Here is a 56,563-nt window from a genome sequence, read left to right on the forward strand (position 1 = left end):
TCGCGGCGGACGGAGGGGGAGGGCTGTGACGGGCCGTTTGCGGGGGCCGAACAGGCCGGGGGAGTACGACAGGAGCACAACCGGGCCGCACCGGCGGTCCCTCGGGGCCGGCGCGCGCCTCGGCGCCCGACGGCACGGGCCGGACCAGGCCGGTACCGGTCGGACGCCGACGGGCACGGACGATCGGGGCACGGGCGATCGGAGCACGGTGGTGGAGCGGGGCGAGCTCCTGGTGTCCGGCGGCCCGCAGCCGGTCGGTCAGGGAGGGCCTGGTCGGGCGGAGGGCGATGGCTCCGGGCAGGCGGCCTCGGTGGCTGCCCGCGGGCGGCCCGACCCGCGGGCGACCGCCCTGCTCGATGCGGTACGGCTGCGCCTGGCCGAGGCCGGCGCGCAGCCCACCGCCAGGTCGGTGGCGGCGGCGGTGCGGGCCACCAGGCCACCGCTGGGCGGCGACGACGTCCTCGACGCCGTGCGGGTGCTCCGCTCCGAGCTGGTCGGAGCGGGGCCGCTCGACCAGCTGCTCGGCGAGCCGGACGTGACCGACGTCCTGGTGAACGGACCTGACGAGGTGTGGGTCGACCGAGGAGTCGGGCTGCAACGGGTGCCCGGCATCCGGTTCCCGGACGCTGCCGCCGTACGCCATCTCGCGCACCGGCTGGCGACCGCGGCCGGGCGGCGGCTCGACGACGCCAGGCCGTGGGTCGACGCCAGGTTGCCGAACGGGACTCGCCTGCACGCCGTGCTCCCGCCGATCGCCGCCAACTGCACCCACATCTCGCTCCGGATCTCCCGCTCCCGCCCGTTCACCCTGGCGGAGCTGGTCGCGGGCGGCTCGCTGCCCCCGGCCGGAGCCGACCTGCTCTCGGCGGTGCTGGACGCCAGGCTCTCGCTGCTGATCAGCGGGGGCACCGGCACCGGCAAGACCACCCTGCTGGCAGCACTGCTGGGGCTGGTCGGGCCGGGTGAGCGGATCGTTCTGGCCGAGGACTCGGCCGAGCTCCGACCGGCCCACCCCCATGTGGTGCGACTCCAGGGCAGGCCGCCGAACCAGGAGGGCCTCGGCGAGCTGACCCTGCGGGACTTGGTCCGACAGGCGCTGCGGATGCGCCCGGATCGTCTGGTGGTCGGGGAGGTCCGGGGGCCCGAGGTGGTCGACCTGCTGTCGGCGCTCAACACGGGCCACGAGGGCGGGAGCGGGACGGTCCACGCGAACACCGCAGCCGACGTTCCGGCCAGGCTGGAGGCGCTCGGTTCGCTCGCCGGACTGGACCGGCTCTCCCTGCACAGCCAACTGCGGGCGGCTCTCGACGTCATCGTCCACCTTGTCCGCGATCCGGGCACAGGGCTGCGCAGGGTCGCCGAGATCCACATGCTCACGAGCGACGAGCGCGGGCTCGCGATGACCACCCCGGCAGTCACCTTCGCGGCCGACGGCAGCTGTGGGCCCGGCCCCGGCTGGGAGCGGCTGCGACAGCGCTGTGCGGCCCGAGGGGTGGAACTGCCGAGGAGCATCCGATGAACGTGCGCCAGATCGAGGCCCTCTGGGCGCTGCTGTTGTGCGGCGCCGCACTCGGCGCCTGGTGGTTGCTGCAGTCGGCGAGACAGGGGCTGCCGAAACAGGGGCTGCCGAAACAGGGGCTGCCGAAACAGGGGTTGCCGGGGCAGGGGTTGCGATGACCGAGGAACAGGCGCTCTGGGCAGCCGGACTGGTCGGCGCGGCAGCCGGGCTCCGGTGGGCTCTCCACAGGAGGGCGCGGGCAGTCGAGCGGGCACGGGGGCTCTTCGGTGCCGCCGTGGGAGAGGGCCGAGGCGGCCTGCCGGACCGTCTCCGGGCCTTGGCGCAGTCAGGTCGGCTGCGTCGGTTGGTGCCGGAACTTCTGCTCCTTCCGGTCGGGTTGGCGCTCGGGCAGGCGACAGGGTCCCCGGTGCCACTGGTGGTGGCGGCCATCGGTGTGATGCCGCTGCGACGATGGCGGCACCGCCGGCGCAGCGCGAGAGCGGCGCGCAGGCGGGCGGCGGCGGTGATCGAGCTCTGCGTCGGCCTCGTGGCGGAGCTGCGCGCGGGGGCGACGGCGGATCAGGCCCTGGGCACGGTGACCGCGCGAACGGGGTCCCTGTGGGCCGGTCTGGGTGCCGAGGCCACCGCCCGGTTGGCCGCCGGGCGGTACGGCGCCGACATCCCGGCTGCGCTGAGATCCGTGGCGGAGCTTCCCGGCGGGCAGGGTGCGGCTGCCGTCGCGGCGTGCTGGGAGGTGACTGCGGAGAGCGGTACCGGACTGGCCGCAGGATTGGACCAACTCGCCGACGCGCTGAGGGCCGAGCGGGCACTGGCCGAGGAGATCGCCGGGGAGTTGGCCGGGCCGCGGACCACCGTTGCCGTACTCGCCGCCCTGCCGCTGGTCGGCCTGCTGCTGGGCGCCGCACTCGGGGCGAAGCCCGTGCAGGTGCTGCTGCACACACCCGTCGGCCTGGGCTGCCTGGCAGTGGGGGCGCTGCTGGAGGCGGCAGGGCTGGCGTGGACGGCGCGGATCGTGCGTGCGGCGGAGGCAGCCGAAGGCTTGCCGGGCCGAGGGGGACCGGCAAGCGGGGCGGAGTCGTCCGGACGGGTCCTGGTGGCGAGGGCGGCTGCCGATCGGGGCGGCTTGGCGAGGCTGGGCGCAGGGGGCCGACGGGGAGCAACAGGCATGCCAGGGCGAGCGGTTGAGTGCGGGATCTCCAGGGTGCGCAGCGGCAGGACGGGGGTGGCGTGGTGAGCAGCGGAGTTCCGTTGCTGTCGTTCGCCCTGCCCGTAGCGGTGGTGGCGGCTGCCGGGGAGGCAGTGGTGGTAGGTCGGCGGCGGGCTGTTCGGCGCCGGCTCGGCCGGTGGAGCGGTTCTTGGGCCGACCAGCGGGCCGACCAGTGGGGTGGTCGACGGGGTGGCCGACGGGTCGGTCGGTGGGGCGCCCGCACTCCCGGGTGGGATGGCCGGCAGGGACGGCCGTCCGGCCGAAGCCGCAGCCTACGGTCCGTGCACGGCACCCACGGGGACGGCCACCGCCTGCGGTCGCGAGCTTGGCGAGACCGGGTGACCGATCTGATGGGCGCCGAGTGGACGGTGCCGATCGTGACCGGGGTAGGTGCGGCAGCCGTCATCGGCGGTCCGGTCGGGCTGGTGGCCGGAGTCCTGCTCGCACTTGCCGCAAAGCGCTGGCTTCCTCGCGTGCGTTCTCCGGCCGCGCGGCAGGCTGCACTGGAGCAGGACCGGTTGACCCGGCAACTGCCACTGACAGCCGAGCTGCTGGCCGCCTGTCTCGGTTCCTGCTCCTCTCCGGCGCAGGCCGCCACAGCCGTCGCGATGAGCGTGAGTCCGCCGATGAGTGACCGGTTGGCAAGTGTGGCAGCGGAGTTGTCGCTCGGGGCGCCGCCGGAGGTCTGCTGGGAGAGGCTCGGCGCGGACTGTCCGACGCTCGCTCCGCTGGCGCGCTGCCTGGTGCGGACGAGTGTCAGCGGCTCGCCGCCTGCCGCACCTCTCATCGGACTGGCCCAGACCGAGCGGGCGGCGGTCAGCCGGGCTGCCCATGCCCGCGTTCGCCGCGCAGGGGTGCTCGCCACCGCTCCGCTCGGCGTCTGTTTCCTCCCCGCCTTCGTCCTGATCGGGGTGGTGCCCGTGGTGGTCGGGCTGACGTCGCTCTTCAGCAAACGAATCTGACGACGCATCAAATCCATGCAGTGCCGTGAAGCCGAACCCTTGGACCGAGTCGAAGGAGATCCGCCATGACCGTTCCCGTCGTGATTGCAGCCGACCGAGGCCCCGCCTGCCCCGCCCTGCCCCTCCGGAAGGTCGGAAAGTGGCTCTCCGCGCGGCTGAGAAGGCTGCGGGGAGCGCAGAGCGATGCGGGGATGACGACGGCCGAGTACGCCGTCGGCACCGTGGCCGCGTGCGCCATCGCTGCGGCCCTCTACAAGGTGGTGACCAGCAGTACGGTCACCGACGCGTTCAACGAGTTGCTCACTCGGGCACTCCATGTCGTCTGATCCGCCCCGATCTCCCCGGTTGTCCAGGCGGTGCAGCCCGGAGCGGCCAAGGTGCCGGCGTTCCAAGCCGTGCGCCTCGCGGCAGCGCACGGGGAGGAGAATCAGGGACGGCGGTTTTGTGACGGCCGAGACGGCGGTCGCGCTGCCGGCCCTGGTCCTCCTCGCAGCGATGCTGATGTGGGGAGTCGTGGCGGCCGCTGCCCAGATCCGCTGTGTGGACGCCGCGCGGATCGGGGCGAGGGCGGCTGCCCGGGGCGACGCGAACGCCGCTGCGCTGGCACGGGCGGCGGCACCCACCGGGGCGGTTGTCCAGATCTCCCGGGACGGCGAGACGGTGCGGGTGGCGGTAGACGCACCCTGCCCGGGGCCGGGCCGCCTCGCCTCGGCCTTGACGGCCCGCCTGAGCGCCTCGGCGGTGGCGGCCCGCGAGGACGTCATCGGTGTGACGGAAGGCGGTGAGCGGTGACGATCCGGGCCCCGGAGTCTCATGCTCCTCGCGCTCCTTGCAACTCCGACGAGACCGGCCTCAACGAGACCGGCCTCAACGAGACCGGCATCGATGCGACCTGCTGCGACGGGGGCGGGTTGCCCGTGACCGCGACCGGGGCGACCGCGGCCCGATCGGTCGGGACCGGGGCCGTCGAGATCCCGTCGGCCCGACTCGCTGCACCGCGACTCGCCGCACCGCGACGGGCTGCGTCCGATGAGGGCTCGGCCACCGTGTGGCTGGTCGCGCTGGCGATGCTCGGCTGCGTGGTGTTCGCGGCGAGCCTGGCCGTCGGATCGGTTGTGGCCGCGCGGCACCGGGCGGAGTCCGCCGCTGATCTCGCCGCACTCGCCGCTGCCGACCGACTGCTGCTGGACTCGGACGGCGGCTGCGGTTGGGCTGCCCGGATCGCGGACGCCCACCGGGCAGCGCTGGTCTCCTGCTCGGTGGATCCGGGCGGGGACGCCGTGGCGGTGACGGTCGAGGTCGAAGTCCCCCGAGGAGCGGTGCCGTTCCCGATCGGTCCGGCCCAGGGGCGTGCCAGGGCAGGACCGGTCTGGTCCTGGGGAGCCGACGCTCCGGAGCCCGCAGCAGGCCCGGCCCGGGATCACCCGGCCGAGACCGGTCAGGCCCCGCCCCTGGCCGGGGCAAGCAGCCCCGGAGCTCCGGCCAACAGGATGTCCAGCAGTCGTACGGCTGCCGCCTTGTCGAGCGGCTCGTTGCCGTTCCCGCACTTGGGGGACTGTACGCAGGACGGACAGCCGCGCTCGCACTCGCACGCCGCGATCGCGTCCCGGGTCGCCGTGAGCCACTGCTCCGCCCGGTGGAAACCGCGTTCGGCGAAGCCGGCGCCACCGGAGTGCCCGTCGTACACGAAGACCGTCGGCAGTTGGGTGTCGGGGTGGAGCGGTACGGAGACACCGCCGATGTCCCAGCGGTCGCAGGTGGCGAAGAGCGGGAGCAGGCCGATGGAGGCGTGCTCCGCCGCGTGCGCGGCACCCGGGAGCTGGTCGAACGGGATCTCGGCGTCGAGCAGTTGGTCCTCCGTGACGGTCCACCAGACGGCCCGGGTGCGCAGTGTCCTCGGTGGCAGGTCGAGCTTGCTCTCGCCGAGGATCTCACCGGTGGCGATGCGCTTGCGCAGGTATCCCACCACCTGGTTGACCACCTCGACCGAGCCGAAGCAGAGCCGTGCCTCGCCCCACTCCACGCTGGTGTCGGTGCCGAGGATGGAGATGGAGGTGATGTCCCGGGCAGCCGTCGTGTAGGGCGGGTCGGCCCGTTCGACCACGGCGACGGAGGTTTCGAGGTCGAGATCCTGCACCAGGTACGTACGGCCCTGGTGCAGGTGGACCGCGCCGGTGTGCACGGTGGTGTGGGCCGCTGCCGCGTCCACGGTGCCGAGCAGCCGTCCGGTGGAGCCTTCGACGATCTGCACCGGGCTGCCGCCGCTGCCCCGCAGGTCCACGGCGTCCGCAGCGCGCTCACGCCGGGTCCAGTACCAGGCGTTGTCACCGCGCCGCCGCAGCAGCCCGCGCTGCTCCAGCACCGGGAGCAGCTGCGCGGTGGAGGGGCCGAACAGGGCCAGGTCGCTTTCGCCGAGTGGGAGTTCGGCGGCGGCCGCGCAGAGGTGGGGCGCGAGGATGTGGGGGTTGTCGGGGTCGAGCACGGTGGCTTCGACGGGGGTGGCGAACAGCGCCTCCGGGTGGTGCACGAGGTAGGTGTCCAGGGGGTCGTCCCGGGCGATCAGCATGGCGAGCGCGCCCTGGCCCTCTCGTCCCGCTCGTCCGGCCTGCTGCCAGAGCGAGGCTCTGGTCCCCGGGTAGCCGGCCATCAGAACGGCGTCCAGGCCCGAGACGTCCACGCCGAGCTCGAGAGCGGAGGTCGAGGCGAGGCCGAGGAGCCGTCCGGAGTACAGGTCGCGCTCCAGGGCACGGCGTTCCTCCGCGAGGTAGCCGCCCCGGTACGCGGCGACGCGGGCGGCGAGTGGTGAGCCGAGCTGGTCCTGCGCCTGCAGGGCGACGAGTTCGGCGGCACGGCGTGAGCGGACGAAGACCACCGTCCGCGTTCCGGCCCCGACCAGGTCGGTGAGCAGGTAGCCGGCTTCGGCGGTGGCGGTGCGGCGTACGGGTGCGCCGTGCTCGCCGACGTTCTCGGTGAGCGGAGGTTCCCAGAGGGCGAAGACCAGCGGGCCGCGTGGTGAGGCGTCTTCCGTCACCGCGACGGCCGGGAGGCCGGTGAGCCGTTCAGCAGTGGCCGCCGGGTCGGCGGTGGTGGCTGACGCGAGCAGGAAGACCGGCTCGGAGCCGTACCGGGCGCAGAGCCGGCGCAGCCGACGCAGCACCTGGGCGACGTGCGAGCCGAAGACGCCGCGGTAGCTGTGGCACTCGTCGATCACGACGTACTTCAGCGTCTTGAGGAAGGAGGACCAGCGCGCGTGACCGGGGAGGATGCCGCGATGCAGCATGTCCGGGTTGGTGAGCACGTACGAGGCGTACTGGCGGACCCACTCGCGTTCCTCGGGCGGCGTGTCGCCGTCGTAGAGGGCCGGGCGGACCCGGTCCGGGACGAGTTCGGCGGCGCGTCGGCGCTGGTCGGCGGCCAGCGCCTTGGTCGGGGCCAGGTAGAGCGCGGTCGCGCCGCGCCCGTTCGGGGCCTCGGTGCCGTCCAGCAGGTCGCTGAGCAGCGGTGCCAGGTAGCCGAGCGACTTGCCCGAGGCAGTTCCTGTGGCAATAACCATGGTTTGGCCGTTTTTGGCCAGATTCATTGCCTCGGCCTGGTGGGCCCAGGGCAGGTCGACCCCCAGGGCCTGCGCGGACGCCACGATCTCCGGTCGAATGCCGTCCGGCCACGGCGAGAAGCGTGCCTGACGGGCCGGTAGATGCTCCGTATGGGTGAGGCGGTCTGAGCGGGACCGACCCTTGGCCAGGGCGGCCAACAGGGCCTCGGGCGGGCGATGGTGGGGCGGCATGAGGACCCAGTGTGTCACTGGCGTGACGGAGAATCGCTCCAAGCCATCGTGCGGGCATGGCTGCAAGTGGTTGAATGAAGCCGTGACGGCCGCATGGCCGAGGGCCGCAACGCCGGGGTGCGATTTGCCGTGGCAGCGCGCCCGGCCTGCGACCAAAGCGACGGCGGCCGACCGGCCGAGGTCGCAATGACGTAGCAAGGCAAGGTGCTGGAGGTTCCGTGGACCTGTCCCTGTCGACCCACACGATCGGCGACCGCACGGTTGTCGAGGTCGGTGGCGAGATCGATGTGTACACCGCCCCCAAGCTGCGCGAGCAGCTGGTCGAGCTCGTCAACGACGGTAACTACCACCTGATCGTCGACATGGAGGGCGTGGACTTCCTCGATTCGACCGGTCTGGGTGTCCTCGTCGGTGGCCTGAAGCGGGTCAGGGCGCACGAGGGTTCGCTGCGTCTGGTGTGCAACCAGGAGCGCATTCTCAAGATCTTCCGGATCACCGGCCTTACCAAGGTCTTCCCGATCCACAACTCGGTCGAAGAAGCGGTCTCGGCGACCGACTGATCCACTTTCAACACGCCGGCGTGAGCAGACCGACGGGGCCACCGTGCCTCGTCGGCCTGCGGAGCGCCGGAACGGACCCGGCGTCGCCATGACCGGCGGCGTGCGTGGTGAGGTGTTGGGAAGTAACCCCGGAGGGGGAGAGATGGCAACCGTCGAACTTCGATTCAGTGCGCTTCCCGAGCACGTGCGTACGGCCCGGCTGGTGGCTGCGGCGGTGGCGAGACGCGTAGGCGTCGACGAGTCGGTGCTCGACGAGGTGCGGCTCGCAGTGGGCGAGGCCTGCTCGCGTGCGGTCGGGCTGCACCGTCGCGGGGGTATCGACGGTGCGGTGCGGGTCGCTCTGATCGACCAGGAGAAGCGTTTCTTCATCGAGGTGGAGGACGAGGCCGGTCCGGCCGGTGTGCCCTCCGCCGATCGGGGTGAGGACTCCGATGCGGAGGAGGACGCGCTCGGCCTCGCGGTGATCACCGGGCTGGTCGAGGACGTCGAGGTGACCAATGGCGCCGAAGGCGGTCTGATCCGCATGAGCTGGCCGGTGTCCGACCCGTCCGTGGACGACTGAGCCCCGCCGCCCCGAATCCGAGCCGAGCCGAGCCGAGTCCATCCGAGCCGGACTGAGTCGGGTCGAGCCGGACCGACTCGCTGCTGCGGCCCGCCGACGTGCTCTGCGCCGGTGGTCCGCGGCTTTCGGCCGCCCGGGCGATGATTGACAAATTGTTGAAGTTGGCTGTTCCCTGCTCTCGGGCGCGATCGGTACGGTTCGAGACAAGGGACACCCCATGCGGATACGCATTCTGTGGCCGGCCGGGCAAGCGGTGGCAACGCTGTGGTCGACGCCCACCTCGGCGGCGCTCTGGGAGGCGCTGCCGATCGCTGCCTCGGCCAGTACGTGGGGCGAGGAGGTCTATTTCGGGACACCCGTCAGCGTGCCCAGGGAGGACGACGCGCGGCAGGTCGTGGAGCCCGGCACGGTCGCCTTCTGGACGGACGGCGACAGCCTGGCACTGCCGTACGGGCCCACGCCGATCTCGTACGGGAACGAATACCGACCGGCCAGCGCCTGCAACGTCCTCGGTGAGCTGGACGGCGACCCGCAGGTGCTGCGCACCGTCCGCAACGGAGATCCGATCCGGGTCGAGCGGGCCTGACCGGAGACACCTCTGCGGCCCGGTCCCCGCTCCGAACCCGAACCTCCTTCGGCCGGTGGTGGGCCGAGGCCGTGCGGGGAGGGCCGGGCCGCAGGGGAACCGGGCGCCTGCGGGCCCGACAGGCGGCCGTGTAGGTTCGCAGGTCGATGACCGACACCGAAAGGGCTTCCCGGTGAAGAAGCGATTGCTGACCATATCCGCGCTCGGTGCGCTGCTGGCGTTCGGTGCCGTCGGGTGCGGTGGCAACGACAGCGCTACGCTCGACAACTGGGCGAAGAGCGTCTGTGACACCGCTCAGGACCCGATCGGCAAGTCCAGCGACGCCCTCGCCGACACCGGCAGGGTGAAGCCGGGAGAGGCCCCGGTGGACCTCCAGAAGCGGCTGTCGGCCGACCTCGCCGTGCTCGCGACCGCGAACCAGCAGCTGGCCGACGCGATCGACAAGGCGGGCGCACCGAAGGTGAGCGACGGCGCGAAGCTGCAGCAGGGCGCCGTGGACGAGCTCAAGCAGGCGACCCAGGGCTACCTCGACGTCCAGAAGAAGCTGAACGCGCTGCCCAACGCCGACCAGGCCCGGTTCGCGGACGGTCTCCGGAGCGTCGGCGACCAGGTCCAGCGGCTGGCCCAGCAGTCCACGTCCGCGCTGAAGAACATCCAGGCCGGTGATCTCGGGGCGGCGATCAGCAAGCAGTCCGGTTGCAAGGCCAAGCCGGGTGCGGGAGCGGCGACGGGCGGGGCGGCGGCCGGTACGGCGGGTGCGCCCACCGGGTCCGTCACCGGCACCGCCGGTGCCAGTCCCACGGCCAAGAGTGGAGCATCGTCGGCCTCACCATCCGCCTCCCCGTCGGTTGCCGAGTCCAGCGCGGCTCCCTCGGACGGCGCTTCGGCCTCCGCCTCCGCCCCCGCGTCACCGTCGGCCTCCTCGTCCGGAAACTGAGTCGCCCGGCAACTCCGGCAACTCCGGCAACTCCGGCAACTCGGCCGCCCGGCAACTGGGCCGTCTGGAAGCCGAGTCGCCCGAAAGTCGGGCGGCCCGGCTACCGGGCCACCCGGAGACCGAGCCACCCGGAAACGCGCTGCTCGGCAGTCAGGGGCTGTGCCGCGAGGTGGGTGGTGGCGGGGAACGGGGGACAATGGGCCGGTGACCAGTAGCCCCGTTCTTGACCCCAGCCGCCTCGCGAAGCTCCGTGAGGCGCTGCTCGCCGCCTCGTACACCGCCGACGGCTGCCTCGACCTGCTCGGGCCGACCGGCTACGCAGCCCTGGCCCGCAGCGAGGCGGTGCCCGCGCTGCGCGCGACCCGTGGCGGGAGCCCGCTGGAGACGTTGGTGCGGCTCTTCCTGCTCCAGCAGCCGGTCCCGTACGCGGCTGCCGCGGCGGCGCTGCCGATCGAGGACTGCCTGGCGGACGGTTGGCTGATCCGGGACGGTGAGACCGTACGGGCCACCGTGGACGTCCGCCCGTACGCCAACGAGGTCGAGGGCCTGCCGAGTGCGGACGCCTGGGTGGTCTCCGACCTGGGATGCGCGGTCGGCGGTGCCGGTGGCATCGGTTCGGGGGAGACCGCGCAGGGTGTGGCCCGCAAGGACCTGGTGCTCGGCGTCGGCGGTGCCTCCACCACGCTCGCCAACCTCGCCGTGCGGCGGCCGGTCCGCACCGCGCTCGACCTCGGTTCGGGCTCCGGCGTGCAGTCGCTGCACGCCGCCCGGCACGCGCAGCGGGTCACCGCCACCGACCTGAACCCGCGGGCCCTGCACTTCACCAGCCTGACCCTGGCCCTCTCCGGCTTCGAGAACGTCGAGGTGGCCGAGGGCAGCCTCTTCGAGCCGGTGACCCACGGGCAGTCCGGTCCGCGGAAGTTCGACCTGATCGTCTCCAACCCGCCGTTCGTGATCTCGCCCGGCAGCCGGTTCGTCTACCGTGACGGCGGGATGGCCGGTGACGATCTCTGCCGCAGCCTGGTCCGGGGAGCGGCCGCGCACCTGGAGCCGGGCGGGTACTGCCACCTGCTGGCCAACTGGCAGCACGTCAAGGGCGAGGACTGGCACGACCGTCTGGCGGGCTGGGTGGCCGGTACCGGGCTGGACGCCTGGGTGGTGCAGCGGGAGGTCCAGGACGCGGCCCAGTACGCCGAGTTGTGGCTGCGGGACGGCGGCGACCACCGCGGCCCCGGCTCCGACTACCAGACCCGCTACAACGAGTGGCTGGACGCCTTCGAGGCCGAGGGCGTGGAGGGCATCGGCTTCGGCTGGATCACCCTGCGGGCGGGCGGCGCGGACCGGCCGACCGTACGGATCGAGGAGTGGCCGCACCCGGTGGAGCAGCCGCTCGGCCCGCACATCGAGAGCTGGTTCGAGCGCCAGGACTTCCTGCGGACGCACGACGACGCGGCCCTGCTGGCCGCGCGCTACGTGCTGGCCGACGAGGTGGTCCAGGAGCAGGTCGGCCCGCCCGGGGCGGAGGACCCGGAGCATGTGATCCTCCGTCACAACCGGGGCATGCGGCGGGCGACCAAGGTGGACACGGTCGGCGCGGGCTTCGTCGGAGTCTGCGACGGGACGCTCACGGCCGGCGAGATCGTCGATGCCATCGCGCACCTGCTCGGCGAGGACCAGGTGCTGCTGCGCGACCGGGTGCCGGAGTCGCTGCGACTGCTGACCGAGCAGGGCTTCATCAACCCGGTTCTCTGACCGGCTGTTTGGCCGGACGGGTCGGCGCCCGCGCGGGAGCCGACCCGTCCGTGGGGGCCGACCCGGGTGCGGGGGGTCCGGCCGGTCACGGGTGGTAGAGCTCCGTGATGTGGGTGATGCGGCCGGAGCCGTCCACGGTGACGTCGTAGTTGCCGCCGAAGCAGGAGTACGGCCGGTCGACCGGGCGGTGGTGACCGCAGGCGTCGGCGTGCTGGAGCAGCTGCGGAAGCGGCACGGCGCGCTCGCCCACGCGGTCGTCCAGGACGACCAGTTCACCCTGGGCCCCGGAGGCGAAGCGGAACGCGGCGGGCGATCCGGCGGACTGGTAGTAGCCGTCGTTGTCCACGTCCGGACCGCAGATGAACTTCGTCGCCGTGGCGGACACCTCGGACGCCCCGACGTCGGCGCCGAGGATGTTGACCACCCGGTGGCCGGGGCGTTGCGCTGCCGTCGTGCAGTCCTCCGTCGGCTTCCCGGTGGAGGTCGGGCGCGCGGTGGCCGAGTGCGAGGCGGTCGGCTTGGCGGAGGCGGAGGCTGACGCCGAGGTGGACGCGGTGGTGGAGGTGGCGGCGGAGCCAGACGGAGGGGCGGACGCCACCACCGAGCCGGCGGAGGCGGCAGCGGAGACGGACCCGGCGGTGGCGGCCTTCTTGCCGTCGCTGCCGCAGGCGGTGAGGGTGAGGACGGCGGTGGCGAGCAGTGTTGCGGCCACCAGCGGGCGCTGAGCTGACATTCTGAATCCCCCTGGGTGTTCGGCCAGTTGGTGCGATCGGCCGAGGTGTGGCGTCCGGTACCTCTCTCCACGTGGCCGCTCGGGGCGGGGTTGCCGCCGTTCCGGAACTGTGACAGCCCGGTCGTTCGGTGCGGTCGGGCCGGACCGCCGGGGCGGAACGGGATCAGCCGGCCTCCGAGATCTCGACGATCTGACCGCCGGAGTCCACCTTGATGAGGAAGTAGTTGCCGTGGCAGCTGAACGGCTCTGCGACCGCGCCCACTTGGGTGCAGTCGTTGACGTGCTCGATCAGCCGGGAGATCGGCACCGTCGTGCTGCCGGTCCTGCCCGGACCGAGCAGTTCGGCGCTGACCTCGGTGGTCACCGAATAGCGGACCGCCGGGCCGCTCGCGGAGAACGTGGCGCCCTTCGGACCGCAGCCGAGGGCGGCGGCCGAGGCCCGCAGCTGCTCCTCGGGCTGCAGAACGCCCGACACCGCGTGGATCAGCTTGTAACCGGGCCGTACGAAGCCCGGATTGCAGGACGCCGCCGCAGACGCCGAGGCCGTCGGCGACGGACCGGCGGACGGACTGGAGGACGAACCGGAGGACGAACCGGGGCTGGGCGAGGCGACGATGGACCCGGACGGCGTCGCCGGTGCGCCGGACGAAGCCCCGGCCTCGGTGGCCGGTTGCGACCCGCAGGCTGCCACCGACAGCGAGAGAGCCAGTGCGGCACCGGCGAGCCCGGCGGTGCGGAGCGCCGGTCGGCGAACGAACATGACTGTGTCCCCCCGAAGTTCCCCTGAGCCCCGGGCGACTGCCCTGGGCCGTTTTCGGTAGTGCGGTCCGTGGAGTGCAGTCCGTGCAGGTGCAGTCCGTGCTGTGGCGCGCGTGGCAGTTCACCCGCCCGTCCCCCCGGTGTTCTCCACCGTACTTCGAACGTCACCCCCAGGTTGTCCCCGGGCTGCCACGCTCCGGTGCACCGGCTCCGGTGGCCGGACGGACAGCGGGGTGTGCACAGTGCGGGAGGAGACGTTCATGGAGACGCCGACGGCGACCACAGCAGGGTCCGTCCTCATCCTCTTCGGCGGCGCGTTGCTCGTCTGGTGCGCCCTTGAACTGCGCCTTCGCCACCATCTGCGCCGCCACGGAGTTCCGGCCACGGCCAGGGTCGTCGTGGACGGCGATCCGTACGGGGAACTCTACGGCGATCCGTACGGCGAGCTCGACACGGCTCCGCTGCTCTCGTACTGCACCCTGCCCACCGTCGGAGCGACGGGCATGGGCCAGGCCGAGTCGGTGCTCTCCCGGCCGCGCGGACACACCAGGCTGCGCCGCCCGGCCGAACTGGCCCCCGGGGCGGTGGTCCAGGTCGCCTACGACGCGCGCCGTCCGAGCCGGGTGGTTCTCGCGGCCTCCGAGACCAGGCCCTCCCTGCCCAGTGACGTCTTCTGGGCACTGCTCGGTACGAGTGCGCTCGCCGTCGGCCTGACCCTGATCGCGTCCGTCCTCACGGACTGAGCTCCCGGACCGAGCTCCCGGACTGATTCTTCCGGACCGAGTTCACGGGCCCGCACCTCGTCCACGGCCCCGCTCCGCCGCGCTGTCCGGCCCACTGCCCGGCCCGTTCTCCGGCCCGCTGCAGTGCGGGTTTCCCGGCTGATCGCACCTCAGCCGTCCGCGGCCCTTGATCGGCCGAATCCGGCCGCTGGCAGGCCCTCGCCACCCCTCCGCGCGGCACGACCGAGCATCGTCGGGTTACCGTTCGAGTGGCGTCGGTCGGCCTTGCCGGTGAAAAAGTGGGATCCGTCCGTTTGACAAGGGTGGCCAGGGTACGGTCACACTCCGCTGGTGGGGCCGTCGCGCAGCGGCAGCTCCGGACGGCGGTGGTCGGGCGGGACGTCTCCTTCGCCGGTGCGCCGCCCAGCACAGGAAACGACCGGGAGAGAAGAGCGAAGGTGTCCCCGAGCAGCGAGACCGCGCACGGCAAGCGACTCGTCATTGTCGAGTCGCCGGCCAAGGCGAAGACGATCAAGGGCTACCTCGGCCCCGGCTATGTCGTCGAGGCCAGCGTCGGGCACATCCGCGACCTGCCCGGCACTGCCGCCGAGGTCCCGGACAAGTACACCGGCGAGGTGCGCCGCCTCGGGGTCGACGTCGAGCACGACTTCGCCCCTATCTATGTGGTCAACGCGGACAAGAAGTCGCAGGTCACCAAGCTCAAGAGCCTGCTCGCGGAGTCCGACGAGCTCTTCCTCGCCACCGATGAGGACCGCGAGGGCGAGGCCATCGCCTGGCACCTGCAGGAGGTGCTGAAGCCCAAGGTGCCGGTGCACCGGATGGTCTTCCACGAGATCACCAAGGACGCCATCCAGGAGGCCGTCCGCAACCCGCGCGTGCTGAACCAGCGCCTGGTGGACGCCCAGGAGACCCGTCGGATCCTCGACCGCCTCTACGGCTACGAGGTCTCGCCGGTGCTCTGGAAGAAGGTCATGCCGAAGCTCTCGGCCGGCCGGGTGCAGTCGGTCGCGACCCGGCTGGTGGTCGAGCGCGAGCGTGAGCGGATCGCCTTCACCAGCGCCTCGTACTGGGACCTGACCGGCGTCTTCGGCACCGGCCGCACCGCCGCCGACGCCGCGAACCCGGAGACCTTCGGCGCCCGGCTGGCCGCCGTCGACGGGAAGCGGATCGCCAGCGGCCGCGACTTCGGCCAGGACGGCCGCCTGAAGACCGCCAACACCCTGCACCTGGACGAGATGGCCGCCCGTGCGCTGGCCGCCGCCCTGGAGCAGACCGCGTTCGCCGTCCGCAGCGTCGAGTCCAAGCCGTACCGCCGCTCGCCGTACGCGCCGTTCCGCACCACCACGCTCCAGCAGGAGGCCAGCCGCAAGCTGGGCTTCGGCGCGAAGCGGACCATGCAGGTGGCCCAGAAGCTGTACGAGAACGGCTTCATCACCTATATGCGTACCGACTCCACCACGCTCTCCGACACCGCGATCGCCGCCGCCCGCGCCCAGGTCACCCAGCTCTACGGTGCGGACTACCTGCCGAGCGCGCCGCGCACGTACGCGTCCAAGGTCAAGAACGCCCAGGAGGCGCACGAGGCGATCCGCCCCTCCGGCGACCGCTTCCGCACGCCCGCCGAGACCGGCCTGTCCGGTGACGACTTCCGGCTCTACGAGCTGATCTGGATGCGCACCGTCGCCTCCCAGATGAAGGACGCCGTCGGCCAGTCGGTCACCGTCAAGGTCGGCGGCCGCGCCTCGGACGGCCGGGACGTCGAGTTCTCCGCCTCCGGCAAGATCATCACCTTCCACGGCTTCCTCAAGGCCTACGTGGAGGGCGCCGACGACCCGAACGCCGAGCTGGACGACCGCGAGCGCCGCCTGCCGCAGGTCACCGAGGGCGACCCGCTGGCCGCCGAGCAGCTCACCCCGGAGGGCCACGCCACCAAGCCGCCGGCCCGCTACACCGAGGCCTCGCTGGTCAAGGAGCTGGAGGACCGCGAGATCGGCCGTCCCTCCACCTACGCCTCGATCATCGACACCATCATCGGGCGCAAGTACGTCTTCAAGAAGGGCACGGCGCTCGTCCCGTCCTTCCTCTCCTTCGCCGTGGTGAACCTGCTGGAGAAGCACTTCGGCCGCCTGGTCGACTACGACTTCACCGCCAAGATGGAGGACGACCTCGACCGCATCGCCGCAGGTGAGGCGCAGTCCGTCCCGTGGCTGAAGCGCTTCTACTTCGGTGAGGGCGAGGGCGCCGGCGTCGCCGCCGAGGCCGGGAACGGCGACGGCGACCACCTCGGCGGCCTCAAGGAACTGGTCACCGACCTCGGCGCGATCGACGCCCGGGAGATCAGCTCCTTCCCGGTCAGTGACGAGATCGTGCTGCGGGTCGGCCGGTACGGGCCGTACGTCGAGAAGGCGTCGAAGGTCGCCGACGAGCCCGGCCAGCGCGCCGACATCCCCGACGAGCTGCCGCCGGACGAGCTGACCGTCGAGCTCGCCGAGGAGCTGCTGGCCAAGCCCAGCGGTGACTTCGAGCTGGGCGCCGACCCGGTCAGCGGCAACATGCTGGTGGCCAAGGACGGCCGGTACGGCCCGTACGTCACCGAGATCCTGCCCGAGGGCACGCCCAAGACCGGCAAGAACGCGGTCAAGCCGCGCACCGCCTCGCTGTTCAAGACGATGTCCCTGGACACCGTCACCCTGGACGACGCCCTCAAGCTGCTCTCGCTGCCCCGGGTGGTCGGCAGCGACCCCGAGGGCAACGAGATCACCGCACAGAACGGCCGCTACGGCCCGTACCTCAAGCGCGGCACCGACTCGCGCTCGCTCACCAGCGAGGACCAGCTCTTCACCGTCACCCTCGACGAGGCGCTGGCGATCTACGCCCAGCCCAAGCAGCGCGGCCGGGCCGCCGCCGCCCCGCCGCTCAAGGAGCTCGGGACGGACCCGGTCAGCGAGCGCCCGGTGGTCGTCAAGGACGGCCGCTTCGGCCCGTACGTCACCGACGGCGAGACCAATGCGACGCTCCGCAAGGACGACGAGGTCGAGACCATCACGCCCGAGCGCGGCTACGAGCTGCTCGCCGAGAAGCGGGCGCGCGGACCGGTGAAGAAGGTGGCCAAGAAGGCTCCGGCCAAGAAGACCACCGCGGCGAAGAAGACCACGGCGGCGAAGAAGACCACGACGGCGAAGAAGACCGTCGCGAAGAAGACCACCACGGCGGCGGCGAAGAAGACCACGGCCAAGAAGACCGCCGCCTCGTCCGAGGAGAGCTGAGCCGTAGCCAGGATCGGCCCGTGAGTCCCGGTGACGGGGTTCACGGGCCGTCGTCCGTCCGGTGGACGGGGTCGGTAGCGTCACAACCCTGTCATGAGCGTCTGTCGGGGCCCGTTCCCAGGCTCTGCCACAGGGCCCGACCGCTACCCTGACCGTATGACGAGCGAGGAGCAGCCCACCGGCACGAGCGCCGCCCTACCCAGGTTCCCCGAGGCGGCCCCGGCCGGGACTCCCGGAGAACGGGCCCGCGCGCTGCTGCGGTTGCGCCCCTACCGTCGGCTCTGGACGGCCCAGCTCATCGGCGGCACCGGCGACCGGCTCGGCCTGCTGGCGCTGCTCGCGCTGACCTGGGCCGCGGCGATCTTCGGGGGCCAGTTCGGCCACGGCTACCGGGCGCAGGCGCTCGCGGTGGCCGTCGTACTCGGCGTCCGGGTGCTCGCCACGCTGCTGTTCGGGGCGGCGCTGCTCGGTCCGGTGCACAGTCTGGCGGCCGGGAAGCTGGACCGCCGCTGGGTGCTGTTCGGGGCCGACGCGTTCCGTGCCGTGCTGATCGGCATCGCCCCGTGGTGGCTTGCCTGGAGCCCGGGGTCCGCGACCTACCTGCTGCTCGGCACGGTCTTCCTGACCGGTGCCGCCGAGCGGGTCTGGTCGGTCGCCAAGTCGGCCGCCGTGCCGTCGCTGCTGCCGCCCGCCGACTCCGCCGCCGCTCCCTCGGAGCAGCGGCCGTCCGCCTCCAGCCTGGACGCCGTACGCATCCTGGACATGCGCACCGGCTGGGCGACCGTTCCGCTGGCGGCCCTCGCGCTGGTGGCGTTCACGCTGGTCAACAACGTCTTCGCGGCGCTCGGCTCGCACTGGCTGCGGACCCACCAGGTCACCTCGGCCGGTGTCGGCGCGGCCCTGCTGCTGGCCGCCTCCGCCGTCCTGGTCTTCCTGCAGGAGCTGCCCAGCGGTACGGCTGCGGCGCCGCGTTCCCCGCTCCAGGGACTGCGCGCCCCCACCGACGCCACCCCGGGACCGGCGCTGCGCAAGGGCCGCACCGGCTCCGCCCCGTACTTCACCTTCGCGGTCGCCGCCGCCTACGCCTCGATGGCGGGCGTCGGCGCGCTCGGGCTGCTGACCGCCGTCGACCACCGGGCCGGCCCGATCGGGTTCGGCCTGCTGGTGTTCGCCGCGGCCGGTGCCCCCGCGCTCGGCGTCCGGCTGACCCGGGCCACGCTGCCCTCGCTCTCCAGGCGCCGCCTGCTCGCGCTGGCCCTGCTCACCGAGGGCGTGGCGCTGATCCTGGCCGGCCTGGTGCTGGACTTCGTCCTGGTGCTGCTGCTCACCGTGCTGGCCGGGCTGGCCGCCGGTGTCGTGATCGCCACCGGCCGGACGCTGCTCGCCCAGGAGGTCGAGGAGATCCGGCTCCCCAAGGTCACCGAGCACCTGTACGCGGTGCTGCGGGCCGTGGTGGGCGCCGCGCTGGTCGTCGTCCCGCTGATCGCCGCCGGGTACGGCGAGGTCCAGTACGGCGAGATCAGGCCCGGTGGCTTCACCTTCATCCACGACGGGGCCGCGCTGGCCATCGCCACCGCCGGGCTGCTGACCATGGTGCTGGCGGCGGTCGTGCTGCTGAAGACCGACGACCAGCGGGGCAGCGTCCCGCTCGGCCGTGAGCTGGTGCAGTCGCTGCGCGGCGGGGCGCCGCTGGCACCGCACCGGGTGAGCGGAACCGGTTTCTTCATCGCGCTGGAGGGCGGCGACGGCGCCGGGAAGTCCACCCAGGCGAACGCGCTCGCGGAGTGGATCCGCAGCAAGGGCCACGAGGTGGTGCTCACCCGTGAGCCCGGCGGCAGCCCGATCGGGCAGCGGCTGCGCGCGCTCGTCCTGGACGTCGGCAACACCGGCCTCTCGCACCGCGCCGAGGCACTGATCTACGCGGCCGACCGGGCCGAGCACGTCGAGAACGTCATCCGGCCCGCGCTGGAGCGCGGTGCCGTGGTGATCACCGACCGCTACATGGACTCCTCCATCGCCTACCAGGGCGCGGGCCGCGACCTGGCGGCCACCGAGGTCGCCCGGATCTCCCGCTGGGCCACCGGCGGACTGGTCCCCGACCTGACGGTGGTGCTGGACGTCGACCCGACCAAGGCCCGGGAGCGCTTCACCGAGGCGCTGGACCGGCTGGAGTCCGAGCCGACCGAGTTCCACAGCCGGGTGCGGGCCGGGTTCCTCGCCCTGGCCGCCGCCGACCCGGCGCGCTACCTGGTGGTGGACGGCAGCCAGCAGCCCGCCTTCGTGACCACCGCGATCCGCCACCGGCTCGACCGCGAGCTGCCGCTCTCCGCCCAGGAACGGGCCGCCCAGGTCGAGCAGGAGCGCCTGGCCCGCGAGGAGGCCGCCCGGCGGGCCGCCGAGGAGGCCCGCAAGAAGGCCGAGGAGGAAGCCGCCGAGCGCAAGCGCCAGGAACTGCTGGAGCAGCTGCGCGCCGAGCAGGCCGAGAAGGAGCGCCAGGCCAAGCTGGAGGCCGAGCGGGTCGCCGCCGAGGAGGCGAAGAAGGCGGCCGAGGAGGCCAGGCTCAAGGCGGAGGCCGAGGCGGAGCGACGCGCCGAGGAGGAGGCCGCCCGACAGGCCGAGCTCGCTGCCAAGCGGAGGGCCGAGGAGGCCGAGCGGGAGCGGCTCGCCGCCGAGGCGGCGGCACAGGCGGAGCTCCAGCGCCAGCGCGACCTGCAGCGGGCCGAGCAGCGGCGGCGGGCGGAGGAGGCGCTCCAGCGCGCCGAGGCGGCCAGGCTGGCGGAGGAGACCCGGGCGGCCGAGGCCGCTGCGGCCGCAGCAGCGGCGGCGCAGGCCGCGGCCGAGGCTGACGCGCCGACGGTCGACGCTGTGACGGTGACCTCGACGGTGGAGCTGCCGAAGGTCGGCGGTACCGAGGAGATCACCCAGGAGATCTCCGAGCGGGAGCGGCAGGCTGCGGTCCGGGCGGCGGAGGCTCGGGCGGCGGAGGCTCTCAAGGCTCGGGCCGCGGACGAGACCGCGGTGCTGCCGACGGTTCCGCCCGCCGACGAGACCGCCGTGCTGCCGCGGGTGGAGCCGGAGCGGCCGCAGGCGCGGTCCGGCTCCACCGGCAGCGGAGCACGGACCTCCTGGGGGAAGCCGGGCGGCGGCTCGCCGGCCGGGTCCGGGGCGGCCGGTGCCGCCGGACCGGTCGAGCACCGGGTGCCGCCGGGCCTGTGGCGGGGCGAGCAGTCGTCCGACCGGGAGCCCGCCACGGAGGTGACCAGGGAACTGCCCTCGGTCGAGGCCGACCAGGCCCCGTCCTGGGAGACCCCGGCGGAGGACGCTCCCAGCCTCACCGACACCCTGCTGGGCTCGCGCGAGGAGTGGGAGCACGCCAAGCAGCCGGACCCCGAGGGCCCGCAGGACGGCCGCGGCAAGGGCCGCCGGTGGCGCGGGGGCCGGGACTAGCGGCTGTCCGGGGGCGCAAGGGCCTGCGCCCCCGGTAGTGCTTCGACGAACGACCCGGGGGCAGGAAGCGGCGCCGGATTCTGAGAGACTGCTACGCCCGTCCCGTCCGTTCTGCCCGGCGCCTAGGAAGTCATCGCAGTGATAGCCACCGACCCTGCCCCGAAGACGCCAGTGCGCGCAGGGCGGCTCGCCGCGCTGGACGGCCTGCGGTTCGCCGCCGCGCTGATGGTGGTGATGTACCACTACCTGGCCTACGGCTCGGACTGGGGCCGCCCGCGCGCCGAGATCTTCCCGGTGCTGCACCTGCCCGCCTCGTACGGGTGGCTGGGGGTGCAGCTGTTCTTCCTGATCAGCGGGTTCGTGATCTGCCTGAGCGGCTGGGGCCGCTCGCTCTCCGACTTCTTCACCTCCCGGGTGATCCGGCTGTTCCCGGCCTACTGGCTGGCCGTGCTGGTGACCACGCTGGTGCTGGCGCTCATCCAGGGCGGCACGGCGCCGCGCGGCTGGCAGGACGTGTTCACCAACCTGACCATGTTCGAACATCCGTTCGGTGCCCCGTATGTGGACGCCGTGTACTGGAGCCTGTGGGCGGAGGCCAGGTTCTACCTGATCTTCGCCCTGGTGGTCTGGCGCGGACTGACCTACCGCCGGGTGCTGACCTTCTGCATGGTCTGGCTGGCCGCCGGGGTGCTGGCGTACGGCCTGCCGAACGAGGGCCTGCTGCAGCTGATGGTGATGCCCGAGTACTGCTGGTTCTTCGTCGGCGGCATCGCCTTCTACCTGATGCGGCGGTTCGGCCAGGACCTGCTGCTCTGGCTGCTGGTCGGCTTCACCTACCTGGCCGGGGTACGGGCGGTACAGCCCACCTTCCAGTTCGTGCAGCGGAACACCGCGTACCACCTGCCCGACCTGGCCGTGCCGGCCGTGCTCGCGGTGTGCTACCTGCTGATGGCCGGGGTGGCCCTCGGCTGGTTCGACCGGATCGACTGGCGCTGGCTCACCACCGCCGGAGCCGTCACCTATCCGCTCTACCTGCTGCACGAGTACATCGGGTGGGAGCTGATCGAGAAGCTCCGGTACCGGGTGAACCCGTGGCTGCTGGTGAGCGCCCTGCTGGTGCTGATGCTCGCGGCCTCCTGGCTGGTGAACCGCTACGTCGAGCGGCCGCTCTCGCGCTGGATGAGGCGGCACCTGCGGAACTCCTTCGCCCGGGTCAGGGCCATCGACGAGCAGGCGGCGAAGGATCGGGCCGCAGCCGGGCGCCGGGTGCCGGGCCGGACCGAACCGGTGGAGCCGGCCGGGCCCGAGCCGTTGCCGGAGCAGCAGCCTGCGGGGGAGCCCGTTGTCGGCCTGCGGCGCTAGGCTCGATCGGAGACGAGGAGTACCGGTGGTCGGCGGGAGCGCGGCGTGAGTGTGTGGGACGACCTGGTCGGCCAGGATCGGGTGGTCGAGCAGCTGACGGCGGCCGCCCGGTCCGCGCGGGCCACTGTGGCCGCAGGGCGTTCGGCTGCGCCGGAGCCGGGCGGGAACGCCTCGCTGATGACGCACGCCTGGCTGTTCACCGGTCCGCCGGGCGCCGGGCAGACCACCGCCGCACGGTCCTTCGCCGCCGCGCTCCAGTGCACCAGCCCGGACCTGGACCTGGGCGGCGTGCCCGGTTGCGGGTTCTGCGACGGCTGCCACACCGTGCTCTCCGGCAGCCACGCCGATGTGAAGTTCGTACGGACCGACGGTCTGTCGATCGGTGTCGGCGACATGCGCGACCTCGTCCTGCGCGCCTCCAGCTACCCGACCGGCGGGCGCTGGTCGGTGATCCTGGTGGACGCCGCCCACCGACTCACCGAGGCGGCGGCGAACGCGCTGCTGAAGGGCGTCGAGGAGCCGTCGCCGAGGACGGTCTGGCTGCTCTGCGCGCCGTCCGTGCAGGACGTGCTGCCCACCATCCGCTCCCGCTGCCGGCTGCTGGTGCTGCGCACCCCGGCGGCCGAGGCGGTCGCTGACACGCTGGTGCGGCGGGACGGCGTCGAACCGGAGACCGCCCGGCTGGCGGCGCTGGCCGGACAGGGCGACGTGGAGCGTTCGCGCCGGCTGGCGGTGGACGAGCAGGCCCGCGCCCGCCGCCTCGACGTGCTGCGCATCCCGCTGGAGGTCGCGGACATCGGCGGCTGCCTGACCGCCGCCCAGCGGCTGGTGGACACCGCCAAGGCCGACGCCGAGGCGCTGGCCGAGACCCAGGACGCCAAGGAGACCGACGACCTCAGGGCCGCGTACGGCGCCGCCGAGGGCAGTCGGGCACCGCGCGGCATGGCGGGTGCGGTGAAGGAGCTGGAGAAGCGCCAGAAGAGCCGGGCCACCCGGACCAGGCGCGAGACCCTGGGGGTCGCTCTGCTCGACCTGCTCGGCTTCTACCGGGACGTGCTCGCCGTCCAGCTCGGCTCGACGGGCGCCCTTGCCAACGAGGACCAGCGGTCGGCGCTCGCCAAGGTCGCGGCGGCCGGGGCACCGGAGAACACGCTGCGCCGGATCGAGGCGGTGCTCGCCTGTCGGCAGGCGCTGGACCGCAACGTGGACCCGCTGCTCGCGGTCGAGGCGATGACGGTGGCCCTGCGGGCCGGTTGAGGCCCCGCCGACGGTTTCGGACCCCCGCGTCGAGGGGCGGACCGTCCCCGTGTCCCCGCGCCCCGGGCGGTCCGGCCGAGTGATCGGCCGGTCGCGTGACGAAGGTATCGGCGGCTCGCTCGTTCGAGTGAACGTCGGGGCGGGTCAGGGAGCCCAGCACGCTGCACACCCGCGCGTCTTGCACCCTGTGGACCGAGTCCGCTGCGGTGGTCCGCGCCGCTGATGGCCGGACCGGGGCGGTGCCGGTCCTCCCGAGGTGGTGCGTCCTATGACCCGTCCGCTCCTCGTCGTTCCCCTGCTGGTGGCGGCTGTCGCCGGGGCCTGGTTGCTCAGGTCCGCCTTTCTCCGCTGGCGCGACCTGCGGGTGGCCCAGACGTACGAGCTGGCGGCCGAGCAGCGCCCGCTGCTGCTGCGGGTCGGCGGTGCGATGGTCTGCGGGATGTGCGTGACGGCGCTGGCCGTGACCGTCTCCCTGGACAGCCGGACCGGGCGATCCGCGCAGCAGGCCGGTGCGGTGGCCGCTCCGGAGACGGCCGCCGCCGAACGGAGTCCGGCACCGCCTCCGGCCGCCCCCTCGTCCGGCCCGCCGTCCCCGGCGGCGGCCTCGCCCTCCCGTACGGTCCCGCCGGTGGTCACCCAGTTCAAGGCGGTCGGGCAGCCGGCCGAGGGGGAGCTGCTGGAGGGTGCGGTGGCCGGTCTGGACGGGCGCCCGCGCACGGTACGGGTCTGGCTGCCGGCGCAGTACAAGGAGGACCCGAACGCCCGGTTCCCGGTGATCGTGCTGCACGCGGGTAGCGCCAGGACCACCGCCGACGCCGAACTCCCGGACGTCTTCGACGGGGTCGCCTCGGCGGTGAAGCTGGGCCGGTCCCGGCCGTTCGTGGTGGTCGTCCCGCAGGCGCCGACCGGTACCGCCCGGCCCTGCGAGCTGGTGGCCGCCGCTCCGCAGGCCGTGGCCGACGACACCGCGCTGCGGGCCGCCGTCGGTGCCGCGTTCCGCACTCTTCCGCCGGGACCCGGCGACTGGGGGACCCTCGGCATCGAGACCGGCGCCCCGTGCGCGGTCGCCGCCGGGCTGGCCCGTCCCGACCTGTACGGCGCGGCTGCCGCCGTCTCCGGCCGCTACGACGCGGCTGCCCTCACCCAGACCGGCGCCGACGCGCCCGGCACGGCCGCCGCCAAACTGCTGCTCGCCGCCGCCAAGAGCGACGCCGCCGGGCTGGACTCCGCCCGCAAGCTCCAGAGCGCCCTGCACAGCGGTAGGGGCCGCGCCGCGCAGGCCGACGTCAAGGTCTCCGACATCGTCCAGGACTACACGCCGGAGCGGGTCCGGCTGCGGCTGGTCCGGGTCGCGGTGCAGTACCTGGCGGAGAGCCTTGCCAAGCCCGCGTAGCGACTCGGCGCGGTCGCCGGCCGGGGGGACGGCACTGGGCCGGGGGGTGCCGCCGGATGGGCTGTTCCCCGCCCGGCCGTCCTCGGAGTGCCGGGCGCAGCGGGTACGGCCGGTTACGCTCTGCTGAGCCGGGCGGTGATCACCGACTCGGCGAGCCGAGCGACCTCGTGGTCGGTGCCCGATGGGAGAGAGAGCCTCCATGCGAGCTGTCCGGTCGACCCGTGTCCTGCCCGCTGCGGTGGCCGCCGCCGCGCTGCTGCTGGCCGGCTGCAGTTCGGGCGGCGGGCCGTCGGACTCCAGCGCCGGTTCGGTGTCGGGCTCCGAGGGCGGTGCCGCGCAGGGCCGGGACGCCAGGCCGCTGGAGCCGCTTCCCGCCGCGATCCCGGCCGACCTTTCCTCGTACTACGCGCAGAAGCTCGGCTGGCAGCCCTGCGACGAGGAGTTCGAGTGCACCACCTTCAAGGTGCCGCTCGACTACGCGGACCCGGGCGGCGGCGACATGACCCTGAGCGCCGTCCGCAAGCCCGCCGGCGGCGGGGTACCCGCGCAGGGTTCGCTGCTGCTCAACCCGGGCGGGCCCGGCGGGTCGGCGATCGAGTACCTGGAGGGCTCGGTCAACAGCTTCGACCCCGGGTTGCGTGCCGCGTACAACCTGGTCGGGCTGGACCCGCGCGGTGTCGGCCGCAGTTCCCCGGTGACGTGCCTGGACGGCCCGCAGATGGACGCGTTCACCGCGACCGACATGACCCCAGACGACCAGAGCGAGATCAGCGCGCTGGTCACCGCGGACAAGGCCTTCGCCGCCGGCTGCCAGAAGCAGTCCGGCAGCTTCCTCGGGAATGTCAGCACCGTGGAGTCGGCCAGGGACATGGATGTGCTGCGCGCCCTGCTCGGTGACGACAAGCTGCACTTCCTCGGCAAGTCGTACGGCACCTTCCTCGGCGCCACCTACGCCGGGCTCTACCCCAGCCGGGTCGGCCGGATGGTGCTGGACGGGGCGATCGACCCGTCCCTCGACTCGCTGGCCGGCAACGAGGCCCAGGCCGGCGGATTCGAGATCGCCTGGTCCGCCTTCGCCAAGGACTGCATCACCCACGACGACTGCCCCGTGGGCAGGACCGAGCAGCAGGCCGGGGAGGAACTCGACGCCCTGCTGAAGCGGATCGACGCCCAGCCGCTGCCCGCCGAGTCCGGCCGCAAGCTCACCGCGTCCCTGGCGGTCTCCGGAGTCATCCAGACGATGTACGCCGAGTTCCTCTGGCCCTCACTGCGCACGGCGCTCACCGCCGCCAAGGCGGGGGACGGCACCCCGCTGCTCAAGCTCTCCGACAGCTACTACCAGCGCTCGCCGGACGGCAGCTACGCCAATCTGATGTTCGCCAACACCGCGGTCAACTGCCTCGACCTGCCCGCGCCCTTCGCCGACCCGGAGGCCGTCCAGAAGGCGCTGCCCACCTTCGAGAAGGTCTCCCCGCACTTCGGCCGCGACATGGCCTGGATGTCCCTCTCCTGCGCCTACTGGCCGCGCAAGGCCACCGGCGCGCCGCACACCATCCGCGCCGCCGGCGCACCCCCGATCGTGGTCGTCGGCACCACCCGCGACCCCGCCACCCCGTACGTCTGGGCGCAGTCGCTGGCCACCCAGCTGGAGTCCGGCCGCCTGCTGACCTACGACGGTGACGGCCACACCGCGTACGGGCGGCGCAACGCCTGCATCGACAACGCCGTCAACAGCTACCTGCTGGGGGGGAACGCCCCGAGCGCGGGGATGCGCTGCGCCAAGTAATCTCCGTTTCCGGCCGACGCTACTGACGGATACGATGGCGCGTCCCCACCGTCCCCGTATCCGCTCTGGGAGCGCACCGTGCTCGGAGTCAACGACCTGGCGACCTACGTCCTCGGCGCCCTGGTCATCGTCCTGCTGCCGGGACCGAACTCGCTGTACGTCCTGTCCGTCGCCGCCCGCAAGGGCATTCGCACCGGCTACCGCGCCGCCGCCGGAGTCTTCCTCGGCGACCTCACCCTGATATCGCTGACCTCGCTCGGCGCCGCCTCGCTGCTGCGGGCCAACCCCGCGGTCTTCCTGGTGGTCAAGCTGGGCGGTGCGGCGTACCTGCTCTGGATCGGCGTCGGGATGCTCCGTGCGGCCCGCCAGCTCTGGCGCGAACACCGGGCCGCCGCGGAGCGGGACGGTGCGGCGGGGGCGGCCGAGGAGGCCATCGAGCCCGACGCGGAGCGCCCGTTCCGCCGGGCCCTGGTGGTCAGCCTGCTCAACCCGAAGGCCATCCTCTTCCTGCTCTCGTACTTCACCCAGTTCGTCGACCCCTCGTACGGGCAGCCGGTCTTCTCCTTCGCTCTGCTCGGCGGCATCCTGCAGACGTTCAGCCTGCTCTACCTCTCCCTGCTGATCTTCGCGGGGACCACGCTGGCCAACGCCTTCCGCCGCCGCAAGCGCCTCTCGGCGGGCCTCACCAGCGCCGTCGCCGTCCTCTTCGCGGGCTTCGCCGCCAAGCTCGCCGTCTCCTCCGCCTGAGCCGCAGGCGGGAGCGGGTACGGACCCCGCCCGGAATGTGTGTAGACTTGCGCCCGTTGTCAGTGCGACGATCAACCTTCCAGGTCAGGTCCCGCCCGACGGCGGTGCCGCCTTAGCTCAGTTGGCCAGAGCAACGCACTCGTAATGCGTAGGTCGCGGGTTCGAATCCCGCAGGCGGCTCAGCGCGAAGCCCAGGTCGATTCCGTATCGGCCTGGGCTTCTTCCGTTCCTGCCGGCTTTCGGTGCCGCGTCTCCCGTGCTGGCGCACCTTCCCGCAACTCGCCCCTGCGGCAGCCGGGTTGTCCGAACTGTGCAGGATCTACCGCTGTGCGGCACGACCGATACGCTGTTGGCGCCCTCACCAAGAGACCAGGCAGCGGCACTATGAGGGGGAGTAGTGGAAGCACAGCACGTCGGGGCGTTCGACGCAGCGTGTCGGCTGGAGGACATCGACACGACCGTGTACGGCTGGGTGCTCAGGCACCGCGCGTCCGACCGGGCCGCCCTCGCCGCCGCCATCGGGATCAGCCAGGACGAGGCCGAGCGCAGTGTGGAGCGGCTGCTGCGGGCCAGGCTGCTGCACGCGGCCCCGGACGCCCCCCACGAGCTCTTCGCGGTCGCGCCGGAGACCGCGGCGGCGCAGCTGGCCGCTCCGGTGGAGGCCCGGATCCGGGAACAGCAGGGGGTCCTCGCGGAGATACGGCAGGGGCTCGACCGCTTCGCCCCGTACTACCAGCGCCACCAGGCGCCGTGCGAGGCGCTCGAGTTGCTGGAGAACGTCCAGGACGTCCGCAACACCCTCAACCAGGCGTCCGACCGCTGCCGCATGGAGGTGCTCACCAGTCAGCCGGGCGGCGGAGCCCGGGTCCCGGAGGCGATGCAGGACGCGCTGGTGCGCGACCAGGCGATGCTGGAGCGCGGGATCCAGCTCCGAACGCTCTACCACCACACGGCCCGCTTCAACGGCCCGAGCCAGGCCTACGTCGCCGCCGCGTCGGCCTTGGGCGGCCAGTACCGCACCGCGCACGAGCTGTTCGGCCGGCTCATCGTCTTCGACCGCGAGCTCGCCTTCATCCCGGTGAAGGACGACAGTTGGGGAGCTGTCGTGATCCGCGAACCGTCCACGGTGGCGTATCTGTGCGAGATCTTCGAGCAGACCTGGGACCGGGCCACCCCCTTCGTCGACGCGGTCAGCCAGGGGCTCGAAGAGGTCTCCCGGGAGATCCACGAGACGATCGTCAGGCTGCTCGCGGCCGGACTCAAGGACGAGGCCATCGCCCGTCGCCTCGGCATGTCGCTGCGCACGGCGCGACGCCATATCGCCGACATCATGGAGGAGTTGGGGGCTGCGAGCCGCTTCCAGGCCGGCGCCCAGGCCTCCGCCCGGGGGCTGCTGGGCCCGGGCGGCCTCTCCGTGGCGCAGAGTTCGCCCTGATCGCCCCGCCACCGGGGGGATGTCGAGAGAGCAGGCCGGACCGGGTCTCGGGTCAGCCGCCCCACGACGTGTCGCCGCACGGGCCCGCCCGCCGCACGTCGAGGGAGTCGGCCTCGAGCACGGCCAGCCTGTTGACGGTGAAGCTCACCGCGCCGCCGCCGTGGCCCGGCTTGCACTCGATGTGGCTGGAGCCGCCCGCCGCCGAGGCCGTGGCGACCGGCTGGACGGCCAGTGCGGCCAGGACGACGGAGGTGGAGAGGACGAGACGCTTCAGCATGGATCCCCCTGGTGAAGTGCAGTGGCATGAGCGGTTGTCGGGCCACTCGGTCGCTGTGGTGTGCAAGGCCAACCCTGTCCCACTGCGGCGCCGTTTGTCGGGGATCGGGCCCGTCACCAAGTTGCGTGTCCATAAAGTGAAGGGGGAACGATGACGACTTTCCTCCCAAATGGCACATTCGTGGTTGTCGGGGTTACGACACATAGCCCCCCTGCAGGGCCGCCACCACGAGCTGGGTGCGGTTGGCCGCCCCTGTCTTGCTGCGCAGACGCCGCATGTAGGTGTCGACGGTGTGCGGGCTGATCCCCAGGTGGCGGCCGATGTTCCCGTACGTCTCACCGCTGACCAGCAGGGCGAGGACCTGCCGCTCGCGGGTGGTCAGCGCGACCTGCGTGGGCGCGGGAACGAGGGTGTCGATCATCACTGGCTCCGGGGCTGTCGGAATGCGACCGGTGGTCACCGGCACGACGACAACAGCCTGTGCGAATGTCCGTACCGACCGCGACAGCAGGGACTCCTCACCAACATGCCTGACAGCAAAGGGACGTAGGAACGAAGGCGGCCAACCGCACGAAACCGCAGCAATACCAGCAGCCGAGTGCGGGCCCGGCCCGTCGGATCGCCGCAGGAGCCTCCACCACTCGGCGGACCTGGAGATATGGCGTTCCGTCAGGCCGGGGGCGGTTCGGCTACGGGCAGTGGACGACCTGGCCGGCGTACGAGAGGCCGCCGCCGAAGCCGAAGAGCAGGACCGGTGCGCCCTTCTCGAGCTCGCCGCGTTCGACGAGCTTGGAGAAGGCCAGCGGGATGCTGGCGGCGGAGGTGTTGCCGGAGTCGACCACGTCGCGGGCGATGACCGCGTTGACCGCGCCGATCCGGCGTGCCACCGGTTCGATGATGCGCAGGTTGGCCTGGTGCAGGACGCTCAGCCCACCAGGGCCGGCTCCTTCTCCTCGGCGGCCGCAGGCTCGACGGGCTCGACGGCCGAGCGCTGCGCGGCCCGCCCGGGAAGGGCGAAGACCAGGGCGAACACGGCCAGCAGACCGACCGTCACCCACCACAGCGAGTGGGTGAAGGCGTGCACGAAGACCGGGCCCGGCGACGGCGCCGGGGCCGCGTCGTCCACCACGGAGAAGAAGGCCACCGAGGAGAGGCCGAGACCGAGCGCCATGCCCAGCTGCCCGGTGGTGTTGATCAGGCCGGAGGCCGAACCGGAGTGCTCACGCGGGACCTCGGAGAGCACGGCATCGGTCAGCGGCGCCACGATCAGGCCCATACCCGCGCCCATCACGACCAGCGGCAGCGTCATCTGCCAGGACTGGATCCCGGTGCCGAAGTGCTCAGCCTCGGCGAGGTAGAGCAGCGTCCCGGCGGCCATCACCAGCGCGCCGGTCTGCAGGACCTTCCGCCCGAACCGGGGGACCAGCTTCTGCACCGACAGCCCGGCGGCGACCGAGACCGCGATCGAGAACGGCACGCCGGTCAGTCCGGCCCGCAGCGGGCTCCAGCCCAGGCCGAGCTGCATGTAGAGGGTCCAGACCAGGAAGAAGATCCCGGTGGCGACGCCGAAGCAGAGCTGCACCCCGATACCGCCCGCGAAGCTCCGCACCCGGAACAGCGAGAGCTCCACCAGCGGCGAGCCGTCCCGCCGGGACTTGGCCCGCTCGTACGCCACGAACAGCAGCAGCACCGGAATGCTCAGCACCATCGTCACGTCGCCCCACAGCGGCCAGCCGGACTCCCGGCCCTGGGTGAGCGGGTAGAGCAGCATCAGCAGTCCGGCCGCGCCGAGCAGCATGCCGACCGGGTCCAGCCTGAGCGCCCGCGGTGCGCGTGACTCGTCGACGTACCTGGCGCCCAGCAGCAGACCGGCGACCCCGATCGGGAGGTTGACCAGGAAGATCGGCCGCCAGCCCAGGCCGAACAGGTCCCACTCGGTGAGCAGGGCGCCGAGCAGCGGGCCCAGAATCGCGCCGAGACCGACCATCGCACCGAACATGCCGAAGACCTTGCCGCGCTCCTCGGCCGGGAACGTGGCGTGGATGATCGAGAGCACCTGGGGCACCATCAGCGCCGCCGTGCCGCCCTGCAGGATCCGGGCCGCGACCAGGAACTGCGGATCGGGGGCGAGCCCGCAGAGCGCCGAGGCGAGGGTGAAGCCGGTGATGCCGAGCAGGAACAGCCGCTTGCGGCCGTGGATGTCGCCGAGCCGTCCGCCGGTGATCAGGCCGACGGCGAAGGCCAGCGCGTACCCGGCGGTGACCCACTGCAGCGCGCTGAACGAGGCGCCGGTGTCGCGCTGGATGTCGGGCATGGCGATGTTGACGATCGTGACGTCGACCAGGTCCATCAGGCTGGCCGTCATCACCACGGCGAGCGCCGCCCAGCGGCGGCGGTCCGGGGCGTTCTGGGCGGGGGGCATGGCGGAACTCCTGAAGGGGGACGGCGGTGGCAAGGGGACGGGGCATGGCCACCGGGTGCTCCCGGCCGGTGCCCCGGACGTCTCCGACCGTAGAACCCGTACAGGTCAGAACCTGTCCTCTTTGTCCGTCATGCTGGCCGGTATGACGGACACCCCCGCACGCCTGCTGAATCTGCTCTCCCTGCTGCAGACGCCACGCGAGTGGCCGGGCAGCGAGCTGGCCGACCGGCTCCAGGTCACCCCGAGGACCATCCGCCGCGACATCGAGCGGCTGCGCGACCTCGGCTACCCGGTCGAGGCCACCCGGGGCCCGATCGGCGGCTACCGCCTGGTCGCCGGGACCGCGATGCCGCCCCTGCTGCTCGACGACGAGGAGGCGGTGGCCATCGCGGTCGGCCTGCGCGCCGCGGCCGGGGAGGCCGTCGAAGGTATCGAGGAGGCCTCCGTGCGGGCCCTCGCCAAGCTGGTCCAGGTGCTCCCGTCCCGGCTCAGACACCGGGTGGGCTCCCTCGGCGCCGCCACCGTGCGACTGGACGCGGGCGGCCCCCGGGTCGACCCCGAGACGCTCACCGTGCTGGCCGCGGCGGTCTCCGCCCGCGAACGGATCCGTTTCACCTACCGGGCCGGCTGGGGGCAGCCCCAGGGCGGTGGCACCGAGACCAGGCGCCTGGTCGAACCGCACCGCCTGGTCGCCGCCGGACGGCGCTGGTACCTGGTCGCCTACGACAACGAACGGGACGACTGGCGGATCTTCCGCGTCGACCGGCTGCGCGAACCCCAGCCCACCGGCGCCCGGGTGCCGGTACGCGAACTGCCCGCCGAGGACGCCGCCGCGTACGTCGCCCAGAAGCTCTCCAGCCTCACCACCACCCACGTCGCCGTCGTCACCCTGCACACCCCGGCCGACCGGGTCTCACGGTGGCTGACCGGCCCGTCCGACCGCCTGGAGCCGATTGACGACCGCACCTGCCGGCTGCGCACCTCCGCCGAGTCGCTGGAGTGGCTGGCGATCCGACTGGCCATGCTGGGCTGCGAGTTCGAGGTGCACGAGCCCGCCGGACTCCGCGACCAGCTCCGCATCCTCGCCGCCCGGGCGGCCGCCGCAGCGGTAGCGCCCGAGGGGCGCGCGGAACGGTGAGGCCCGACCGCGCTCGTCGGGGGCGGCGCGGGTGACTCCCGTCCGCCCCCGCCCTTCAGGGCCGCCCGGCCCAGCCCGACCGCGCTCGCCGGGGGCCGGGAGTCATCCGCCCCCGGCGAGGGCCGGGCGCCCGGACCGTCAGCGGCCGAGGGAGGCCACGCCGGCCTGGGCGTACTTCTCGTCCAGGTCACCGCTCGGCGCCCCCGCGACGCCGATGCCCGCGATCGGGGCGCCCTTGTCGGCGACGGGGGCGCCGCCGGCCAGGAAGAGGGTGCCGGGGATGTCCTTCAGGCCGGGCGCCTGGGCGAGCCGCTTGACCAGCTCGGAGGTCGGCGCGTTCCACGACACCGCCGTGAACGCCTTGCGCGCCGCCGACTCGTACGACTGCGGCCCCGCGCCGTCGCCGCGCAGGGTCGCCACGGTGGTGCCGTTGCGGTCCACCACGGCGACCGAGACGTGCTGGTTGTCCTTCTCGGCGGCGTGCAGCGCGGCCTGCGCGGCCCGGGTGGCGGCGTCGATGTCCAGGTGGGTGCTGGTCACGGTGTCCGACTTCTTCAGGTCGGCGGCCTGCGCCACAGCCCCGCCGGGTGCGTCGCTCTGCGGAGCGGCCGTCGCCGACATCGCGCCGAAGCCCCCCGTGCCGACGGCCGCGACGGCGACGGCGGCGGCGGCGGTGAGCACTCGAGTGCGAACGGTCGTCCTCTTCATGGTTGCTGCTCCTCCTGCGCGGACCGGACCGGGAGCCCTGCTGCTCCCGCCGTACCTCGATCCTCGCGGCGGGCCACGGCCCGCCGGGTCCACGCGACGGCCGACTTCGGTGTCGACCGATCGGCTGACCCGCACCGGCCGCTCGGCCTGCTGTGCGAGCCCCGGGCAACACGCCGACGCCGCCGCGAGGGCGCGCGGCCCGGCCGTCGCCGTCGGATACTTCCAGTACCGACCTGGGCCCAGGTGGGGCTTCCAGCAGCAGGGACGGACGCCATGCGCCAGAACCCCGAGAACCCCGAGTTCCCCGAGGACTTCGACGACTTCGCCGAGGAATCACCGCTCGTCGTGGAGACCGAGGACCAGGAGCGCGATGTCGGCGGCCACCCGGGCGACGACTACGAGCAGCTCCGCGAGCGCCGCTCGCTCGGCTCGGACGACGCCAACGACGCGGACGCCGTCGAGCAGGCCCGGGTGGTCGAGCTGGACGAGGACGAGTACCGCTGAGGCCGCTCCTCGGGGCGGCAGCCGAGCGGGCTCGGGAGGCGGGGAAACCGTGTGCACCACCCGACGGGCGGCCCGTGCGGTTCCGCGTGCCCCCGGAGCAGGGCGGGTCGGGCCGGTCACCGAGGTGTGCGGGCGCTCGGGCCGTCGCGGGTGGTCTCAGAGTGCGCCGCGGCGCTGGAGCCAGGCGAAGCCGGCCCAGCCGGGCAGGATCGGGAGCACGAAGGTCAGCACCCGGAACAGGATCACCGCGGCGAAGGCCGTACCCCGGTCGATGGACGCGGTGGAGGCGAGGGCCTCGGTCAGGAGTCCCTCGACGACACCGGAGCCGCCCGGGGTCGGGGCGGCGGACCCGGCGGCGTTGCCGGCCAGGAAGGTGACCGCGACGGCGGCGAAGGACGGCTGCTGCCCGACCGCCCGGGTGCAGCAGTACAGGCAGGCGACGAAGGCCATCGACACCAGCAGCTGCCCGGCCAGTCCGGCGGCCAGCCGGCCCGGCTGCTGGAGCAGGTCGAGCAGCCGGGGCAGGACCTCGGCCCGGAGCGGGCGTAGCAGGCCGGCCAGCCGGCCGCGTACCCAGGGCACGGCGAGCGCCAGGACCACCAGGACCGCCGCGACCGCGAGCACGGCGACGAACACCGGTGCGTCCGGCAGTTCGGAACCCGCGCCGTGCCCGAGCAGCGCGGTGAAGGCCGCGAGCTGGAGCAGGTGGAGCACCAGCCCGATCAGCTGGGACGCGCCCACGCTGGACAGCGCCTGTGCGGTCGGGATGCCGCTGCACTGCAGGAAGCGGGTGTTCAGCGCGACCCCGCCGACGCCGCCGGGGGAGACCAGCTTCACGAAGGAGCCCGCCACCTGGGCGGCCAGTGAGCGCCGGAAGCCCACCCGTTCGGGGACGAAGCCGATGAAGCCCATGGTGGCCGCGAAGTGGCTGGCGACGGCGGCCAGTGCGGCCAGGGTCAGCCAGCCGGGGTCGGCCTCGGCGATGGTCGAGATCGGGTTGGTCTGCGAGCTGAACAGGAACTGCAGCAGCAGGTACCCGGCGCACACCCCGGCGAACACGGTCAGCAGGGTGCGCGGGCGCAGCCGCTCCAGCCGGACCGGTTCGGCGGGCGCCTGCGGGCGGCCGCGCAGGGCCTCCTCCCTGATCGCGACGAGCAGTTCGGGCCGGTCCTTGAGGGCGCTCCGGGTGCCTCGCGGCAGCGCGATCGGCTGGAGCAGCGGCAGCGCGGCGCAGATCGCGGCTCCGCCGAGCACCGCGGTGCCGGCGGCCACCGCGCGTTCGGCGCCGACCCGCAGGGCGAGGGTGGTCAGCAGCCCGGCGACGTCGAGCCGCAGCAGCAGTTCACCGGCGGCGATCTCGCCGTCGGTGAGTCCGACCAGGTGGACGGTGCCGTCCGGGCCGACCAGGACGTTCTCGGGGGCGAGGGCGCGGTGGGCGATGCAGCGGCGCTGCAGCAGGTCCAGCTGCTGCCAGGCGTCGGTGAGCAGCTCGTCGGTCAGCTCGGCGTCGTCGAGTTCGGGCAGGGTGCGCCCCGGCAGGTACTCGTACGCGACCACGGCGCGGTCGGCGTCGAGTTCGGCGGTGGCGGCCAGCCGGCGGGTGCGGGCACCGGCGGCGGCCGCCGCGTAGGCGAGCAGCACCTCGTGCTCCAGCCCGGAGCGCAGCGAGCGCAGACCGCGCGGGCGCGGGGCGGTGCGCAGCCGCAGCAGCAGCCAGAGGCGGTGGAACAGGCCGGTGGCCTGGGCATGGCGGTCGAGCAGGTGGACGTCCAGGTCGGGGCGCCCGTCGTGCTGGGTGACCAGGTAGCGGCAGGAGCCGGTACGGCGGGTGAGGTGCGGGCGGACGCCCGCCTGGCCGAGGGTCTGCCGCAGCTGCTCGGCGCTCGGCCGGACGATCGGGGTGCCGATCGCGTACACCGTGCCGTGGGCGGTGGCCCAGCCCACCAGCAGGGCCAGGACCAGGGAGAGCGGGGTGGCCCAGCCGATGATCAGACCGGAGAGCCCGGCCATGGCGAGGGCGGCGGTCAGCGCGGTGCGCCAGCGGCGCAGCCCGGTGAGGCCGGCGGCGGTCATGAAGGCGAGGACGGGGGCCAGGTGCCCGTACACCGCGTCGGTCCGGCCGAGGCCGTCGGGGGACTGGTGGGTGAGCGTGGCCAGGCTGCCGAAGGCCGCGTCGAGGCCGAGCGAGAGCCCGTACGCGAGGACGGCGGCGAAGACCCCGTCGGCGACCCGGAGCGCGGCCCGGCGGGCGAGTCGGTCGACGGCGAAGGCGAGCGGGACGAGCAGCAGGACGACGGCGGAGGCCACTCCCGCGATCTGGCCGGGCGGCCAGGGGACGTGCTCCGCACCCTCGGCGACATCGGCCTCCAGGCCGTCGGCGGTGCCGTGGGCGCCCATGGCGATCAGCAGGGTGAGTCCGGCGGCGGTGAGGCCGACCATGCAGCGGATCAGCGAGCCGGGGTAGCGCACCCGCTGGACTTCGGGGGTTGCCGCATCCTCCCCCGCCTCGGTTTGATTGTCGTTCCGTATCACCGTTGCCACGCGCGCATGCTTCCATACGCGTGGTTCGGCGTCCGGCCGATCAGTCAGGTGTGTCGCTGTTGGTACCGCGACACGATGCCACGCCCAGAACACCCCGAACGGCTAGAATCCGGTCATAACGTCCCATGCGCCCGCATTGCCGCGCAGACCGGTGCGACGAGCGGCCGCCGGAGGGAGGTCCACGATGACCAAGCACCCGACGGGCAAGATGACCAGACTCCGCCGTGGCACCCAGGAACTCCTCGAACGCCGCGGTATGGCAGCCGAGCCGGCCGTACTCCCGCCCGCCCTCGGCACTGAAGGACCGAAGAGCACGAAGGGCGGGCCGTACTTCGGCGACACCGTCTTCAGCCACGGCGGGCGCCGCGCCGCTGCGGCGACCACCCCTCTCTCGGGATCGGCCCACCACGCCGAACTCCCGGGCCACCGCCACCGCGGCGCGGAGAAGCACTCCGCCCACTGACCGCTTCCCGACGGGGTGGCGCCGGGCGACGGCGGCCACCCCGTCCGCCTGCCGTCCCGTCCACCTGTCCGTCCGACTGCCGACCGGTCCGCCGCCCCGTCCGCAGGGCCGGGGTGGGAGAGTGGGCGCGCACACCCGGCCCGCAACACCCCCGGAGGGAACGCCATGTCGGACACCCCGCTGCTCCAGACCCGCGACGAGTGGCTCGCTTCGCTGCGCCGCGTCTACGCCGCTTCCGGCTGCCTGATCAGTGACCCCGAAGGGCGGGTGCTGATCGTCAAGGCCGGCTACCGGGAGCACTGGCAGTTCGTCGGCGGCACGGTGGACCCGGGGGAGAACCCCGAGGAGTGCGCGAAGCGCGAACTCCTGGAGGAGACCGGCATCGTCAAGGACCCGGGCGCACTGCTCGCCGTCGGCTGGACCCACCCCTCGGCCGAACTCGACCACCCCGCCTGCCACTTCCTCTTCGACCTCGGCACCATCCCCGCCGACACCCCGATCACCCTGCCGCCCGGAGAGCTCGACGCCTACCGCTGGGCCGCCCCCGAGGAGGCGCTCATCCTCCTCGGCCCGAGCCGCTCCGTGCGCCTCGCCGCCGGCCTCGCCGCCCGCGGGGACGGCCGCACCCGGGTGGTCACCAGCCCCACCGTGGGCTTCTGACCCGGGGTCAACGGGCGGGCCCGCTGCCTCGCTGTCCCACGGGCTGTGCGGGCTGTGCGGGCTTGCGCCAGACGTACGCCGCCGAGACCGGATGGTGGCGGTAGCGCTCCCACTTGGGCTTCAGCTCGATCCAGTGGTCGTCCACCACCGCCTCGTGCATCTCGGCGAGTTGCCACCCGGCGGCCAGTCCGGCCGTGAGGTGGTCGCTGACCAGGTGGAGGTGGGTGGTGATGGCGATCGGGGAGCCGTCCGCGCCGTCGAAGTGGGTGGGCATTCCGGCGGCCATGATGAAGTACGGGTGCAGGCCGACCAGGACGCACAGGGCACCCGGCGCGGCCAGCCGGAAGGCCTCCCGGTAGAGCGGGGCGAGGTCGGCCAGGTGCTCGTCGACCAGCGAGGAGACCACCAGGTCGTACGCCTCGCCAGGCAGGCCGGTCGCGGCCAGGTCGGCCTCGATCAGCCGGTCGTGGGCGCCCTTGGCGCGGGCCAGGTCGAGCATCTCGGGGGTGAGGTCCACCCCGTCCACCGCGCCGACGCCCCGACCGCGCAGCCAGACGCCCGTCCGGCCCGTCCCGCAGCCGAGGTCGGCGGCCCGGATGGCCGAGCCCCAGTCCGGCACCCGGAGCCGGGCGAGGACGGCCAGGTCCATCGCGTCCTCGACGGTCTGCTCGTAGCTGCCGACCCACTGCCCGTACCCTGTGCGGACATCCACCATCGGATACCCGCGCGCATCGAAATCAGCGAATTGCACCATGCCGTGAAGTATTGGTGGTTCGGTGCTCCTACGGCGAGTGGATTTCCGATCGGCAGTGCCCAGCGAACTCGGGAGCAGTGCAGTGCAGTTGCAGATCGTTTCCGGTCCTGAGGCCGGACTGCCGGCCGAACTCCGGGCACAGGTCTGGGCGTTGCAGGAGCAGGCCTGGCCCAGCGGCCGCGCCGATGCCGGGCGGAGCCACGACCCGGCGCTGGACCCGCAGTCGATGCTGCTGGTGGACGGCGACGGCCGGGTGCTGGCCGCCCTCGACCTGCTCGGCAAGGAACTCACCCACGCCACAAGGACGTTCACCGCGCGCGGGCTGAGCTGTGTGGTCACCGACCGGGCGCACCGGGGTGACGGCCACGGCAGGCGGCTGGTCGCCGCCGCCCGCCGGGCCGTCGAGGAGAGCGGTGCGGATCTCGGCCTGTTCACCTGCGACCGGGCCCTGCGGGGTTTCTACGAGAGCGCGGGCTGGGAGCTGCTCCCCGGAACGGTGCTGGTCGGCGGTACCGCGCGGGACCCGTTCCCGAGCGACCGGCCGGGCTTCGACAAGGTCACCATGGCCGGGTTCTGCTCCCGGCGGGCCCGGGCGGCCAGGGAGAGCTTCGTGGACGCCAGGATCGGCCTCTACCCGGGCACCATCGACAGGCTGTGGTGAGAGGCGGGCCGAGGGCGGGAGTTCAGTCCAGCAGCCTGGCCCGCAGGGCCGCCAGTTCGCCGGACGGCAGAGAGCGCTCCGGTTCGAAGCCGGCCAGGGCGTCCAGCAGCGCGCTCTCGGCGGTGGCACCCGCCCGTTCCAGCACGTCCGCGGCCGCCTGCTCCTGGTCCGGCAGACCGAGCAGGCCCCGGAGCGGACGCAGGTTGGCGGTGCTGAGCAGATAGTCGGCGACGATCTCGCCGGGTTCGGTACGGGCCGCCGCCAGCAGGACCAGCGCGGCCAGGCCGGTGCGGTCGCGTCCGGCGCCGCAGTGCACCACGACCGCCCCGGGACGGGCCGTCGCGACGGCGGAGACCACGGACCGTACGGCGTCCGGGCAGTGGTCGAGGTAGGGGCGGAAGGAGAGCGGGGTGCCGTCGAACTCGCCGAACTCCTCCCACCAGGCCGGTCCCGCCAGCTGGTCGAGCGGGACCCGGACCAGGTCGACGCCCGCCGGGCGGGGGAGCAGCGGCCGGTGTTCCTGCTCGTCCCGCAGGTCGACCACCGTGCGTATGCCGGCGTCGGTCAGCGCCGCCCAGCCCTCGGCGGTGAGCAGGTCGAGGTTGTCGGCGCGGATCACCGCGCCGCGTCGGGTGCGGCGGCCGTCGGTGGTGGACAGTCCGCCGAGGTCCCGTACGTTCAGACAGCCGTCCCAGAAGAGCCGGCGGTCGGTCGGCAGATCGTTGTTCATGCAGTGCTTCCCCCTTGATGAGGAGCTGTTCGCCCCTTGTCCACCAGGACACCGGGGGGCCCGCCGCCGGTTCCCCGTGCCTCCTGCGGTGACCGGGTGCGTGGGCGGGGTCAGAAGGTCCAGAGTCCGCGGCCGAGGGTGTCCTGGCAGCGCACCCGGACGAAGCGCTCGTCCGCGGCGGACAGGAAGCCCTCGGCCGCGCCTTGCAGGACCTCGCGGGCGATCCGGTCGGTACGGCTCCAGGCGCCGGTCAGTACGAGGTCCCGGTCCGCCAGCTCGGCGCGCTGGATGCGGGCCACGGCGGCGGTGAGCAGGGCGGCGTTGACCTCCTCCAGCTCGGCCGGGGTGAGGTAGGTCTCGGTCACCGTGCCGGCGCCGGTCCCGGCCGCGGTCGCGTCGGCGAGGCGACGGCGCAGCTCCGGCAGGCCGTAGTGGCGGACGGCGGCGATCGAGTCCTCCACGGCCACCAGCCAGCGCGGCCCGGCCGTGATCTCCCACCAGACCTCTCCGCCGACCGGCAGCAGTTCGCCGATCGAGGCGTGCCAGTGCTCGGGGCCGCCCGGTGCGCTCCCGGCCTGGGGTTCCTCGGTGGTCGGCTCCCCGGTGGTCAGGTCCTCGGTGGTCAGGCCGAGCTCGAAGGTGTACCGGACGGTGTGTTCGCTCACGGTGCCGAGCCGGATGCGGAGCTGCGCCCGGTAGACCTCGTCCGGGAGCCGGAAGACGTACTGCTCGCCGCCCGTGAAGCCCATCGACCGGAGGGACGGCGCGATGTGCGCGCGCACCCCCTCGGTGAAGAGGTCCTGGGCGGTGGTCATCGCGTTGTTCCGGGGGTGGCTGAATGTGGGGGCGGGGACGGGGGCTCTTCGGGGGCCGGTGCAGCGCATCAGGGCGGCCGGGGCCGAGGCCGGGGGATTGCCCCGTCCCTGCCAAAGTAGGACCGGGCCGACCCCGGCGGGCGCGGGCCAAGGACCGCAGCGCTCAGGACATTCGTCCCGCTGAGCAGGGGCTTTCGCCCCGCCCCGGCTTATCCGGGCCACGCCGTGTCCCTCCTGGCAAGGGTGCTCCTCGGCGCCGCGACGAGCCATCCGGAGCGGACGGCGCCGGGCCTGCTCGAACACGGCGGTGGCGCTCCGGGTAGCTTTCCGCGTCCGTGGAGACACCGCCCGCGATCCGCTCCGGGCGGGATGGCGCATGATGTGGCGGGTGCACAGTGCAGAACCTCAGGGGACGGACGCCGACCACACCGTCGGCGGCCCGATACCGCCCGGCCCCCCGACCACCCCGGGCCGGTCGGGACCACCGGACGATCCACTGCCGACAGGCCGTCCGGTCGACCTCGCGATCGCCGTACGGGCGGCCCAGCAGGGGGACGAGGACGCGTTCCGGCTGCTGTTCCGTGTCGTCCAGCCGGGGCTGCTCCGCTATCTGCGGCTGCTGGTCGGCGGCGGACCGGAGGACGCCGAGGACATCGCCTCCGAGACCTGGCTGCAGATCGCCCGCGATCTCGGCGGCTTCACCGGTGACGGGGACGGCTTCCGGGGCTGGGCCGCCACCATCGCCCGCAACCGGGCCCTGGACCACCTGCGGCGGGTGCGCCGCCGTCCGGTCGCCGACCTCCCGGTCGAGTACCTCACCGAACTGGCCGCCGCCGAGGACACCGCGGGGTCCGCACTGGCCACCGTCGCCACCGCCGATGCGCTGGCCCTGATCGCCCGCCTGCCCAGGGACCAGGCCGAGGCGGTCCTGCTCAGGGTGGTGCTCGACCTGGACGCGGCCGCCGCCGCGCGGGTCCTCGGCAAGCGCTCCGGCAGCGTACGGATGGCCTCCCACCGGGGACTGCGCAAGCTGGCCAAGCTGCTCGACCAGGCCGGCGGGGCCGACCTCGGCATTCCGAGCCGACGTGCCGTACCGCCGCAGCGCGAAGGCGGGCGGGAGGGCGACCGCGACGCCGACCGGGAGGGCGACCGTGGAGGAGACCGGGACGGAAGCCCGGAGGCCGGGAAGCGGGACTCCTCGAAAACTTCCGCACAGGGTGTGACACGCGCCAGAGCCGCGACGCTGAAGGACATGAGATGAGCACCAACCGATCCCGCCGGATCGACCGCGACACCGCCGAGCAGCTGCTCGGCGGTGTCGCGGTCGACACGTCGGCCGGTCAGGCCCCCCTCACCGGTCAGGCCGCCCTCGCCGGGCTGCTCGCCGCCGCTGCCGCCCCGTCGGCGGTGGACGGAGCGCCCGACGCGAACGGCGTGCTGCCCGGGGAGGAGGCCGCCCTGACCGCGTTCCGGGAGGCCCGTCGCAACCCTGCCCCGAAACCCCGGAGACGAACGATGCTGGACACCGCGCCGGCGCGGGCCTTCAGTGCGAAGGCCGTCGCTGTCGCGTTCACCGCCACCGCGCTCGGCGGCGTGGCCGTCGCCGCCGGTACCGGGCACCTGCCGGCCGCCCTGCGTGGACCGGCGGGCGACGGCGGCCGGTCGGTCGCCCGCGCCACCTCGCCGGCCTTCGACGGCTCCACCGCGCGGTCCGGCCCGGGCGGCACGGCTTCCGGCCAGCCGAGGCTGAACGGCATCGCCCCGTCGTCCCCGCCGCCGAGTGCGGGCAGGCCCGGCACTCCCGGCGCGGACCCGGACCCGGGCGCGGCCACGGGTACGGGCACCGGTCGTCCGGACGGCCGGAGCGGGGACGAGAGCGTCGAGGCCCAGCTGCTCCGGCTCTGCCACCTCTACACCGACCGGCTGGCCTCCGGCGACCGCCCCCGTCCGCTGCTCAGGGAGGCGCCGCTCGCGCCGCTGGTGCTGGCCGCAGGCGGCGCGGACCAGGTCGACGGCTACTGCACGGCCGTCGCCGCCGGCGCCGGGAACGCGGAGGGCAAGGGCAGCCACGGCGGCCGGAGCGTCGCACCGGCCCCCGCCCCCGATCCCGGCCGCACCCTGGGTCTGCCGAGCAGGTTTCCGCTCGACCCGACCCGGCCCGCGCAGGATCCCAAGCCGACCGGTTCCCCGGGGCTCCCCGGTGGGAACGGCGGGGGCGGCGGGGCCGGTGGGAACTCCGAGAACGGCTCGGAGAGGTGAGCCGCTGAGACTCCGGACGGGCAGTGGGCGAAACCCCCCGGGCCCATTGCCCGTCCGGTTGCAGCGCGAACGGCACGGCGGCGGCGCGCCCTCGCAGGAGGGCGCGACAGGCCGCGCCACGGCTGCAACTCCCTGATCCCGGGCGGTCGGTGGGCTCCCCCGTGTCCACCGGCCGCCCGGTCCGAAAGCTCCGGGTGGGTGGGCGAGGTTCCCCCGGGCCGCGTCCGCCCACCCGGATCCACCTGCCCCGTCGCGGGCTCAACTCCGGACCGCTGCCCGGCCGGTGGGCCCTTTGGCGGCGACCGCCCCGGCGGTGCGCCGGGTGGCACCGTGCGCGGAGCGTGGAATCGGCGGCTATCGTGCACAGGTGCACGAGGCGGTCCGAAGCCTCCGGCCGGTGGACCCGAGGGGAGTGGTGCCAGGTGATCGGACGTGCGTTGAACGGGCGTTACGTACTGGAGGAGATACTCGGCGTCGGTGGGATGGCCACCGTCTGGCGCGGCCACGACCGGGTGCTCGGACGAGCGGTCGCGGTCAAGGTGCTCAACGGCGGTCTGGCCGACGACCCGCGCTTCGCCGACCGCTTCGGCCGCGAGGCCCAGCACGCCGCGATGCTGGTCCACCCGCGCATCGTCACCGTCTTCGACTCCGGCGTGGACCAGGGCTCCCCGTACATCGTGATGGAGCTGGTGCACGGCCAGCCGCTCAGCCGGCTGATCGCCGAACTCGGACGGCTGCCGGTCGAGCGGTCCGTCGGTATCGCCGCTGCCGTCTGCGAGGCGCTGGAGGTCGCCCACGCGGCAGGGCTCGTGCACCGGGACATCAAGCCCGGCAACATCATGATCACCCAGGACGGCGGGGTGAAGGTGGTGGACTTCGGCATCGCCCGCGCCGGTTCCTCCAGCTCACGGCTGACCCAGACCGCCACCGTGCTCGGCACCGCCGCCTACCTGTCGCCCGAGCAGGCCACCGCCGCCGGGGTGGACGGCCGGTCCGACCTGTACGCGGTCGGCTGTGTCCTGGTCGAGATGCTCACCGGTCAGCCGCCGTTCGAGGCCGACACCCCGGTCGGTATCGCCTTCAAGCACGTCAGTGAGCAGCCCGCCCCGATCGCCGCGCGCCGTCCCGACGTACCGCCCGCGCTGGACGCGGCGGTGCTGCGGCTGCTGGCCAAACAGCCCGCCCAGCGTCCGGCCGACGCGGCCGCCGCCCGGTCCGAGCTGCTCGCCGCCGTTCCGGTCGCGCTGGCCGCGGACCGTACGGCGGAGCTGCTGGCGACCAGTGCGCAGCCCGCGGACCTCTTCGCCGCCACCCAGCTGCTGCCACCGGTCGCGGGAGCACCGGTCGCCCGGCTGCCGGCCGACGCGGCGGGCCAGGGGTACACCGATCCGCAGCGCACCGCCGTACTGCCGCCGACGGCCCCGCCCCCGTTCGCGCAGCCCACGCACTTCACGCCGTCGGGCCAGCCCCCGGTGACCGGCCCGGCGACCTCGCTGATGGAGGCCGTCCCGCTGCCGCCGGACCCGGCTGCCGAGCCGCCGCAGCGCCGCAGACGACTGCTGGTCCCGGTCGCGATCGGTGTCGCGGTGGTGGCGGGAGCGGCCGCGATCGGTGCCTTCGCGCTCGGCGGGTCCTCCGACAGCTCGGCCCAGGCCGCAGTCCCGAGCAGCCACTCGCCGGCCGCGACGGCGCCCGCGTCCACCCCTGGGTCCCCCTCGCCCTCGCCGAGTGCCGGGACGAGCACCCCGCCCGCGCCCAAGGGCGGTCCGGCCGCCACCCTGGCCGCGCTCCGCGCCGACGTGGCGCAGGCCCAGTTCGGCAAGGACCGGGACAAGCAGGGCGAGCTGCTGGACCACCTGGACACCGCCGCCGAGGCGATCGCCGAGCACCGGCCGCAGGACGCCGAGACGGTGCTGCGCGCGGTCCAGAAGTCGGTCCGGGACCTGGCCAAGAAGCATGCGGTCGACGGTGCCGCCGCGCAGAACTGGCAGAACCGCCTCGGCGGACTGATCAACACCCTGCACAGCCAGCAGGCCCGCGACCACAGCAGCGGCACCAGCAACGCCAGTGACACCAGCAACACCGGTAGCACCGGCAACGACTGGAACAACGACTGACGCCGGATCAGTCGCCCGTCCGCCGCCGGCGCCGTTCTGCCCGCGGCTGGACGGACCGCTCCGCCAGCCGGACCCGCAGCTGTCGGCCGGCGGTGGTGGCGCCTGCGGTCAGGAAGATCAGCGTGTAGAGGATCTGCAGCATCACCACCACCCGGGCCTCCTGCCCGTGCGGGGTGATGTCCCCGTAGCCCACCGTGGACATCGTGATCACCGTGAAGTACAGCGCGTCGAGCCTGGTCCGCAGCCCGATGAACTGGCCCGGCTGCCGGGACAGCGCGAGGTATGCGGTGGCGAAGACGACCAGGGCGAGTGCACTCAGCACGGCGATCATCAGCCCGGGCCGCCCGGGCGGGCCCATCATGGCCCGCCAGATCTCCCGCAGCAGCAGCACGGCCACCATCGCCAGCAGCAGTGTGAAGCAGAACCAGCCGAACACCGGATGCTTCGGCCCGAACACCTCGAGCGGGAGTGTGAAGTAGAGCACCACCAGCACGACCGGGCCGAGCATGGTCAGCCCCAGCGCCGACAACTCGTGCCGCCGCGAGGGCTCCTGCGGCTGGCGCGGCTGCGGATGCTGCTCGGGAGGCGGCGACGGCACCGGGGGCTCCAACCGGCTCGGGGACGGGCACTCCATCCTCCGGGGGCCCGGCCGGAAGCACTCTGCAGAAACGCCGCAGAAACGCCGGAGCCTCCGGCCCGTCAGTTGACGGACCGGAGGCTCCGGACGGAAAGCGCGTGGGCCGACTCAGGCGGTGGTGGCCGACTTGTCGGTCTCGGTGGCCTTGGTGATGTTCGTGGGGTTCACCGCCGGACGGGGCTGCTCGGTGGCCGTGTTGGCGGCCGTCGAGTTCTGGGCGCCCCCGTCAGCCTGCGTCTCGTCCTCGCGCAGAGCCTTGGTCTCCGCCTTCAGAATGCGCATGGACTTCCCGAGGCCACGGGCCATCTCGGGCAGCTTCTTCGAGCCGAAAAGCAGGATGATGACAGCCAGCACCACCAGGAGGTGCCAGGGCTCCAGACCGTTGCGCAGCATCCCTGACCACCGGTCCCTTCGGATATCTCGCCGTTATCAGAGCCGGGCGGGCTCGCCCGACTTGGCCAGTATGCCTGGCGCGAGCGCAGAACGTATACACCGGTCGGGAAACGGTGGTCAAAAACCAAGTGTTCTGCAGGTGGGACCGAATATGTGGTCTCGACCACTCTCCGTCAGGTCGGCCGCTCGGAAGGCCTCGCGCACCGACCGCCCTCACCTGCTCCGCAGCCTCTGCGGGAGTTGCCGCCACGGCCGGCCCGGGCCGGGTGCGTACGGCCTGCGGGCCGCTTCCCCGGAGCCGCCGACGCATCCCTGACCTTGCGGGGCAGGGGTGGCGAGGGTGGCGGACGGTCCGGTGCGGACGGGATCGGCTGCTGGTGCATCAGGTCGGGGGTGTGCTCCGGGAGCCGCGTTGACGACTGCGCGGCGCGCACTGCGCCGAAAGCCGGGTGGAGCGCGCGTGCGGAGTGCGCCGGGAGCCCCCGGCTGTGCGGCCGACGGCTTCGGATTGTTCGCACTCTGTCAGGTCGCTGGGCCGCTCGGCTCGGGGGCGGTCTGCATGGAACGTCTGTCTGACTCGGCTGTCCAAGACATCCGTCCATGGCTGACGTAGCATCGAGGCCATGGGAAATCGCGAGGATCTGCTGGCGGGGGCCAAGCGCTGCCTGTACGAGAAGGGCTACGGACGCACCACCGCCCGGGACATCGCCTCGGCCGCGGGGGTCAGTCTGGCCGCGATCGGCTACCACTACGGCTCGAAGGACGCCCTGCTCATCCAGGCGATGATCGAGGCGGTGGCCGAGTGGGGTGACGCCGTCGGCGGACTGCTGGCCGATCGGGGCGGTGCCGCCGCCACCCCGGAGGAGCGTTTCGTCGCCGCCTGGGACCGGGTGCTGGAGAGCTTCGTCGAGCACCGGGAGCTGTGGGCGGTGCAGTTCGAGATCTCCGCCGGGACGGGGAGCTCGCCGGAGCTGCAGGAAGCCCTCGCGGCGGTGCAGCGGAGTGCCCGGCTCGGGCTCTCCGCCCTCTTCCAGGGGCTGGAGGAGGTGCCCGACACCCCGGATGAACTGGCCAGGGGCGCCTTCTACCAGTCACTGCTGGCCGGCCTGGCGGTCCAGTGGTTCACGGCACCCGATCAGGCGCCGGACGGACGGGAGCTCCTGCGCGGCCTGCGCCTGGTCGGCGGAAGCGTCCTGGGTGCACCGGCGCCCGCCGAGCCGTAGCGGGTCGGGCGCGCGGCTCCCGCGCTAGGTGGTGACGGCCGTGAGCAGGACGACCGAGTCCTGGTGGGCCAGCAGGCCGTGCCGCTCCTGGGGGATAGGGCGCAGCTGGCCCGCCTTCAGTTCGATCTGCCGGCCCGAGACGGTCAGCGACACCCGTCCGCGCAGGACCTGGAGGCTGGCGGCGAGTGGGGCGTTGTGTTCGTCCAGCGAGGTCCCCGCCGTCAGCGCGATCATGGTCTGCCGCAGGACGCTGTCGTGGACGAGCAGGTGCGCGCTGCGTCCGTGCGGGTCGGCGGCGGCCTTCGCGGCGTGCTCGTCGGCGAGTGCCACGAGATCGACGGGGGCGGTGGCGGGGGCTGGCTCGGCCATCGCGTTCCTCCTGGTTCGCGGCTTCTGCTGGAGGGTCCCCCGACGGTGACCCTAGGCGGGTCCCGCCGTGGACGGCAACCGTGCGGCGGCTTCGACGCCTCGCCGCCGGGAGGTGCGCGGCCGACCTTGTGGCCCATCCGCAGGCGGCTTCCGGGTGCGGGCGCTGCGGTGCTCTTGGATGGTGGATGCCATGGCGACCTATCAGAAGTTCATCGGTGGATTCCAGGTCAACCGGGGCATGCTCACCGCCGGTGCGGCGCTCACCGGAATCGGTGCGCTGATCGGCCTGACCGGCACGGTGATCGTGGGGGTGGCGCTGGCGTCCGCCGGGCGGGGCTGGGTCCAGCAGCTGGAGACGCCGCCCGGCGAACTGGCGGCCCGTACCTTCCAGCAGGCGAAGGCGGCCTCCCAGGCGGGCCTCGACGCCTGGCGGGCCCAGGCGGCCGGGACCGCGGGCTGAACGTCCCGCACGCCACGGTTTCCCCGTACGGACCCCGCGCGCCCTGCGGTGCAGCGCTATGACGCCGGCCGGCCGGTTTCGGGTCCGAGCGGCGGCCCGGCGGTGACCTCGCTGCGCAGGGCGCGCTTGACGATCTTCCCGGTCGGGTTGCGGGGCAGTTCCGTGCTGCGCAGGAACACGTGTGCGGGCACCTTGAAGGCGGCCAGCCGGGCGGCGACGTGGTCGCGCAGCCCGTCCGCGTCGACGGACGAGCCCGGTCGGAGGACCACCACGGCGGCGACCTCCTCGCCGAGCACCGGGTGCGGTACGCCGATCACGGCGGCGTCCGCGACCTCGGGGTGGTCGAAGAGCACGCCTTCGACCTCGACGCAGTACACGTTCTCGCCGCCCCTGATCACCATGTCCTTCAGCCGGTCGACGATGTAGACCTCGCCGTCCCGCAGGCGGGCCAGGTCACCGGTGCGGAACCAGCCGTCGGTGAAGGCGGCTGCGGTGGCCTCGGGGTTGTTGCGGTAGCCGCTGAAGATCGGCTGGCCGCGCAGCCAGAGTTCGCCGATCTCGCCGTCCGGGAGGGCGATGCCGGTCGGGCCGGCGATCCTGATCTCGACGGCGGGGGCGGGGTGGCCGATGCTGTCGGGCTGTTCCAGGTAGCGGGCGCCGAGGTTGGCGATCACGCCGCCGCAGGTCTCGGTGAGCCCGTAGCCGTTGCGGGCCTCCACCCGGCCGTCGAAGCGGCGGGCGATCCGCCGGGCCAGTTCGGGCGGGGCGGCGGCACCGCCGGTGCTGATCGCGCGCAGGCTGTCCAGCGGCGCTCCGGCGGCATCCGCCGCGTCGAGCAGGCCGAGCGTGGTGGCGGGGACCCCGTAGTAGGCGGTGACCCGGTGCTCGGCGATCAGCCGGAGTGCCTCGGCCGGGTCCCACCTGTGCATCAGCACCACGGCGCCGCCGCTCGCCATCAGCGGGAACAGCGCGGTGAACGCCGCGACATGGAAGAACGGGTAGGTCATCAGCGCGGTGTGCACCGGCACCCGGGCCGGGTCCAGGTCCGAGCAGATCATCGAACCCAGGGCGAAGAAGCGGGGGTTGAGGGCGGCCGCGCACCAGGCTCGGTGGGTGGCGGCAACCCCCTTGGGGTGTCCGGTGGTTCCCGAGGTGTAGAGCAGGGTGGCCTGGTCCTCGGGGGAGGGCTCGGCCTCTGGGGCGGCCAGACCGTCGAGCGGAAGCTCCTCCAGCCGGTCGTGCGCCGACCCGGGGGTCCGGACGGTGAGCAGCGGCACGCCGTGGGCGGCGGCCCAGGGGCCGGTCCGCTCGGTGCGCTCGCGGTCGGCGACGATCAGCCCGGGGCCGCAGTCGTCCAGTGCGTACGCGAGTTCCTCGGCCTCCCACCAGGCGTTCAGCGGGACGGCCACCAGTCCGGCCAACTGGGCTGCCCAGAAGGCGATCTGCCATTCGGGGAGGTTCCGCATGGCGATCACCACCCGGTCGCCGGGCCGCAGGCGGTACCTCTCGCGGTAGTGGTGGGCGAGGGCGGCGGCGGTCGCGTGGTGCTCGGCGTAGGTCAGCCGGCCGGAGCCGGCGATCAGGAACGGGCGGTCGCCGTGCGCCAGCGTGGCGTCCAGCAACTCCCGCAGGGTGTGCGGGCCTTGCCGGTAGCGCGGGCCGTCCGGGGTGTCGAAGGTCTCGAAGGGGGCGCCGGGCGCACGGAGTGCGGCCCGGACCCGGACGAGCTTGGCGAGCACAGCTGTCATGACGTCCTCGGTGCGGCGGCTCGGGAAGTCGTGGGCGGGGCCGGCGGCGGGCCCATGGGGGAAGCCCGCTGCCGGAGACACGGCGGCCGGTCGGCGCGCGGCCGCCGCGCGTGTCGGTGGGCCCTACAGGCCCAGGGACTTGGCGATGATGGTCTTCATGACCTCGCTGGTGCCGCCGTAGATTCTGAAGACCCGGTTGTCGGTGTAGAGGCGGGCGATCGGGTACTCCAGGATGTAGCCGTAACCGCCGTGCAGCTGAAGGCACTTGTCGATCACCTGGGAGGCGGACTCGGTGCAGAACAGCTTGGTCGCCGCGGCGTCCGCGACGGTCAGCTCGCCGTTCTGGTAGAGCTCCAGGGCCCGGTCCACCATCGACTGCTGGGCCACCACCTGGGCCTCGCAGTCGGCCAGGCTGAACTTGGTGTTCTGGAACTCGGCCACCGCCTGGCCGAACACCTTGCGCTCCTTGACGTAGCTCACCGCGAAGCGCACCGCGGCGGCCGCGGACGCGTACGCTCCGACGGCGATCGCCAGCCGCTCCTGCACCAGGTTGTGGGTGAGGTAGCCGAACGCCTTGCCCTCCTCGCCCAGCAGGTCCTCCACCGGCACCTTGACGTCGGTGAAGGAGAGTTCGGCGGTGTCCGAGGTGCGCAGGCCGATCTTCTGGAGCTTGCGGCCGACCGCGTAGCCGGGCGAGGTGGTGTCGACGCAGAGGATCGACAGGCCGGCCCGGCGGTCCTTGGGGTCGTACGGCGCGGTGCGGCAGACCACCAGCACCAGGTCGGCCAGGACGCCGCCGGTGATGAAGGTCTTGGCGCCGTTCAGGACGTAGTGGGTGCCGTCCTCGGAGAGCTTCGCCGTGGTGGTGATCCCCGCCAGGTCCGAGCCGGCGCCCGGCTCGGTCATCGCGATCGCCGTCATGATGTCGCCCGAGACGAAGCCGGGCAGCCAGCGCTGCTTCTGCTCCTCGTCCGCGTACTCCAGGAGGTAGGGCAGCACCAGGCCGGTGTGCACACCGGAGGAGCCGAAGGTGACGCCCGCGCGGGCGCACTCCTCGCTGACCACCGCCTGGTACTTGAAGCCGGTCTCGCCCGCGCCGCCGTACTCCTCGGGCACCTCGATGCCGTACACGCCCAGGGCACCGAGCTTGCGGTAGAAGTCGCGCGGCGGGTGGCCCGCGGCCTCCCAGCTCTCGTAGACCGGGACGACCTCCTTGGCGATGAAGCTCCGGATGGTCTCCCGGAACGCCTCGTGGTCCTCGGTGAACACGGTGCGGCGCACGGTGGCGCTCCCTTCGTGGTGCCCGTTGATCGCCTCATAAGTTAATCCCGGGTAGCTTCGGCTGTCCAGCATCGGAGTGCCTCTTCTTCGCTGATCAGGGGCGGCCAAGTGAATCCTTGCTAGCCTGGGGCGAAAAGCCGGCCCGGGGCGAACGGCCGGGGCCGATCGCGAGGGGGCGTACGTGACGACGGAACGGGAGGTCGTGCGCAGGCCGCCCGGACGCGGGGCGCAGATCCTCGCGGTGGCGAGCGGGCAGTTCCACCGGCGGGGCTACCACCAGATCTCGATGGCGGAGGTCGCCGCCGAGGTCGGCATCACCGCCCCCGCGCTCTACCGGCACTACCGGAGCAAGCCCGAACTCCTGCTCCGGGCCGTGGAGTCGGACCTCTCCGCGCTCCGTGCGGCGGTCCGCGCCGGCCACCGGGACCTCGGCGGGCTGTGTGCCGCGCTCGCCGCCGTCGCCGTGCAGCACCGCGCGCTCGGCACCCTGTGGCAGCGCGACGCCAGGCTGCTGCCCGCCGCCCAGCGTGCCGAGCTGTGGGGGCGGTTGCGCGAGGACGTCGGCCGGATGGCCGGGGTGGTCTCCGCCGCCCGGCCCGAACTCCCCCCGCAGGACGCCGAGTTCCTCTGCTGGTCGATGCTCTCCGCGTACGGGAGCCTCTCGTACCACAGCTTCGCGCCGCCCCGGCGCCGCTTCGAGCGGCTGCTCCAGGAGATCGGCGGCGCGGTGCTCGCCGTCACCCCGGACGGCCGCCCCGACGGCCGCCCGGCCCGCCCGGTGGACGCCCCGGCGGAGTCCGCGCGGACGGAGTCCAGGCGCGAGGAACTGCTGACCGCCGCCGTCCGGCTGTTCCACGAGCGCGGCTTCGACAACGTCAGTACCGATCAACTCGGCGCCGCCGTCGGCATTTCGGGGCCCAGCGTGTACAAGCACTTCGACACCAAGGCCGACCTGCTCGCCGCCACCCTGGTCCGCAGCCGCGAACGGCTCTGGCACGAGGTCGAGGGGGCGATCGCGGCCGGCGGTGCACCCGGCGAGGCGCTCGCCGCCGGGCTGTGCGCGTACGTCGACTTCGCGCTGCGCCACCGGCACTACCTGGGCGTGATGCTCAGCGAGACCGAGCGGCTGGCCGAGCCGGACCGCAGGGCGGCGGTCGACTTCCGCCGGAACTTCCTGCGCACCTGGGTCGGCCTGCTCCGCCAGGTGCGGCCCGGGTTCGAGAGCGCGGAGGCGCGGATCCGGGTGCACGCGATGTTCGCGCTGGTCAACGACGGGGTGCGGAACCGGGCGGGCGGCGCCAGGCCCGATCTGGCGGGCGTCCTGGTCGAGTCGGGCCGCGCCGTCCTCGGTCTGGCGGAGAGCCGCCCCTGACCGCGTCCGGGGTGCGGGGGAAGGGAGGGGCCCGCCCGGTCACTGACTCGGCGGCATGGGTCGGCTCAGTAGAGGACGAAGGGGTAGTACACGTGGTGCGCCAGGTTGCCGTTGCCCTGGAGGGCACCGACGGCACCTGCGTTCCCGGCGACGCCGAGGCTGTTGTTCTGGTTGCCGCCGCCCGAGCCGGTGGCGGTCTGCTGGCTCCCGGTGCCGTTGCCGTTGATGCTGCCGACGACGTTGCCGGAGCCGACGTTGCTCACCACGCTGCCGTTGGAGTGGTGCTCGGCGGCGGCGCCGTTGTCGGCCTGGGCGGTGCCGAATCCGGTGATGAGGAACGCGCCGAGGGCGGTGACGACGGTGGCTGCGCGAATACGGGACACGGTGGTCTCCCTGCTGACTGGTGCGAATTGTGACGCCGACGGGGTGGCCGCCCCGGATGCGCCGGTTCCTGACGCCGCGTGACAAGCATTCACCGATCGGCCGATTGACTTCAATGGATCACCGGCTGGTTCCCCCGTTCGTGTCACCCGGAGGGAATATCGCGCCGTGGGCCCGGGCCGGTCCGAGTGGGTGGCGAACCCCTGGAATTCCACCGGGAATCGGCAATCTCCCCCCTCCCGGCGAGGCCGGCCACGAGGCACCGTTACGTCAATATGGAGTTGACCGGTTCACGTCGCATGAATAGCGCCTGAAATCGGTGGTCGAAGGATTGTCGTACTGGCAGACTGGGGCCTCATGTCTGAAGGTCTCCAGTCCGGGCAGCAGCCTGATCGCGATCTGCGTACGACCGAGGTCGATCTCGGCGGCCTGGTCGGCGTGCTCGCCACCCACCTGTACTCCACCCCCCTGGTCGCGCTGCGCGAACTCGTCCAGAACGCCCACGACTCGCACACCCGCCGCAGGCTGGAGGACCCCGACTGCACCGCCGAGGCGGTGATCCGGGTCCGCGGCGACGCCGCGCGGCGCACCGTCGCCATCGAGGACACCGGCGCCGGACTCACCGAACCCGAGATCCACTCCTACCTGGCCACCGTCGGCACCGGCTACACCCGGCTGCTCCGCGAGGTGACCGGGGACCAGAGCCTGATCGGCGCCTTCGGCCTGGGCTTCCTCTCCGCCTTCTCGGTGGCCGAGGAGGTCACCGTCACCACCACCTCGCACCGCGAGCCCGGCGCCGGCCACCGCTACCGCAGCCGCGGCGGCGAGCAGTACAGCGTCGAGAAGGTCGCCCCGCGCCCCGTCCCCGGCACCGTGGTCGAGCTGCTGCTCAAGCCCGAACACGCCCACCTCGCCGACGAGTACGCGCTGCGCGAGGCGCTCGGCCGGTACTGCGTGCTGCTGCCCATCCCGGTCCACGTCGGCGAGGACGAGACGCCGGTCAACGACGTCCCCGTGCCCTGGCGGTACGAGCCGCCGGGGGACCGGTACGCCGCCCGGATGCGCTTCGCCACCGCCTTCGGCCGCCGCTTCGAGCCGCTCGCCGCCTTCCCGGTCACCCCCGTCGAGGGCTCGACCGACGCCGTCGGTCTGCTCTGGGTCCAGGACGGCGGCACCTACGGCAGCAGCGACAACCGCGACCTGTCGGTCTACCTGCGTGGCATGCTGCTCTCCGAGGACGCCCGCGACCTGCTGCCCGGCTGGGCCGGGTTCATCGGCGGCGTCATCGAGTCCACCCGCCTCACCCCGACCGCCAGCCGCGAGGACCTCCAGCACGACGAGCACTACCGCGCACTCCAACAGGCCCTCGCCGACGCCGTCGTGGACGGCCTGTACGAGACCGCCCGGCTGCACCCGGCCGCCTGGCGCCGGATCCTCGCCCGGCACGGCCAGGACCTGCTCGGCGCCGCGCTCTGCGACGACCGGCTGTTCACCCTGCTCGCCGACGACGTCCCGGTCCCCACCTCGCAGGGCGACCTGACGGCCGGTGCGCTGCGCGCGGCCGGCGGCGGTGCGGTGCACGTCGCGCTCGGCAGCGGCGGCGGCTTCGAGGAGATGCTCTACCGGGCCATGCAGGTACCGATCGCCCGCGGCGACCGGTACGCCGTGCTGCCGTTCCTGCGCCGCTACGCCCAGCTGCGCGGCTGCCGGATCGTCGAACTCGGCAGCGAGAGCGGCAACCGCGAGCTGTTCCGCGACCCCGAGCAGCCGCTGCCCGCCGAGGAGGCCGCCTGGCTCGGGGCCGCCCTCGCCGACCCGGGCGAACAGCTGGTCCCGGCCCGCTTCGACCCGCCGGGCCTGCCGCTCGTCCTGGTCCCCGACCGGGAGGCCGAGCTCAAGGCCAGGATCGAGGACGACCAGGCCGACGCCCGCATCCCGTCCGCCGCGCTCCGGCTCGCCCGCGCCTTCACCGCGAAGACCGACGGCACCGTCAAGGCCAGGCTCTACCTCAACCTCGCCTCGCCCGCCGTCGACCGGCTGCTCACCGCCTACCGCACCGGACACACCGGCAGCACCACGGCGGCCGGGCTGCTGCGCTCGCTGAAGGTCATCATGGCGGCGGCCTCCGGCTCCCCGGCCGGCGACCTGACGGCCGCTCTGGCGGGTGTCGGCACCGCCGTGGCGGCGCTCACCGCAGCCGTGCCGGAGGGACTGTCAGTGGTGCCGGACACACTGTCCGGAAGCGACCGGCACAATGCGACGCAGGGGGAGGAGACCGCATGAGCACCGACATCTGGGCCTGGGTCCACGACGTCCACGGTGACCTGGTGGATTCCGGCCAGCACCGGCTGGCCACCGCGCTCGCGGAGATCGCCGGGCACGCCGTCGAGGGCCGCAACGACCGGCTCGACGCGATGTACCCGGAGGCCGTCGCCTCCGCCCGCGCGCTCGGCCTGCCCTGGGTCGAGGTCTTCCTGCGCCACTGGCGGCTGCAGAACCTGCTGAACAAGCGCCACCAGGGCGAGGCCGCGATGGCCGAGGCGGTCTCGCTGCTGGAGTTCGCGCACCGCGAGGAGACCGCGAGCTGCCCGCAGTCCGTCTGCGCCGTGCAGGACTTCACCATCTGCCACGCCAACATCGACGGGCCCGGGTACGTCACCGAGCGGCTTGCCGTGCTGGAGGAGACGCTGGAGCGGGTCGAGCCCGGCCGCGCCTGCTTCGACTGCCTCTCCCGCGAGTACGCCGACACCCTGGAGGACGACGGCCGCGCCGAGCAGGCCCTGGTCCACCTCGACCGCGCGCAGTCCCGGATCAAGGCCGCGGGCCAGCAGGTCTCGCTCGCCTTCGGCCACAGCCGCGCCTCCGCGCTGTACCGGCTCGGCCGCTACCAGGACGCCCTGGCGGCCTACGACACCGCCGAGCTCGCCTACGTCTCGGGCCGCCGCACGTTGGACGACGACGACCGCCGCAAGCTCGCCGTCGGCCGCGCCGTCATGCTCTCCGCCCTCGGCCGCACCGAGCTCGCCCTGGAGCAGCTCCCGAGCATCGAGGAGGCCGAGCGCTACCCGGACATCCGCTACCGCTGGGCCACCGCGGTGGAGTCGCTGACCGCCGCCGGCGCCTACCCGAACGACGCCGACCTCGGCGCCCGCCTCGCCCACTGGGTCGGCTACCTGGACACCGCAGGCTCCCACCGGCCCTGCCTCAACCTGCTGCTGATCGCCGGTCGGCTCGCGGTCCGGCGCGGCGCCCGGACGGTGGCCCTGACGCTCGCGGCCACCGGCGAGCGCAAGCTGACCCGGCTGCGGCGCACCGACGGGGTCGCCGAGCAGGTCGCCGCCGTGCGCGCCGAGGCCGAGGCACTGCCCGTCCCGCCGCTCCCGGTGCCCGTCGGCGAGCTGCTCGACTGGCTGGCCGGGCAGGAGGTCCCGGCCGAGTACGCCGCCGACCTGCTCGCCGCCGCCCATGCGGAGTCGACCGCGGGGGCACCCACGGGGGCCCGGGAGACCGACGCAGGCCAGGGGGCCGCCGCGCCGGTCACCGACCTGGTGCTCAACCTGGCCGGTGCGCTGGGCGGTCTGGGGCACACCGCTGCCGCCGCCGAGCTGCTCTGGGCCAGGCTGGAGCAGGACCACGAGCACGAGCACCTGGTCGGGGTGCTCGCCGGGGTGCTGATCGAGGCCGGTGACGGCGAGGGCGTGAAGCGGCTGGCCGACCGCCTGATGTCCCGCAGCCCGGCGGACGCCCACTGGACGCGGGCCCGCTGGGCCGCCGCCGAGGGCCGTTGGGCCGAGGTCGGCGAGCACTGCGCCGCCCTGCTGGCCGAGGATCCTTCCCGGATCAACCCGCGCCG

The 56,563-nt window shown here is 73.3% G+C and carries 52 protein-coding genes, 1 tRNA gene and 1 pseudogene (2 of these 54 running past the window's edge); 36 read left to right on the forward strand and 18 right to left on the reverse strand.

Annotation, left to right across the window (positions count from 1 at the left end):
- The 8 genes and pseudogenes from ssd to UK12_RS44915 all read left to right on the forward strand — a co-directional run.
- Window positions 1-29: the 3' end of a septum site-determining protein Ssd gene (ssd, locus tag UK12_RS03600; RefSeq protein WP_045299367.1), read on the forward strand. 1,087 nt of this gene lie to the left of the window's left edge; 29 of the gene's 1,116 nt are visible here — the last part of the coding sequence; its start codon lies beyond the left edge, outside the window; its stop codon occupies window positions 27-29.
- A 281-nt stretch (window positions 30-310) separates the two neighbouring features.
- Entirely contained in the window at window positions 311-1,519 is a 1,209-nt protein-coding gene (locus UK12_RS03605) for a TadA family conjugal transfer-associated ATPase (RefSeq protein WP_045299494.1), read from the forward strand.
- Window positions 1,516-1,677 (forward strand): hypothetical protein, encoded by a 162-nt coding sequence (locus tag UK12_RS39340; RefSeq protein WP_156178514.1) that lies wholly within the window; start codon window positions 1,516-1,518, stop codon window positions 1,675-1,677. The genes UK12_RS03605 and UK12_RS39340 overlap by 4 nt, the downstream gene beginning before the upstream one ends.
- A gap of 248 nt (window positions 1,678-1,925) precedes the next feature.
- Window positions 1,926-2,753 carry a type II secretion system F family protein gene (locus tag UK12_RS03610; RefSeq protein WP_231591024.1) on the forward strand — a complete coding sequence of 276 codons (828 nt, stop codon included), beginning with the start codon at window positions 1,926-1,928 and terminating at the stop codon, window positions 2,751-2,753.
- Between the two features lie 323 nt (window positions 2,754-3,076).
- The gene (locus UK12_RS03615; RefSeq protein WP_045299499.1) at window positions 3,077-3,688 is read left to right on the forward strand and encodes a type II secretion system F family protein; all 612 of its coding nucleotides are present in this window, start codon (window positions 3,077-3,079) and stop codon (window positions 3,686-3,688) included.
- Window positions 3,689-3,753: 65 nt separating this feature from the next.
- Window positions 3,754-4,014 (forward strand): DUF4244 domain-containing protein, encoded by a 261-nt coding sequence (locus UK12_RS03620; protein ID WP_052681470.1) that lies wholly within the window; start codon window positions 3,754-3,756, stop codon window positions 4,012-4,014.
- 118 nt (window positions 4,015-4,132) lie between these two features.
- Window positions 4,133-4,480: a TadE family type IV pilus minor pilin gene (locus tag UK12_RS03625; protein WP_045299369.1), complete on the forward strand. Its 348-nt coding sequence runs from the start codon at window positions 4,133-4,135 to the stop codon at window positions 4,478-4,480.
- Window positions 4,481-4,605: 125 nt separating this feature from the next.
- A pseudogene (locus UK12_RS44915) lies at window positions 4,606-5,043 on the forward strand (Rv3654c family TadE-like protein); the annotation flags it as partial.
- 83 nt (window positions 5,044-5,126) lie between these two features.
- Here the strand turns inward: UK12_RS44915 and UK12_RS03630 are convergent.
- The gene (locus UK12_RS03630; protein ID WP_082119274.1) at window positions 5,127-7,472 is read right to left on the reverse strand and encodes a DEAD/DEAH box helicase; all 2,346 of its coding nucleotides are present in this window, start codon (window positions 7,470-7,472) and stop codon (window positions 5,127-5,129) included.
- Between the two features lie 218 nt (window positions 7,473-7,690).
- Between UK12_RS03630 and UK12_RS03635 the strand changes: the two genes are divergently transcribed.
- The 5 genes from UK12_RS03635 to UK12_RS03655 all read left to right on the forward strand — a co-directional run bounded on the left by UK12_RS03635 (window position 7,691) and on the right by UK12_RS03655 (window position 11,869).
- Window positions 7,691-8,032, forward strand: a complete 342-nt coding sequence (locus UK12_RS03635) for an STAS domain-containing protein (protein WP_045299370.1) — start codon at window positions 7,691-7,693, stop codon at window positions 8,030-8,032.
- Window positions 8,033-8,120: 88 nt separating this feature from the next.
- On the forward strand, window positions 8,121-8,594 hold the full coding sequence (locus tag UK12_RS03640; RefSeq protein WP_231591025.1) for an ATP-binding protein: 474 nt from the start codon (window positions 8,121-8,123) through the stop codon (window positions 8,592-8,594).
- 217 nt (window positions 8,595-8,811) lie between these two features.
- Entirely contained in the window at window positions 8,812-9,180 is a 369-nt protein-coding gene (locus UK12_RS03645; protein ID WP_045299374.1) for a cyclophilin-like fold protein, read from the forward strand.
- Window positions 9,181-9,352: 172 nt separating this feature from the next.
- On the forward strand, window positions 9,353-10,117 hold the full coding sequence (locus UK12_RS39350; RefSeq protein WP_156178515.1) for a small secreted protein: 765 nt from the start codon (window positions 9,353-9,355) through the stop codon (window positions 10,115-10,117).
- A 204-nt stretch (window positions 10,118-10,321) separates the two neighbouring features.
- Window positions 10,322-11,869, forward strand: coding sequence for a DUF7059 domain-containing protein (locus UK12_RS03655; protein ID WP_045299377.1), 1,548 nt, complete (start codon window positions 10,322-10,324; stop codon window positions 11,867-11,869).
- 85 nt (window positions 11,870-11,954) lie between these two features.
- Here the strand turns inward: UK12_RS03655 and UK12_RS36280 are convergent, their stop codons facing one another.
- Both UK12_RS36280 and UK12_RS03665 read right to left on the reverse strand, forming a co-directional pair.
- Window positions 11,955-12,602, reverse strand: a complete 648-nt coding sequence (locus UK12_RS36280) for a hypothetical protein (RefSeq protein WP_052681476.1) — start codon at window positions 12,600-12,602, stop codon at window positions 11,955-11,957.
- A 163-nt stretch (window positions 12,603-12,765) separates the two neighbouring features.
- Window positions 12,766-13,362, reverse strand: a complete 597-nt coding sequence (locus tag UK12_RS03665; protein WP_045299380.1) for a hypothetical protein — start codon at window positions 13,360-13,362, stop codon at window positions 12,766-12,768.
- 259 nt (window positions 13,363-13,621) lie between these two features.
- Here UK12_RS03665 and UK12_RS03670 point away from each other — a divergent pair, with 259 nt between their 5' ends.
- From UK12_RS03670 to UK12_RS03715, 10 genes are all read left to right on the forward strand, one after another.
- Window positions 13,622-14,104, forward strand: coding sequence for a DUF3592 domain-containing protein (locus UK12_RS03670; protein WP_045299382.1), 483 nt, complete (start codon window positions 13,622-13,624; stop codon window positions 14,102-14,104).
- A 437-nt stretch (window positions 14,105-14,541) separates the two neighbouring features.
- Window positions 14,542-17,370 (forward strand): type I DNA topoisomerase, encoded by a 2,829-nt coding sequence (topA, locus tag UK12_RS03675; protein ID WP_045299384.1) that lies wholly within the window; start codon window positions 14,542-14,544, stop codon window positions 17,368-17,370.
- 156 nt (window positions 17,371-17,526) lie between these two features.
- A complete protein-coding gene (gene tmk, locus UK12_RS03680; RefSeq protein WP_045299386.1) occupies window positions 17,527-20,817 on the forward strand; it encodes a dTMP kinase in 3,291 nt (1,096 codons plus the stop codon).
- A 138-nt stretch (window positions 20,818-20,955) separates the two neighbouring features.
- Window positions 20,956-22,179 carry an acyltransferase family protein gene (locus UK12_RS03685; RefSeq protein WP_197084525.1) on the forward strand — a complete coding sequence of 408 codons (1,224 nt, stop codon included), beginning with the start codon at window positions 20,956-20,958 and terminating at the stop codon, window positions 22,177-22,179.
- Between the two features lie 45 nt (window positions 22,180-22,224).
- Complete coding sequence (locus UK12_RS03690; protein ID WP_045299387.1) at window positions 22,225-23,436, forward strand: DNA polymerase III subunit delta'; 1,212 nt, start codon at window positions 22,225-22,227, stop codon at window positions 23,434-23,436.
- Window positions 23,437-23,704: 268 nt separating this feature from the next.
- Window positions 23,705-24,829 (forward strand): alpha/beta hydrolase-fold protein, encoded by a 1,125-nt coding sequence (locus tag UK12_RS03695; RefSeq protein WP_045299389.1) that lies wholly within the window; start codon window positions 23,705-23,707, stop codon window positions 24,827-24,829.
- A 199-nt stretch (window positions 24,830-25,028) separates the two neighbouring features.
- On the forward strand, window positions 25,029-26,615 hold the full coding sequence (locus UK12_RS03700; RefSeq protein ID WP_045299391.1) for an alpha/beta hydrolase: 1,587 nt from the start codon (window positions 25,029-25,031) through the stop codon (window positions 26,613-26,615).
- Window positions 26,616-26,693: 78 nt separating this feature from the next.
- A complete protein-coding gene (leuE, locus tag UK12_RS03705; protein WP_045299393.1) occupies window positions 26,694-27,362 on the forward strand; it encodes a leucine efflux protein LeuE in 669 nt (222 codons plus the stop codon).
- A gap of 106 nt (window positions 27,363-27,468) precedes the next feature.
- Window positions 27,469-27,542: transfer RNA gene (locus UK12_RS03710), tRNA-Thr, on the forward strand.
- Window positions 27,543-27,759: 217 nt separating this feature from the next.
- Window positions 27,760-28,797, forward strand: coding sequence for a helix-turn-helix transcriptional regulator (locus UK12_RS03715; RefSeq protein WP_045299395.1), 1,038 nt, complete (start codon window positions 27,760-27,762; stop codon window positions 28,795-28,797).
- 52 nt (window positions 28,798-28,849) lie between these two features.
- Here the strand turns inward: UK12_RS03715 and UK12_RS03720 are convergent, their stop codons facing one another.
- From UK12_RS03720 to UK12_RS42940, 4 genes are all read right to left on the reverse strand, one after another.
- A complete protein-coding gene (locus tag UK12_RS03720) occupies window positions 28,850-29,074 on the reverse strand; it encodes a hypothetical protein (protein WP_045299397.1) in 225 nt (74 codons plus the stop codon).
- Between the two features lie 193 nt (window positions 29,075-29,267).
- A complete protein-coding gene (locus tag UK12_RS03725) occupies window positions 29,268-29,495 on the reverse strand; it encodes a response regulator transcription factor (protein ID WP_045299399.1) in 228 nt (75 codons plus the stop codon).
- Between the two features lie 268 nt (window positions 29,496-29,763).
- Window positions 29,764-30,003 carry a 3-oxoacyl-[acyl-carrier-protein] synthase III C-terminal domain-containing protein gene (locus UK12_RS42935; RefSeq protein WP_269431987.1) on the reverse strand — a complete coding sequence of 80 codons (240 nt, stop codon included), beginning with the start codon at window positions 30,001-30,003 and terminating at the stop codon, window positions 29,764-29,766.
- Window positions 30,000-31,496 carry an MFS transporter gene (locus UK12_RS42940; RefSeq protein WP_045299403.1) on the reverse strand — a complete coding sequence of 499 codons (1,497 nt, stop codon included), beginning with the start codon at window positions 31,494-31,496 and terminating at the stop codon, window positions 30,000-30,002. Before UK12_RS42940 ends, UK12_RS42935 begins: the two co-directional genes overlap by 4 nt.
- Window positions 31,497-31,638: 142 nt before the next feature.
- Here UK12_RS42940 and UK12_RS03740 point away from each other — a divergent pair, with 142 nt between their 5' ends.
- The gene (locus UK12_RS03740; protein WP_045299510.1) at window positions 31,639-32,634 is read left to right on the forward strand and encodes a helix-turn-helix transcriptional regulator; all 996 of its coding nucleotides are present in this window, start codon (window positions 31,639-31,641) and stop codon (window positions 32,632-32,634) included.
- A gap of 138 nt (window positions 32,635-32,772) precedes the next feature.
- Here the strand turns inward: UK12_RS03740 and UK12_RS03745 are convergent, their stop codons facing one another.
- Complete coding sequence (locus UK12_RS03745) at window positions 32,773-33,342, reverse strand: GlcG/HbpS family heme-binding protein (RefSeq protein ID WP_045299405.1); 570 nt, start codon at window positions 33,340-33,342, stop codon at window positions 32,773-32,775.
- A 273-nt stretch (window positions 33,343-33,615) separates the two neighbouring features.
- On the opposite strand from UK12_RS03745, the gene UK12_RS03750 reads away from it, so the two are divergent.
- Entirely contained in the window at window positions 33,616-33,846 is a 231-nt protein-coding gene (locus UK12_RS03750; RefSeq protein ID WP_045299407.1) for a hypothetical protein, read from the forward strand.
- A gap of 156 nt (window positions 33,847-34,002) precedes the next feature.
- Here the strand turns inward: UK12_RS03750 and UK12_RS03755 are convergent, their stop codons facing one another.
- A complete protein-coding gene (locus UK12_RS03755; RefSeq protein WP_156178516.1) occupies window positions 34,003-36,387 on the reverse strand; it encodes a lysylphosphatidylglycerol synthase transmembrane domain-containing protein in 2,385 nt (794 codons plus the stop codon).
- Window positions 36,388-36,571: 184 nt separating this feature from the next.
- Between UK12_RS03755 and UK12_RS03760 the strand changes: the two genes are divergently transcribed.
- Together UK12_RS03760 and UK12_RS03765 are read left to right on the forward strand one after the other, a co-directional pair.
- Window positions 36,572-36,850 carry a hypothetical protein gene (locus tag UK12_RS03760; protein WP_045299409.1) on the forward strand — a complete coding sequence of 93 codons (279 nt, stop codon included), beginning with the start codon at window positions 36,572-36,574 and terminating at the stop codon, window positions 36,848-36,850.
- 165 nt (window positions 36,851-37,015) lie between these two features.
- Window positions 37,016-37,510, forward strand: a complete 495-nt coding sequence (locus UK12_RS03765; protein ID WP_045299411.1) for an NUDIX domain-containing protein — start codon at window positions 37,016-37,018, stop codon at window positions 37,508-37,510.
- Between the two features lie 7 nt (window positions 37,511-37,517).
- Here UK12_RS03765 and UK12_RS03770 read toward each other — a convergent pair whose 3' ends face one another.
- A complete protein-coding gene (locus UK12_RS03770) occupies window positions 37,518-38,264 on the reverse strand; it encodes a class I SAM-dependent DNA methyltransferase (RefSeq protein ID WP_045299413.1) in 747 nt (248 codons plus the stop codon).
- Between the two features lie 82 nt (window positions 38,265-38,346).
- On the opposite strand from UK12_RS03770, the gene UK12_RS03775 reads away from it, so the two are divergent.
- Window positions 38,347-38,925 (forward strand): GNAT family N-acetyltransferase, encoded by a 579-nt coding sequence (locus UK12_RS03775; protein WP_197084527.1) that lies wholly within the window; start codon window positions 38,347-38,349, stop codon window positions 38,923-38,925.
- Between the two features lie 22 nt (window positions 38,926-38,947).
- Here UK12_RS03775 and UK12_RS03780 read toward each other — a convergent pair whose 3' ends face one another.
- Entirely contained in the window at window positions 38,948-39,655 is a 708-nt protein-coding gene (locus tag UK12_RS03780; protein WP_045299415.1) for a tyrosine-protein phosphatase, read from the reverse strand.
- 110 nt (window positions 39,656-39,765) lie between these two features.
- Entirely contained in the window at window positions 39,766-40,470 is a 705-nt protein-coding gene (locus UK12_RS03785) for a hypothetical protein (RefSeq protein ID WP_045299417.1), read from the reverse strand.
- Window positions 40,471-40,858: 388 nt separating this feature from the next.
- Here UK12_RS03785 and UK12_RS37440 point away from each other — a divergent pair, with 388 nt between their 5' ends.
- The 3 genes from UK12_RS37440 (at window position 40,859) to UK12_RS36290 (ending at window position 44,846) form a co-directional block, all read left to right on the forward strand.
- Window positions 40,859-41,731: an RNA polymerase sigma factor gene (locus UK12_RS37440; protein WP_197084528.1), complete on the forward strand. Its 873-nt coding sequence runs from the start codon at window positions 40,859-40,861 to the stop codon at window positions 41,729-41,731.
- Window positions 41,728-42,729 carry a hypothetical protein gene (locus UK12_RS36285; RefSeq protein ID WP_052681482.1) on the forward strand — a complete coding sequence of 334 codons (1,002 nt, stop codon included), beginning with the start codon at window positions 41,728-41,730 and terminating at the stop codon, window positions 42,727-42,729. The genes UK12_RS37440 and UK12_RS36285 overlap by 4 nt, the downstream gene beginning before the upstream one ends.
- Window positions 42,730-43,151: 422 nt before the next feature.
- Complete coding sequence (locus tag UK12_RS36290) at window positions 43,152-44,846, forward strand: protein kinase domain-containing protein (protein WP_156178517.1); 1,695 nt, start codon at window positions 43,152-43,154, stop codon at window positions 44,844-44,846.
- Window positions 44,847-44,853: 7 nt separating this feature from the next.
- Here the strand turns inward: UK12_RS36290 and UK12_RS03810 are convergent, their stop codons facing one another.
- Window positions 44,854-45,444, reverse strand: coding sequence for a potassium channel family protein (locus UK12_RS03810; RefSeq protein WP_197084529.1), 591 nt, complete (start codon window positions 45,442-45,444; stop codon window positions 44,854-44,856).
- 147 nt (window positions 45,445-45,591) lie between these two features.
- Window positions 45,592-45,876, reverse strand: a complete 285-nt coding sequence (tatA, locus tag UK12_RS03815) for a Sec-independent protein translocase subunit TatA (protein WP_045299424.1) — start codon at window positions 45,874-45,876, stop codon at window positions 45,592-45,594.
- Window positions 45,877-46,499: 623 nt separating this feature from the next.
- Here tatA and UK12_RS03820 point away from each other — a divergent pair.
- Window positions 46,500-47,099, forward strand: coding sequence for a TetR/AcrR family transcriptional regulator (locus UK12_RS03820; protein ID WP_045299426.1), 600 nt, complete (start codon window positions 46,500-46,502; stop codon window positions 47,097-47,099).
- Window positions 47,100-47,123: 24 nt separating this feature from the next.
- Here UK12_RS03820 and UK12_RS03825 read toward each other — a convergent pair whose 3' ends face one another.
- A complete protein-coding gene (locus tag UK12_RS03825; RefSeq protein WP_045299428.1) occupies window positions 47,124-47,468 on the reverse strand; it encodes a cupin in 345 nt (114 codons plus the stop codon).
- 190 nt (window positions 47,469-47,658) lie between these two features.
- Between UK12_RS03825 and UK12_RS03830 the strand changes: the two genes are divergently transcribed.
- Window positions 47,659-47,928, forward strand: coding sequence for a hypothetical protein (locus tag UK12_RS03830; protein WP_045299430.1), 270 nt, complete (start codon window positions 47,659-47,661; stop codon window positions 47,926-47,928).
- A 56-nt stretch (window positions 47,929-47,984) separates the two neighbouring features.
- On the opposite strand, the gene UK12_RS03835 is transcribed toward UK12_RS03830, so the two are convergent.
- Together UK12_RS03835 and UK12_RS03840 are read right to left on the reverse strand one after the other, a co-directional pair.
- Window positions 47,985-49,676, reverse strand: coding sequence for a class I adenylate-forming enzyme family protein (locus tag UK12_RS03835; RefSeq protein ID WP_045299432.1), 1,692 nt, complete (start codon window positions 49,674-49,676; stop codon window positions 47,985-47,987).
- A 123-nt stretch (window positions 49,677-49,799) separates the two neighbouring features.
- The gene (locus tag UK12_RS03840; protein WP_331386631.1) at window positions 49,800-51,029 is read right to left on the reverse strand and encodes an acyl-CoA dehydrogenase family protein; all 1,230 of its coding nucleotides are present in this window, start codon (window positions 51,027-51,029) and stop codon (window positions 49,800-49,802) included.
- A gap of 109 nt (window positions 51,030-51,138) precedes the next feature.
- Here UK12_RS03840 and UK12_RS03845 point away from each other — a divergent pair, with 109 nt between their 5' ends.
- On the forward strand, window positions 51,139-52,329 hold the full coding sequence (locus tag UK12_RS03845; RefSeq protein ID WP_045299435.1) for a TetR/AcrR family transcriptional regulator: 1,191 nt from the start codon (window positions 51,139-51,141) through the stop codon (window positions 52,327-52,329).
- A gap of 65 nt (window positions 52,330-52,394) precedes the next feature.
- Here UK12_RS03845 and UK12_RS03850 read toward each other — a convergent pair whose 3' ends face one another.
- The gene (locus tag UK12_RS03850; protein WP_045299436.1) at window positions 52,395-52,712 is read right to left on the reverse strand and encodes a hypothetical protein; all 318 of its coding nucleotides are present in this window, start codon (window positions 52,710-52,712) and stop codon (window positions 52,395-52,397) included.
- A 355-nt stretch (window positions 52,713-53,067) separates the two neighbouring features.
- Between UK12_RS03850 and UK12_RS03855 the strand changes: the two genes are divergently transcribed.
- Both UK12_RS03855 and UK12_RS03860 read left to right on the forward strand, forming a co-directional pair.
- Window positions 53,068-54,993, forward strand: a complete 1,926-nt coding sequence (locus UK12_RS03855) for an ATP-binding protein (RefSeq protein ID WP_045299437.1) — start codon at window positions 53,068-53,070, stop codon at window positions 54,991-54,993.
- Window positions 54,990-56,563: the 5' portion of a tetratricopeptide repeat protein gene (locus UK12_RS03860; protein WP_045299439.1), read on the forward strand. It continues 817 nt past the right edge of the window; 1,574 of the gene's 2,391 nt are visible here — the first part of the coding sequence; its start codon is at window positions 54,990-54,992; its stop codon lies off the right edge, out of view. The genes UK12_RS03855 and UK12_RS03860 overlap by 4 nt, the downstream gene beginning before the upstream one ends.

The organism is Saccharothrix sp. ST-888, assembly GCF_000955975.1.
Classification (GTDB): domain Bacteria; phylum Actinomycetota; class Actinomycetes; order Streptomycetales; family Streptomycetaceae; genus Kitasatospora.

Bases quoted from the DNA above. Each gene is read 5' to 3' on its own strand.
- UK12_RS39340 (WP_156178514.1), top strand. From the start codon at position 1,516: ATGAACGTGCGCCAGATCGAGGCCCTCTGGGCGCTGCTGTTGTGCGGC.
- UK12_RS03615 (WP_045299499.1), top strand. From the start codon at position 3,077: ATGGGCGCCGAGTGGACGGTGCCGATCGTGACCGGGGTAGGTGCGGCA.
- UK12_RS03620 (WP_052681470.1), top strand. From the start codon at position 3,754: ATGACCGTTCCCGTCGTGATTGCAGCCGACCGAGGCCCCGCCTGCCCC.
- UK12_RS03630 (WP_082119274.1), bottom strand. From the start codon at position 7,472: ATGCCGCCCCACCATCGCCCGCCCGAGGCCCTGTTGGCCGCCCTGGCC.
- UK12_RS03640 (WP_231591025.1), top strand. From the start codon at position 8,121: ATGACCGGCGGCGTGCGTGGTGAGGTGTTGGGAAGTAACCCCGGAGGG.
- UK12_RS03645 (WP_045299374.1), top strand. From the start codon at position 8,812: ATGCGGATACGCATTCTGTGGCCGGCCGGGCAAGCGGTGGCAACGCTG.
- UK12_RS36280 (WP_052681476.1), bottom strand. From the start codon at position 12,602: ATGTCAGCTCAGCGCCCGCTGGTGGCCGCAACACTGCTCGCCACCGCC.
- UK12_RS03665 (WP_045299380.1), bottom strand. From the start codon at position 13,362: ATGTTCGTTCGCCGACCGGCGCTCCGCACCGCCGGGCTCGCCGGTGCC.
- UK12_RS03670 (WP_045299382.1), top strand. From the start codon at position 13,622: ATGGAGACGCCGACGGCGACCACAGCAGGGTCCGTCCTCATCCTCTTC.
- tmk (WP_045299386.1), top strand. From the start codon at position 17,527: ATGACGAGCGAGGAGCAGCCCACCGGCACGAGCGCCGCCCTACCCAGG.
- UK12_RS03695 (WP_045299389.1), top strand. From the start codon at position 23,705: ATGACCCGTCCGCTCCTCGTCGTTCCCCTGCTGGTGGCGGCTGTCGCC.
- UK12_RS03700 (WP_045299391.1), top strand. From the start codon at position 25,029: ATGCGAGCTGTCCGGTCGACCCGTGTCCTGCCCGCTGCGGTGGCCGCC.
- UK12_RS03720 (WP_045299397.1), bottom strand. From the start codon at position 29,074: ATGCTGAAGCGTCTCGTCCTCTCCACCTCCGTCGTCCTGGCCGCACTG.
- UK12_RS03725 (WP_045299399.1), bottom strand. From the start codon at position 29,495: ATGATCGACACCCTCGTTCCCGCGCCCACGCAGGTCGCGCTGACCACC.
- UK12_RS42940 (WP_045299403.1), bottom strand. From the start codon at position 31,496: ATGCCCCCCGCCCAGAACGCCCCGGACCGCCGCCGCTGGGCGGCGCTC.
- UK12_RS03740 (WP_045299510.1), top strand. From the start codon at position 31,639: ATGACGGACACCCCCGCACGCCTGCTGAATCTGCTCTCCCTGCTGCAG.
- UK12_RS03745 (WP_045299405.1), bottom strand. From the start codon at position 33,342: ATGAAGAGGACGACCGTTCGCACTCGAGTGCTCACCGCCGCCGCCGCC.
- UK12_RS03750 (WP_045299407.1), top strand. From the start codon at position 33,616: ATGCGCCAGAACCCCGAGAACCCCGAGTTCCCCGAGGACTTCGACGAC.
- UK12_RS03760 (WP_045299409.1), top strand. From the start codon at position 36,572: ATGACCAAGCACCCGACGGGCAAGATGACCAGACTCCGCCGTGGCACC.
- UK12_RS03765 (WP_045299411.1), top strand. From the start codon at position 37,016: ATGTCGGACACCCCGCTGCTCCAGACCCGCGACGAGTGGCTCGCTTCG.
- UK12_RS03770 (WP_045299413.1), bottom strand. From the start codon at position 38,264: ATGGTGCAATTCGCTGATTTCGATGCGCGCGGGTATCCGATGGTGGAT.
- UK12_RS03780 (WP_045299415.1), bottom strand. From the start codon at position 39,655: ATGAACAACGATCTGCCGACCGACCGCCGGCTCTTCTGGGACGGCTGT.
- UK12_RS03785 (WP_045299417.1), bottom strand. From the start codon at position 40,470: ATGACCACCGCCCAGGACCTCTTCACCGAGGGGGTGCGCGCGCACATC.
- UK12_RS36285 (WP_052681482.1), top strand. From the start codon at position 41,728: ATGAGCACCAACCGATCCCGCCGGATCGACCGCGACACCGCCGAGCAG.
- tatA (WP_045299424.1), bottom strand. From the start codon at position 45,876: ATGCTGCGCAACGGTCTGGAGCCCTGGCACCTCCTGGTGGTGCTGGCT.
- UK12_RS03820 (WP_045299426.1), top strand. From the start codon at position 46,500: ATGGGAAATCGCGAGGATCTGCTGGCGGGGGCCAAGCGCTGCCTGTAC.
- UK12_RS03825 (WP_045299428.1), bottom strand. From the start codon at position 47,468: ATGGCCGAGCCAGCCCCCGCCACCGCCCCCGTCGATCTCGTGGCACTC.
- UK12_RS03830 (WP_045299430.1), top strand. From the start codon at position 47,659: ATGGCGACCTATCAGAAGTTCATCGGTGGATTCCAGGTCAACCGGGGC.
- UK12_RS03835 (WP_045299432.1), bottom strand. From the start codon at position 49,676: ATGACAGCTGTGCTCGCCAAGCTCGTCCGGGTCCGGGCCGCACTCCGT.
- UK12_RS03840 (WP_331386631.1), bottom strand. From the start codon at position 51,029: ATGCTGGACAGCCGAAGCTACCCGGGATTAACTTATGAGGCGATCAAC.
- UK12_RS03855 (WP_045299437.1), top strand. From the start codon at position 53,068: ATGTCTGAAGGTCTCCAGTCCGGGCAGCAGCCTGATCGCGATCTGCGT.